Here is a 56067-nt window from a genome sequence, read left to right as displayed (position 1 = left end):
TCGAGCGCTCGTAGTCGGGGTTGGGGACGTCCTCCTGTTTGAGGAAGTACGCGATGTCGGAGTCGGTGAGGGCGCTCGGCCGATCGGCCATCACGTCGGCGAAGGAGAGCACGTCGGCGGGCTCCGTGCGAGCCGCGACGCGGGCAGGCCAGGTGGCCGGCGTCTCGCGGAGGAAGCGGTCGATCGCCGGGCGCATGTCGCGCCACCCGCCGCTCTGCAACGTCCGCTCCACGAACTCCTGCGTGAGCGGCACCTCCACGACCTCCGCGCCCTGGGCCTCGAGGTCGCGCACGGCCTGCTCCATGAGCGCGGTCGTCTCGGCGAGGCCCGGCTTCTCGGGATCCTCCGGGATGTCCCAGCGCACCCAGCCGATGCGCTTCCCGGCGAGCGCGGTGGTCGACAGGCCGGAGACGTAGGCGTCCGTGTCCTGCTGGTCGGCGATGTCGGTGAGCGGATCCGCGGGGTCGCGCCCCGCGAGCACCTCCGTGAGGAGCGCGGCGTCCGCGACCGTGGTCGTCATCGGCCCGGAGACGTCCTGCCGCGGCGACAGCGGCACGATGCCGGCCGTGCTCGTGAGGCCCATCGTCGGCCGGAAGCCCACGAGCGACTGGTGCGCGGCCGGGCCCAGGATGGATCCGCACGAGTCCGTGCCGAGGCCCGCCGGCGCGTACGCGGCCGCGACCGCCGCCGCCGTGCCGCCGCTGGATCCGCTCGCGCTCCACGACCGGTCGTACGGGTTCGCGGTGCGGCCGCGCGCGGAGCTCAGCGTGTACGTGCCGTGCCACGCGAACTCGGACATGTTCGTCTTCGCGAGGATGATCGCGCCGGCCGCCCGCAGCCGCGCGACCGCGGTCGCGTCGGCCGTCGTGCGGTAGTCGCGGAGCGCCGCGCTGCCGACGGTGGTGGGCATGTCGGCCGTGGCGTGGTTGTCCTTCACGACTACGGGCACGCCGTGCAGCGGCCCGCGGATCGTGCCGGCGGCGCGCTCCGCGTCGAGCGTCGCGGCCGTCGCGAGCGCGTCCGGGTTCGTGGTGATGACCGCCTGCAGGCCCTTCGCCTCGGCGCCGTCGTCGTCGTACGCGTCGATGCGCGCGAGGTAGGCGCGGGTCAGCTCGACGGAGGTGGTGGATCCGGCCTCGAGGAGCGCGAGCGCGTCGGCGACGCCCAGGTCGACGACGGCGGGAGCGGCGGGCGAGGCCGATGCCGCTGCGTGGGCGTCGGCGTCGGCGGATGCCCGGGCCGGCTCCGGGGCGATACCGCCTCCCGCCGTGAGGCCCGCCGCGAGCGCCGCCGTGGCGAGCGCGCGACCGCCGGCGCGGATCCGGGCACGGGCGCGACGACGAGCGGGCATGCGGATCCATCCAGACGGGGGAGAGGGGTCTCCCCAGTCTGGGAACCGGGTGTTGCGGCGGCGTTTCCGGCGCGGGACGATCCCGGGTCGGCGACGCGCGGCGGCCCGGGCAGGGTCATCGCTGCTTGGGGAAGACGATCCAGAGGATCAGGTACAGCAGCACCTGCGGGCCCGGCAGCACGATCGAGATGACGAACAGCAGGCGGACGAGGAAGCGGCTGATGCCGAAGCGGTCGGCGAGGGCGGCGCAGACGCCGGCGATGATCTTCCCGCGACGGGGACGAGTGAGGGTGGCCATGCATCGAGCATGGCAGGAGCGGATCCGAGCCGCCGGACGGGCGCTCCGCGGACCGCTCCCTGGACAGCCCGTGGGAATGCGCGCATTCCCTCGCGTGCCGGAATTAGCGTCGGAGGATGAGGATCCGCACCCTGCCCCTGGTCCTGATCGCCTCGAGCGCGGTCGTCCTGACGTCGTGCTCCGGCCCCGACGAGGTCGCGCCCGTCCCGCTGCCGGTCCCCGAGTCCGTCGAGACGTCGCCTGCGGACGCGGGTGACGATGCCGGGACGCCCACGGCGGAGACCGCGCTCGTCGCCGCGTACCTCGACGCGGTCGCGGCCGGCGACTCCGACGCCGCATGGGGCATGCTCACGCCCGAGGCGCAGGAGTCGGCCGGATCCCGGGAGTCCTACGTCGCCTCCTCCGGCCGCGCGGGCACCGTCTCCCCGGAGGATGCCGAGCGCCTCCGCGCGGTGGAGCCGATCTCGGCCGAGGGCCCCGAGGGCGCCTTCACGCTCGTGTCCGCCGCGGACGGCGACGTCGCCGACGCCTGGATCGTGCGCGACACCGACCGGGGCCTCCTGCTCGACGACCACGTCGTGCCTGCGACCGGCGCGACGCCCTACGAGTGGCGGAATCCGGCAGCGGGCCCCGAGGGATCCGCGGATCCGGTGCCCGCCGTCGACACCTCGCGCCCGCTCTCCGTGGCGTTCGCCGCGCCGGAGGACGGATCCCAGGACGGCGGGCTCGTGGGCTACCCCGAGACGGCGTGGGCGTGGATCGACGGGACGGAGGTGCCCGTCGGGCTCGTCGCCGCGGGATCCGGCCGCCTGCTCGAGCTCGACACCTTCGCCTGGACGGACGACGACGAGGCGCCCGACGCGGTCACGCTCGTGTGGCAGGTCGGCGGCGACTCGCCCGCCTGGCGCAGCACGACCGTCGCGGCCTGACGCGGTCGGCCCGCGGCCGCCCGTGCCGCCCGCGAACGGCTCCCCGTGAGTCCTCGTCGCCGACGGTTTGGGTGCAAACCCATGGTGCGATACTCGAATGGTCGAGCCGGGGCTCGGCGTCTCCCCGCACCGCGGCGGGCCAGGGCACCCCGTGCCCGACGAGCCGCCGACGTCCTCGAACACGCGGGAGGGACCGGATGGAGCAGCACCGCTCGGCCCTGCCCGTCCGCGTCGTCGCCGCCTTCCACGCCGCCCCGAGCCGCGCCGCCGGCGTCGAGCTGCTGCTCGCCGCGCTCCTCGACGCGTCCTCCGCCACGGGTGCCGCCGTGGTCCTGCCGCGCGCGTCCGAGGTCGCGGTCGCGGGGGAGTCCGGGGTCGCGCTCGGCGGGCTCCTCGCGGCGGATCCCGTGCCCGTCGGATCCGGGCTGCTGCTCGTCGCGATGGCCGACGGCGCCGACGCGCGCACCGGGGACGGCGGCGCCGTCGCGCTGCATCGCGCGACCGGTCCCCTCGACGCGGCCGACCGCGCCGTCGCCGAGGAGGTCGCGGTGCACGCGCGCATCGCGCTCGCCGCCTGGGACACGGCGGATGACCTCGCCCTCGGCCTCGCGTCCCGCTCCGTCATCGGGCAGGCGCAGGGGATCCTGATGGAGCGCTTCTCGCTCGACGCCGACCGCGCGTTCCAGGTGCTCCGCCGCTACTCGCAGGACGGCAACGTCAAGCTCGTCGAGGTCGCGCGCCGCGTCGTGCAGACGGGCGCGCTGCCCGGCGCCTGAGCGGATCCCACCGGTGCCGATGCGTCCGCGGAGCGCCGACGCCGACGCGTGCCTCAGGCCGTGCGGCGGTCGGCCTCGCGCACGCGGATCGGCGACACGGCGGCGAGCGGCGCCACCTCCGGCAGGGCCTCCGCCTCGCCGCGCGTGAGCTCGGCGCGCAACGCCCCGAGGATCCGCGCGAGCAGCCGCGACACCTGCATCTGCGTCACGCCGAGCTCCACCGCGATCTCGCTCTGGCTGCACTCGTCGACGAAGCGCAGGTGCAGGATCCGCCGGTCGCGATCGCTGAGCACCCCGCGCGCCGCGTCCAGCAGCACGGTGCGCTCGGCGCGCGCGTAGCCGGGATCGTCGCTGCCGATGGTGTCGGCGAGGGAGGTGCCCTCGTCCTCGTGCACCGTGAAGTCGAGCGACGCGGGCCGGAGGCTGGAGTGCGCCGCGAGCGCCTCCGCGATCTCCTCCCCGGGGTGCCCGGTGTGCGCGGCGAGCTCCGCGTCGCTGGGCGTGCGGCCGAGGCGCTGCGTGAGCGCGGGCACCACCGCGAGCAGCGCGTGCCGCAGCTCCTGGACCTGCCGCGGCGGGCGGATCACCCAGCCGTTGTCGCGCAGGTGGCGCTTGATCTCGCCGGAGATGGTGGGGATCGCGAACGACACGAAGGGCGCACCGAAGCCCGGGTCGTAGCGGCGCGCGGCCTTCACGAGGCCGAGGTAGCCGACCTGGCGCAGGTCGCTCCAGTCGTGGGCGCGGCCCGAGTGCTGGCGGGCGAGCTGGTCGGCGAGCTCGAGGTGGTCGAGCACGATCTGGTCGTGCAGGCGGCGGCGCTCGGCGTCACCGGCGGCGTCCTCGGCCGCGGCGGCGGCGCGCACGAACCGGTCGTGGGTCAGCCGGCGCTTCTCGTCGCGCGCCGCCGTGAGGTCGGGCGCGAGCGGGGTCGGGCGGGGGAGCGGGGCCGCCAGCGGGAGCGTCGCGGCGGATCCGCGGGAGGCGTATCCGCGCGAGGCGGGCGGGGCGGCGGCGAGGGCGCGCGTGCGCAGCGTTCCGGTCACTCAGGACCTTCCGGACTCGTGTCGGATGCGGCACGCTGCTTGACCGCTCCTCCAGAGAAGCACTGCTCCTCACACCTGCCTAGGTCCTCCGATCACTTCTCCTCGGCGCTTCTCCCGCTTCTCCGCGGGCCGGGCGTGTCGACCGCCCGCGCATCCGCACCAGCACGGAGCAGCGCCCCCGGACGGGGGCGCGCCTCAGCCGCCGGTAGGCTCGATCCCCGTTCCCCGAGCCGCCACCACCGAACGGACGCCCCATGAGCCTGTTCCGCACGAAGAGCATCGAGTCGTCGCTGGCCGACGCCGCGGGAGGCGAACGCAGCCTCACCCGCTCCCTCGGCACCTGGGACCTCATGCTCATGGGCGTCGCCGTCGCGGTCGGCGCCGGCATCTTCTCCGTCGGCGCGAAGGCCGCGGGCAACTACGCGGGCCCGTCGGTGACGCTCGCCTTCGTGCTCGCCGCCGTCACGTGCGGCCTCGCGATCATGTGCTACGCCGAGTTCGCCTCCGCCGTGCCCGTCGCGGGCAGCGCGTACACGTTCACCTACGCGACCATGGGCGAGCTCCTCGCGTGGATCATCGGCTGGGACCTCATCCTCGAGATGCTCACGGCGGCCGCGGTCATCGCGAAGTACTGGGGCATCTACCTGGAGTCGGCGCTCAAGCTCGCCGGGCTCGACATCCCCTCCACCATCACGGTCTTCGGCCTCGGCATCAGCTGGGGCGCCGTGCTCATCACCGCGATCTTCACGGTGCTGCTCGTGCTGGGCACCAAGCTCTCCAGCCGCGTCTCGAGCGTCTTCACCGTGCTCAAGGTCGGGGTCGTCCTGTTCGTGATCGTCGTGGGCGCCTTCTACGTCAGGCCTGAGAACTACTCGCCGTTCATCCCGCCGCAGCGCCCGACCGAGGGCGGATCCGCCGACGTCTGGACCCAGTCCCTCTTCTCCTGGGCGAGCGGCCAGGAGCCCACGCAGTACGGCCTCTACGGCCTGCTCGCCGGCGCCTCGCTCGTGTTCTTCGCGTTCATCGGCTTCGACGTCGTCGCCACGAGCGCCGAGGAGGTCAAGGACCCGCAGCGCACCCTGCCGCGCGGGATCTTCGCGGGCCTCGCCGTCGTCACCGTGCTGTACGTGCTCGTGACCCTCGTGCTCACCGGCATGGTGCCGTACACGGTCCTGGCCGACGCGGAGGAGCCGTCGCTCACGACCGCCTTCACGGCGGTCGGCGCCGGATGGGCGGCGCAGGTCATCTCGATCGGCACGCTGCTCGGCCTCACCACCGTGCTCATGGTGCTGCTGCTCGGGCTCGCGCGCGTCGTGTTCGCGATGAGCCGCGACGGCCTGCTGCCGCGCGGCCTCAGCCGCACGTCGGCGAAGCGCCGCACGCCGGTGCGGGTGCAGATCATCGCGGGCGTGGTCGTCGCGGCCCTCGCCGGTTTCACGGACGTGGGGGTGCTCGAGGAGATGATCAACATCGGCACGCTGTCCGCGTTCGTGCTCGTGAGCATCGGCGTGATTGTGCTCCGCAAGAAGCGCCCGGACATCCGCGCGTCGTTCCGCGTGCCGCTCATGCCGTGGCTGCCGATCCTCTCGGCCGTGCTCTGCGTGTGGCTCATGCTCAACCTCACGACGCTCACCTGGGTGCGCTTCCTCGTCTGGCTCGCGCTCGGCTTCGCGGTCTACTTCCTCTACGGACGCCGCCACTCGCTGGTCGGCAAGGAGGAGGCGCGGATCGCGGCGGGCGGCGCACCCGCCCCCGAGCTGCCGTCGGCGGCGACGCCGCGGGACTGAACCGCCCGGTGCCCGCGCCTCAGGTCTGGCAGCGCGGGCACCAGTAGGTGACCCGGTCCTGCGCGCCCATGCCGGGGCGCACGGGGTCGCCGAGCTGGCCCTGCTGGATCCTGGTGCCGCACCTGAGGCACGGCTTGCCCTTGCGTCCGTAGACCCAGTCGGTGCGGCCGCGGCGCAGGTCGCCCGTGGTCGTGCGCTCGATGCGGTCGCGGTTGGCGCGCATGGTGCGGCGGGCGAGCGCGACCATCGCGGGGAGATCCGGCACCTCGCTCACCGGCCGGGTGGGCAGCACGCCGCGCAGGAAGCAGAGCTCGGCCCGGTAGACGTTGCCGATGCCGGCCGCGTTCCGCTGGTCGAGCAGCGCCAGCCCGATGGCCCGGTCCGGCTGCGCGGAGATGCGGCGCACGATCTCCTCGGCCGCCTCGTCGCCCCAATCCGGCCCGAGGATGTCCGGCCCCAGGTGCCCGACGACCGTGTGCTCCTGGTCGCGCGGGATCACCTCGAGCACCCCCAGCGAGAACCCCACCGTGACGCGCTCCGCCGTCTCGAGCACGACGCGCGCCTCGAACGCCGGCCGCCGCCACGCGGTGCCGTGCTGGTAGATGTGCCAGGAGCCCTCCATCTTGAGGTGGCTGTGGATCGTGACGTCGCCGACGCGGTGCAGGATGTGCTTCCCGACGCTCACCACCTCGTCGACCTCCTCGCCCGCGAGGTCGAGCGTGGCGTACTTCGGCACGCGGAAGTCGCTGCGCGTGAGCACCTGGCCGCCGATGGCCTCGTGCAGGTGCGCGGCGGTGCGGTAGACGGTGTCGCCCTCAGGCACGCGCGGATCCGCTCGTCGGGCTCCCGCTCACGAGCGCATCCGCAGCCCGCGCGGCGTCGCCGAGAAGCCGTGCTCCTGCAGCGCGGTGCCGAGCGGCGTGCCCAGGATGAACGCGCCGTTCACCTTCTCGATCGCGAGCTTCGCGACCCCGCCGCGCCGCACGATCCCGCCGAGCGACTCGGCCGCCGCGCGGATCACGGCCTCGTCGTCGTCGAACAGCAGCACGGTCTTGCCGCCGCGCTCCACGTAGAGCACGAGCTCGCCGTCCACCAGCACCACGAGCGCGCCCGCCTTCCGGCCCGCGCGGTGCCCGGTGGGGCGCTCGCCGCGCGCGTCGACGCTGCCGGACTCGGCGACGGCGGGCGACGCGTCGCCGGCGGGATCCCCGGAGCCGGACTCCGCCCCGTCGCTCCCCTCGGCGCCGGCGTCGGATCCGCCGCCCGACCCGTCCAACCGCGGCCAGGGAAGCGCCGCCCCGTACGCATTGGCCGGATCCGTGGCCGCGAGCGTCAGCGCGACGAGCGGCCGCTCGCCCGCGTCCGGATCCCGCGTGAACCCGCGCAGCCGGTCGACCGTGCCGCCGGTGGAGAACTGCGCCGCTCCGAGCGTCTCGATGAAGTACCCGCGGCGCGCGCGTCCCGTGTCCTCGAAGCCCGCGAGCACCTTGTAGGTGAGCGCGAAGCCGCCGGGCACGCGCTCGGTCATGACGGACCCGCGCGTGACCACCCCGTACCGCTCGAGCAGCAGCTCGGCCGTGCCCGCGGCGCGCACGGTCGCGTCGGTCTCGGCGAGCGGCACGATCGACCACCGCCCGGCCGCCGTCGACGGGCCGGTGCGCGTGGGCATGTCGGGCCGCGGCATCCGCCCGCCCCGGTACATGCGCCCGCGCGGCGCGCGCTGCGGGGTCTTGTGCGCCGTGGATCCGCCCGCGAGCAGCGCCCGCAGCGGCGAGAGCGTGTCGTTCGTGACGAGGCCCGCCCACACGAGATCCCAGAGAGCCGTGACGAGCGCCTTGTCGTCCGTGGACCCGACGGCGTCGCTCAGCTGCCGGAAGAAGTAGCCGCCGCCCGTGCCCAGCGTGGTGAGGATCTCGCGCTGCAGCTCGTCGGTGTCGTGCGCGTCGGGCTCGGGCAGCGTGAGGGCGACCTGGTCGGCGAGGTGCAGGCTGACCCAGCCGTCGGCGCCCGCGAGCGTGCCGGCACCCGACCAGATGACCTCGCCCGTCGACGTGAGCTCGTCGAGGAACGCCGGGCTGTAGTCGCGCACACGGGCCGGCAGCACGAGCGTCTCCCACGCGGACGCGGGCACGGGCGCGCCCGCGAGCTGTTCGATGACCTGCAGCACGCCGTCGACCCCGCGCAGCCCGCGCTCGCGATCCGCGCCCGCCACGTGCTGCCACGCCGGCAGGAAGCGCGCGAACGCGGCCCGCTCGACGGGCTCGACCTCGCTGCGGAGCGCCGCGAGCGAGCGGCTGCGGAGGCGCCGCAGCACCTCGACGTCGCACCACTCGCTGCCGGACGCGCCCGGCCGGAACTCGCCCTCGACGACGCGCCGCTGGGCGCCGAGCCGGGCGAGCGTGTCGGCGATGACGGCGGATCCGAGGCCGATGCCGGTGGCCGCGTCCGCGATGGTGAAGGGCCCGTGGGTGCGCGCGTACCGGCCGACGAGGTCGCCCAGCGGATCCTCCACCGGCTCGACGAACGCGAGCGGCGTGCCGATGGGCAGCGGCACCCCGAGGGCGTCGCGGAGGCGGCTGGCGTCCTCGATGGCGGCCACGCGCGGCTGCCCGCCGAACGAGACGCGGAGCGCGCGCTTGCCGGCGACGAGCGCGTCGAGGTGCTCGGCGGCGGATCCGGCCTCCTCTGGCTCGAGGCGCGCGGCGACCTCCTCGGCGTCGAGCGGGCCGAGGATCCGGAGCAGGTCCGCCACGCCCTCCAGCCCCTTCGCGCGCCGGTCGGGGGCGAGCCGCTGCAGCTCGAGCTCGGTGCGCGCGATGACCGCCGGATCCAGCAGCTCGCGCAGCTCCGCCCGCCCCAGCAGCTCGGACAGCAGGCCCGCGTCGAGCGAGAGCGCGGCGGCCCGGCGCTCGGCGAGCGGGCTGTCGCCCTCGTACATGAAGGCGCCGACGTAGCTGAAGAGGAGGCTGCGCGCGAACGGCGACGCGTCCTCCGTGGTGGTCTCGACGATCTTGATGCGCCGGGCCTCGATGTCCTTCGCGAGCGACGTGAGCGCGGGCAGGTCGTAGACGTCCTGCAGGACCTCGCGCACCGTCTCGAGCACGATCGGGAACGCGGGGAACTTCCGCGCCACGTCGAGCAGCTGCGACGCGCGCTGGCGCTGCTGCCAGAGCGGCGAGCGGCGGCCCGGGTTGTAGCGCGGCAGCAGGAGCGCGCGGGCGGCGCACTCGCGGAAGCGCGACGCGAAGAGAGCGGATCCGCCCACCTCGCGCGTGACGATGGCGTCGAGCTCGTCGGGCTCGAACACGAAGAGGTCGGCCCCCGGCGGCTCGCCGTCGGTCTCGGGGATGCGGACGACGATGCCGTCGTCGTTGGCCATGGTGGCGCCGTCGATGCCGTACAGCTCGGTGACGCGGGCGCCCACCGCGAGCGCCCACGGCGCGTGCACCTGCATCCCGTAGGGGGAGTGCAGCACCACGCGCCAGTCGCCCAGCTCGTCGCGGAAGCGCTCGACCACGAGCGTGCGGTCGTTGGGCACGTGGCCGGTGGCCTTCTTCTGGTCGTCGAGGAACGCGAGCAGGTTGTTGACGGCGCGGTCGTCGAGGCCCACGCGGCCGGCGCGCGCACGAGCGTCGTCCGCCGCGGATCCGGACAGCTCCCGCACGAACGCCCCGATGGCGCGTCCCAGCTCGAGCGGTCGTCCGAGCCCGTCGCCCTTCCAGAACGGCAGCTTCCCCGGCTCGCCGAACGCCGGCGTCACGAGCACGCGGTCGTGCGTGATCTCCTGGATCCGCCAGCTCGTGGCCCCCAGCGCGAACACGTCGCCCACGCGCGACTCGTAGACCATCTCCTCGTCGAGCTCGCCCACGCGCGACGCCTTCTCGCCGACCATGAACACGCCGAAGAGGCCGCGGTCCGGGATGGTGCCGCCCGAGGTGACCGCGAGCCGCTGCGCGCCCGGCCGACCCTCGATGGTGCCCTCGTCGCGGTCCCACACGATGCGGGGCCGCAGCTCCGCGAACTCGTCGGACGGGTAGCGGCCGCTCAAGAGGTCGAGCGTGGCCTCGTACGCGGAGCGGGGCAGGGTCGCGAACGGCGCGCTGCGGCGCACGATGTCGAACCACTCCTCGACGCCGAGCGGCTCGAGCGCGACGGCCGCGACGGTCTGCTGCGCGAGCACGTCGAGCGGGTTCGCGGGCACGCGCAGCGACTCGATCTGCCCGCTCGCCATGCGCTCGGCGGCGACGGCCGAGTGGATGAGGTCGGCCCGGTGCTTCGGGAAGATGACGCCGCGCGAGACCTCGCCCACCTGGTGCCCGGCGCGGCCGACGCGCTGCAGGCCGCTCGCGACCGACGGCGGCGCCTCGACCTGCACCACCAGATCCACGTCGCCCATGTCGATGCCGAGCTCGAGGCTCGAGGTGGCGACCACGCAGCGCAGGCGGCCCGACTTCAGGTCGTCCTCGATGAGGGCGCGCTGCTCCTTCGAGACGGATCCGTGGTGCGCCTTGGCGAGCACGGGATCCGCGCCCTCGGTGCTCCCGGCCTGCGCCATGACCTCGGCGGGCGGGCGCGCGGCGGCGCGGCGCGTGGCGGAGAAGGCCGTGGCGTCGACGGGCCGCGACGACCCGGGCCCGGCCGCGGCGCCCGTGAGCACGGGCACGGCATCGGCGTCGGCGGTCGCCGACCCGCCCGCGATCGCCCGCCCCTCGGCGTCGATCCGCCCCTCCTCGATGCGCCCCGTGTAGATCTCGTTGAGCCGGGCCGTGAGCCGCTCCGCCAGCCGCCTGCTGTTCGTGAAGACGATGGACGACGTGTGCTGGAGCACGAGGTCGACGATGCCCTCCTCCACGTGCGGCCAGATGGATCCCTGCTGCGGCGCGTCCCCCTGCGCCGCCGACCCCTCGAGCGGCGCCGTGGTGCCGAGCTCGGTCATGTCGTCCACCGGCACGATGACCCGGAGGTCGAACTCCTTGGTGTTCTTCGGCGACACGATCGACACGGGCGAGCGCCCGCCGAGGAACCGCGCCACTTCCTCGGGCGGCCGCACGGTGGCCGACAGGCCGATGCGCTGCGCCGGCTTCTCCAGCAGCGCGTCGAGCCGCTCGAGCGAGAGCGCGAGGTGGCTGCCGCGCTTGGTGGCCGCGACCGCGTGCACCTCGTCGACGATGACCGTCTCGACGCCCGCGAGCGTCTCCCGCGCGGCCGAGGTGAGCATGAGGAACAGCGACTCGGGCGTGGTGATGAGGATGTCGGGCGGCGTCTTCGCGAGCGCGCGCCGGTCGGCCGCCGGGGTGTCGCCGGAGCGCACGCCCACCGTCACCTCGGGCGGCTCGGCCCCCAGCCGCTTCGCCGTCTGCACGATGCCCACGAGCGGCGAGCGCAGGTTGCGCTCCACGTCGACCGCGAGCGCCTTCAGCGGCGAGATGTAGAGGACGCGCGTGCGCCGCATCGGGTCCTCGGGCGCGGGCCGCGAGGCCAGCCGGTCGATGGACCAGAGGAACGCCGCGAGCGTCTTGCCGGATCCGGTCGGCGCCACGACGAGCGCGTGCGACCCCTTCTGCACGGCCTCCCACGCGCCGGTCTGCGCGGCGGTGGGGCCGGGGAATGCGCCCTGGAACCACTCCCGGGTGGCCGGGGAGAAGCGCGCGAGGACGGGATCCATCTGCTCATCCTCCTCCGGACCCCCGACAACCGGCCGGGCCCGGCGCTCGCCGGACGATCCACGCGCCGGCGGGTGCCGTCTCAGCCCGCGTGCTCCTGGATGAACGCCGACACGTCGCGCAGCTCGGGCGCGGAGACCGAGTGCGGCAGGTCCTCGTAGATGCGCTCGGTGAGGGCGGTGTGCTCCCCGATCCACGCGGCCGTGCGCGCGACCGCCTCGTCCGGGATCACCTGGTCGGCCGTGCCGCGGCCCCAGAACACCGGCGTCCGGTCGGCGGCGAGCGCTTCGTCGCCCACGTGCTCGCCGCGCACCGAGAACCCGCTGAGCTGCACCGCGTACGAGAACCGGCCGGGAGCGAGCCGCAGCAGCTGGAGCGCGGTCGCGCCGCCCTGGCTGAACCCGAGGAGCCCCACCGAGCGCGGCCGCACGGGCAGCGCGTCGAGCCAGTCGAGCACGCCCTGCGCGGCGGCGTCGGCGGCGTCCGGATCCGGGTCGCCCCGGGACCCCTCCACGATCGGGAACCACGCGTTCCCGCCCTGCAGCGCGATCGGCGCCCGCAGCGATGCGACCACCGGCCCGAGCGGCAGGTACGGCGACAGCCCGAAGAGGTCGCCCTCGTGGGATCCGTAGCCGTGCAGCAGCACGAGCAGCGGCCGGTCGGCGAGCTCGGCGGACGAGGCCGACCAGAGGACGGCGTCGGGATCCAGCGGGAGAGCGGTCACGGGTGTCCTCGTCGGCAGCGGGCGGATGCGCGGACGCGGGGATCGGCCGGCCCGCCCATCCTCGCATCCGCCCCCGGCAGCCGGTCCGCGCGCCGGGTGGTCGCCGCGCTCCGGCGGTGGGTCACAATGGACCATGACCGTTCGCACCCCGGACCCGAACATCCCCGACCCGAACTCCGGCTGGCTGTCGGACGTGGAGCTCGCGCAGATCCGGCAGCGGCTGCCCCTCCTCTACGTGGAGGCCGTGCCCGTGCGGGTGGACGGCATGGGCCGGGTGAAGGACATCGGCGTGCTGCTGCGCGCGACGGTCACCGGCCAGATGACCCGGATGCTCGTCTCCGGCCGCGTGATGTACGGCGAGACCCTGCGCGACGCGCTCTTCCGCCACCTCGAGAAGGACCTCGGGCCGATGGCGTTCCCGCAGCTCCCCGCGAACCCGACGCCGTTCTCGGTCGCCGAGTACTTCCCCTTCCCCGGAGCGAGCCCCTACACGGACGACCGGCAGCACGCCGTGTCGCTCGCGTACGTGGTGCCCGTGACCGGCACGTGCGATCCGCGCCAGGACGCCCTCGAGATCACGTGGATGACGCCCGAGGAGGCGGCGTCCGATGCGGTCTCCGCCGACATGGAGGGCGGCCGCGGCGCGCTGCTCCGCGCGGCGCTGGCCTCCGTCGGCGTGCTGCCCTAGCGGCTCGGCTGCCCGACCGGGATCGCCGTCGGGTCGTAGGCGGTGCTCGCACGGGCGCGTCATGTGATCGCGCGAGCCGATGCCGACGCGACGCCCGGACGACGATCGGCCCGCGCCGAGGGCGCGGGCCGATCGTGACGGCGAGGGTCGGGCTCAGACCGCGGCCGCGCGCTCCGCGAAGGCCGGCGGCTCCAGGTAGTGGCGGCGCAGGTCCTCGAAGGCCTCGCTCGCGCCCGCGCCGACGCCGTAGCAGCGCTGCACGTGCAGCCCGTCCATGGCGGAGAGCACGACGGCGGCCGCGGCCTCCGGGTCGAGCCCGGGGTCGATGAGGCCGCGCGCCTGGTCGACGACGACGCCGGCCGTGATGCGCTCGAGCTCGCGGGCGCGGCGCTCGCGGAAGAGCAGGTGCAGCGGGTGGCCGGCGGCGGACGCCTCCGACGACACGACGGCGATGACGCGCGTGAGGCACGCGCTCTGCTCGCCGTCGGCGATGACGACGGCCGCGTGCTCTGCGACGCTGCGCGGGCGGTGCAGCTCGATGGCCGCGGCGAGGCGCTCCTCGCGGCGCTCCAGCACGGCGAGCAGCAGCTCCTCCTTGCCGGTGAAGTGGTGCAGCAGGCCCGCGGGCGTGATCTCGGCGCGGGACGCGATCTCGCGCAGCGAGCTGCCGCGGTACCCCTGCTCGGCGAAGACCTCGATGGCCGTGCGGATGAGGAGCTCCCTGCGCTCCAGGCCCTTGCGATACGGGCCACGGGTGGCGAGGGCGGCGCGAGTCATTGGCACAACGTAGCCGGATGCGCCTGGGATCCCGCGCGACCGTCCCCAGGTCGTGCCTCGGCTGTGGAGGATCGGGGCACGGACGCGTCGTCGACGCGCGACGCGGGCGCCCGCGCGGGCCCGTCGGCGCGCTCCCGGGACGGCTTGGGATCGCCGCGCGCGGGGACGACGGAGGGCCCCCGTCGTCGACGGGGGCCCTCGATGTCATGCCGACGCGCGGTGCGCGCCGCGCGGTCTAGCGTCCGCTGGAGACGCGGCGGTGGGTGCGCTCGCGGCCGCCGGCCGAGGCGCCGCCGGACGCGGCGGGGCGCTCCTGGCGGGGACGCGCGGTGCCGACGGACGAGCCGCCGCCGAAGCCCTCGGACGAGGTGCTGAAGTTGCGGGGCGCGCCACCGCGCTGTCCGCCCGAGGCGCCGTCGCGGCGACCGGACGAGGCGCCGTCACGACGACCGCCGCCGACGGGCGCGCCGTCGCGGGCCGCGCGCTTGCGCTGCGCGTTGGCGCCCTGCGAGCGTCCGCCGCCGTTCGCGCGGCCGCCCTGCGACTGGCGCTGGGTGGACTCGCGGACCGACTTCGTCTCGCGCGGCGCGGGCTTGACGTACGCCGCGACGGCGCCCGTCAGCTCGGCGACGGCGGGGGAGGACTCGGTGACCTGCTGCGGCGTGACGTGGATGTCGGCCTTGCGCATCAGGAGCTGCACGTCCTTGCGCTGCGCCGGCAGCATGATCGTGACGACGTCGCCCGCGGAGCCCGCGCGCGCCGTGCGGCCCGAGCGGTGCAGGTACGCCTTGTGCTCGGCCGGCGGGTCGACGTGGATCACGAGCTCGATGTCGTCGACGTGCACGCCGCGCGCCGCGACGTCGGTGGCCACGAGGACCTTCACGTCGCCGGCCGCGAAGGCCGCCAGGTTGCGGTCGCGGGCGACCTGCGAGAGGTTGCCGTGCAGGTCCACCGACGGGATGCCCGCGTCGGTGAGCTGCTTCGCGAGCTTCTTCGCGTGGTGCTTGGTGCGCATGAAGAGGATGCGGCGGCCGGTGCCGCCCGCGAGCTTCTGGACGAGGAGGCGCTTGGCCTCGACGTCGGTCGCCTCGAAGACGTGGTGCGTCATGGCGGCGACGGGCGAGTTCGCCTCGTCGACGGAGTGCAGCACCTGGTCGTGCAGGTAGCGGCGCACGAGCTTGTCCACGCCGTTGTCGAGCGTGGCGGAGAACAGCATGCGCTGGCCGGTGTTCGGGGTCTTGTCGAGGATCCGCGTGACGACGGGCAGGAAGCCCAGGTCGGCCATGTGGTCGGCCTCGTCGAGGACGGTGATTTCCACGGCGTCGAGGTTCACGAAGCCCTGCTTCATGAGGTCCTCGAGGCGGCCGGGGCAGGCCACGACCACGTCGACGCCGGCCTTGAGGGCCGCGACCTGGCGCTGCTGCGAGACGCCGCCGAAGATCGTCGTGGTGGTCAGGTTGTAGGCCTCGGCCAGCGGCGCCATGGCGGCGGTGATCTGCGTGGCGAGCTCGCGGGTCGGCGCGAGGATGAGGCCGAGCGGGCGGCCCGGACGGCGACGGCCGCCGGCGAGACCGCCGCCGAGGCGCGCGATCATCGGGATGGCGAAGGCCAGCGTCTTGCCGGAGCCGGTCTTGCCGCGGCCGAGCACGTCGCGGCCGTTCAGGGTGTCGGGGAGCGTGTCCACCTGGATGGGGAACGGCGTCGTGATGCCGTTCGCCGTGAGGGCGGAGACGAGGGGAGCGGGCACGCCGAGCGCGCCGAAGGTGTCAGTGGTCATGCGGGGGAGTTGCCTTCCAGGCAGGGGTCCGCCCCGGTGTGCGTTCTCGGGATGTGCGACGACGCACGGAAGCGGAGGATGGCGAAGGCGCCGATGGGCGCATCCGTTCGCCAAAAGAAAGATGTCACTCGACCCCGTCGGCCTGTGCGGCGATCTGATCGGGGCGAGGAGGGAACGCGTTCTCTCGACGCAGGGAGCACGGTGATGTGCTCGCAAGTGATGCCACCGTAGCAGGTCAGGCCGGGGAGAAGCCCATCTCGCCCACGGGCACCTCGAATCCGAGCACGTTCCCGGCCGGCGCGAGGGGGCAGGCCCACTCCGGGTCGTAGGCGCACGACGGGTTGTAGGCGAAGTTGAGGTCGACCACGATCGAGCCCGGGGCGCCCTGGCCGAGGTCGGATCCCTTCACCGTGTCGAGCAGGTAGCGGCCGCCCCCGTAGGTGCCGCCCTCGCGCCGGTGCGACGCGTCCTTCACAGGCAGGTGCAGGCCGCCGCCGTAGCTCGCGAGGCGCCAGACGTCGAGGCTGCCGGCCTCGCGGCCGTCGGCGGAGGGCAGGTGCACGGATCCGAGCAGCTCGAACGGCACGACGCCGTCGGTGCCGGTCTCGACCTCGTGGCGCTCCTCGCCGCGGTCGTCCTGGATCTCCAGCTCGAACCGCCACGCCGGGTCGTAGTCCGCCACGTCGAGCCGGTCGAAGTCCGCGCGATGCTCGGGGAGGAGCGGCGTCGCGGGGTGGCTGCGGAACATGTCGTCGCGCGTGCGGCGCCAGAGCGCATGGGCGGCGGCGGGATCCGTCTGCGCGACCCAGCGCACCTCCGCGTACATCTCGAAGGTGCGGCGGCGCCAGTCGGCGACGTGGAGGGCGGTGACGGCGGAGGGCATGCGCCCACCGTACGCGTCGGGTCGCGCGGGGCGCCGGGACGCGGAGCGCGGCGTCAGCGGGCGGACAGGCCCGCGTCGTCGGCCGGGGCGGCGTCCGCGTCGGGCTCGGCTGCGGGCTGCCGGTCGTACGCCCACGTCGGCGCGAGCTGGCGCAGGCGGAACGCGCGCCACTGCCAGAAGGCCCAGAAGGTCGGCCACATCGCGGGGCCGAGGAGCCCGGCCTCGAACTCGAGCTGGTCGCGGAAGAGCGTCTTGACGCGGCCGTCCGCGTCGGGGCCGGCGGGATCCGCCGAGACGGCCATGCTGTGCCGCATGCTCGTGGGGATCGACATGAGCCCGGAGAGCCCGTGGCCGTCGTCGCGCACGATGCGCACCCCGTCGACGCGGGGCTTCATGTCGCGGAGGCGGATGCTCTGGCGTCCCGCGGTGAACGGCCCGGTCTGCATCGCGGCGACGTGCTCGCGGCCGTCCCAGCTCGTCGGGAAGCCTCCGTCCTCCAGCGGCACGAAGTCGACGAGCGGGCCCGCGACCTCGCGCATCACGGTGGGCGAGTGGAGCGCGCGCCAGGCGGCGTCCGGATCGCAGTCGAGGATGGTCTTCAGCAGCACGCGCATGACCCCAGTGTGCTCCGCGCGGCTGGGCGCGCCCGGCGTCCGGTCGCCGTGGGACAGGATGGGACGGACATGATCAGGTACTGGGTGGGCGTCGTCTCGCGCGACCGCGTGCTCGACGGCCTGGACCTCGGCATCGCGCAGATCAACCGCGGCGCGCGCGAGCCCGTCGAACGGCTCGGCGAGGCCGACGGCTTCGTCTACTACTCGCCGCGCGAGTCCTACCCCGACGGGCAGCTGCTCCGCGCGTTCACCGCCATTGGCCGGGTCGCCGACGCCGCGCCGTACCAGGGCCGCGTGGGCGAGTGGCGGCCGTGGCGCCGGCGGATGGACTGGGACCTCGGCGCGGTCGACGCGCCCATCCGCCCGCTCGTCCCCGTGCTCGACTTCACGCGCGACTCCCTCGAGTGGGGCCGGAAGCTCGCGCCCGGGCTCCTCGAGATCACGCGCGACGACTTCGAGGTGATCCGCCAGGCCATGCGCCGCGGGGCGCCCGAGCCGTCGCGGCGCGTCATCCGCGGAGGATCCGGCCCGTGGACGCCCGTAGCATCTTCACCGTGACCTCCTCCGCTGACGCCGCGCATCCCGACCCGTCGACGCAGGCCCGCTACCAGGTCCGGCTCGACGGCGGCGTGGCCGGCGCCCGCCGCATCGTGACCGGTGCCGACGTCATCGTCTGGGTCGACGCCCTGCCCTCCGTCCCGCCGCCCACGGCCGCCCGCCGCGACGAGGTCCTCGCGACCATGCCGGCCCGGCCCGCCGTGGTGAGCGCCGGCCTCGCGGATGCCGCCGCCGTCGCCGACTGGATCCTCGCCCTCCAGACCGCGCTCGGCCGCCGCGCGTACGTGGCCGTCGTCGCGGCGGGCACAGTGGAGGCCGACGGATCCTGGCGCGCCTGCGCCGAGGACCAGCTCGCCGCGGGCGCCGTGGTCGACGCGCTCGCCGCCCTCGGGATCGACGCGACATCGCCCGAGGCCGCCGTCGCGTGCGCCGCGTACCAGCAGCTCCGACCGGCCGTCGGGCACCTCGTGACCGCGAGCGTCTCCGCGCGACGGCTCGACGCCGCGGGCCACGACGCGCTCGTCGCCGAGGCGCTCGCCGCGGGCCCCGTCGACGTGGTCGTGCACCGCCTCCACCGCGACGCCTGAGTCCGCGCGGGATCCGCTCGCCGTACGGGCGGAATGGGCGCCCAGGAGCGCGTGTTCCCCTGTCCATCAGGCGCCGCACCCGGGACGACGCCACGCAACCGGAAGGTCATCACATGAAGGCAGTCATCAACGGCGTCACCGTCGCCGAGGCCCCGAAGGACGAGCTCATCGAGATCGAGGGCAACTGGTACTTCCCGCCCGCGAGCGTCGACATGTCGCTCCTCGCCGAGACCGCCACGCCGTACCACTGCCCGTGGAAGGGCGACACGCAGTACTACTCCGTGAAGGACGGCGACACCGTGCTGCAGGACCGCGCCTGGTCGTACCCGACGCCCATCCCGTCGTCGTTCGACCGCGTCGGCAAGGACTACAGCGGCTACGTCGCGTTCTGGAAGGAGGTCCGCGTCGGCGAGTGACGCGGATCGCCGATCACGGCCCGGGGGCTCCGGCTCCCGGGCCGTCGTCGTACCCGGAAGCGGGGGCGGGACGCACGGGCGCCACGCGCGCCGGGATCCCCGTCCGCCGCTCCCGCAGCTGCCGGGCGCGGTGGGCGCGCACCTTGGCGCGGTTGCCGCAGCGCCGCATCGAGCACCAGCGCCGCGTGCCCGAGCGCGTCGTGTCGAGGTAGAGCACGGTGCAGTCATCGGCAGAGCAGCGGTGGATCCGCTCGGACCCCGCCCCGAACACCGCCACCGCGTCGCGCGCCGCCGACGCGAGCGCCTGCGCGGGCCGGGCGAGCGCGCGGCCGGCCTGGCGGGATCCGCCGCCGAGCGCGGGCGGGAGGTCGGGCGTGGCCGCGTAGAGGTTGAGCACGTCGACGTCCCGGGGCGCGGGCTCGGCGCCGTCCGCGATGGCCGCCGCGATGTCGCCGATCGCCTGCCGCAGCGTGCGGGCGTCCGCGAGGTCGCGCTCGGTCGGCTCCGAGACGGGCGCGAGGTGCTCGCTCAGCCACGCGCCGAGGGCCGCCGCGTCGGGCAGCGTCTCGTGCGGCTCCGGATCCCCGAGCGCGCCCGTGTAGGCGAGGTCGAGGCTCACGGCGCCCGTGTCGAGGAACCAGCGCAGCCCGTCGGGGTCGTCGATCCACTGGCCGGTCGGCCGCTCGGATCCCGGCGCCCGGCTCACGCGGCGCCCTCGCGACGGCCGGGCACCCGGCCGGACGCGGCGGCGCCCGACGGCACCTCGCGCTTCGTCCACGCGATGAGGTGCGCCTTGTCGAACCGCTTCGAGCACAGCCCGCAGGCGAGCGGCCGCGTCGGCTTCCGGTAGCGGAAGTGCGCGTGGCCGGCCGGGCACGCGCCCGCCCAGGGCGCGAGCTCCTCGGCGACGGCGCCCGAGTGCAGCCGCGAGCCCTCGTAGCCGAGCTCGGCGGCCGTCGCCTTCCACTTCGGCCCGTGCCCCGCGCGGGATCCGGCGAGCGCGTGCGCGACCTCGTGCAGCAGCACCTGGTGGATCTCGTCGTCCTCGAACCGCCCCGCCAGGTGCCGCGAGACGGTGATGCGCTTGTCGCCGTAGTGGCAGGCGCCGGCGCGCGTGCGGGCGTGGTCGAACGCGAAGGTCCACGAGGGGTCGAGGTGCAGGGAGATGAGGGCCTCGGCCCAGATCCGCACCCGGGCGAGGTCAGCCACGGCCGGCCGCCGTCGGCCGGGGAGGGAGCCAGCCCATCACGCGGGCTGGGCGGCGATGCGCTCCTTGGCGACGTCGATCGCGAGCGCCGAGCTCTCCAGCTGGTCGCTCGGCAGGCCCTCGCGCGTGCGCAGCGTGTACGCGTCCTCGAAGTCGGAGAGGGCGAGGCGGTAGTCGCCCCGGTCGAAGTGCACCTTGCCGCGGTGCTGCAGCGCGAACGCCTCCAGCGCGTACCACTCGTGCGCGCGGGCCTCGTCGACGCAGCCGCCGAGGTCCTGCAGCGCGATGTCGAGCTTGCCCTGGTACTGCTGCACCTGCGCGCGGCGGATGCGGCACGCGAGCAGCGTCTCCCGGTCGCCCGTGAAGCGCGCCTGGCGCACGGCCGCGTTCGCCATGTCCCACGCCTCGTCGAGCCGGCCGAGCATGCGCAGCAGCGCGACCTTCTCGGTGATGGCGGAGAGGCTCCGGAGGGCCTCCAGCTCGTCCAGGCGCTCGCCGGCCGCCCGCAGGTCCACCTTCTCCCGGAGGGTGTCCCTGTCGTAGCCGATGATGATCGCGGTGCCTGTCACGAGGTAGAGATTATCCCGCCTGGATCGGCATGAGCTCGACCCGGAGCAGCTTGTCGTCGCCCGCGCGCGGGGTCCCCCGGCCGTCGGTGTTGCCGGTGAGCATGCGCAGCGAGCCGTCGGGCGCGGCCTGCACGTCGCGGATCCGCCCGAACTCGCGCGTGTAGAACTCGGTCACGCGGTCGTCCGGGATGGGGTCGGTGACCACGGCGCCCGGCCGGATCACCCAGAGGCGCTGGCCGCCGAGGCCCGCCATGAAGATGGTGTCGCCGGAGATGGCGATGCCGCTCGGGCTCGCGTCGTCGGTGGCCCACTGGCGGACGGGGTCGATGTACGCGTCGTCCGCGGCGTCGTCCGTCGCGCCCTCGACCACCGGCCAGCCGTAGTTCCCGCCGGGTTCGATGAGGTTCAGCTCGTCCCAGGTGTCCTGCCCGAACTCCGACGCCCAGAGGTTCCCCTCGGCGTCCCACGCGATCCCCTGCGGGTTGCGGTGGCCCATGGAGTAGACGGGCGACCCCGGCGTCGGGTTGTCCGTCGGCCCCTGCCCGTCGGGCGTGAGGCGGAGGATCTTGCCCGCGAGCGAGATCGGGTCCTGCGCGGCGTCGCGGAGGTTCGCGTCGCCCGTGGTGGCGTAGAGCATGCCGTCGGGGCCGAACGCGATGCGGCCGCCGTTGTGGGTCGTGTCGCGGGGGATCCCCGTGACGATGTCCTCGGCCGTGCCGAGCCCGAGCGATCCCGGATCGCCCGTCACGTCCATGCGCACGATGCGGTTGTCGGTGGCGCTGGTGAAGTAGACGTAGAGCTGGGTGCCGCCCTCGGCCTCGCGCACCGCGATCCCCAGCAGCCCGCCCTCGCCCTGCGGCCCCACGCCCGCGATCGTGCCCGCGACCCGCGTGGTGCCGTCGCCGAGCACCTCGACGATGCGCGACGTGTCGCGCTCGCTGACGAGGAGGGATCCCGACGGCAGCTCCGCGACGGACCACGGCGAGACGAGGTCGGAGGCGAGCGCGGTCGGCGTGCCCGACGGCGCGACACCGGCAGGTGCCGCGTCCGTGCTGGTGGGGGAGGGGGCGGGCGGCTCGGTGGCGCGCACGTCCACGGGCGAGCCGTCGTCGTTCGTGCAGCCCGTCAGCGCGACGAGGGCGGCGAACCCGAGCGCGGCGACGCGCGCCGAGCGGGTGCGGTAGCGGCGGTTCATGATGACTCCGGTGGATCGGCGGGCGTCGATGCCCGGGGGAGGCCGGTCAGGGCTTCGTCTGGAAGATGCTGCGGGCGGGGGAGGGGGACGGGACGGCGGTCGCGTCGGTGACCACGGAGGCGCCCGCGATGAAGTCGGCGAGCTCGCGCCCCTCGACGACCTTGGCGGGATGCGGGCCGCCCGCGAGGAGACGCGGCACGAAGTCGAACGGCAGGGGTGTCGCGGACGCGGCGAACACGACGTTGCCGAACCGCCGGCCCTTCAGCACCTGCGTCTCGGCGAGCGCGGCCACGTGCGGCAGCACGTCCTGGATGGTCGCGGCCTGGCCGCGCGCGAACCGCAGCCCGTGGCCGTCGGCGACGTTGACCGTCATGATCCCGCCGGGCGCGAGGAACGCCGCGGCCTCCGCGTAGAAGTCGCGGCTGGTGATGTGGGCGGGCGTGCGCGCGCCGCTGAAGACGTCCACCACGACGAGGTCCACGGATCCGCGGAGCCCCTGCGGCAGGCGCCCCATGACCTCGCGGGCGTCCCCGTACCGCAGCCGGATGGAGGCCTTCCGCGACCAGGGCAGGTGCTCGCGCACGAGCTCCACGAGGTCCTGCTCGAGCTCGATGACCTGCTGGCGGGATCCGGGACGGGTCGCCTCGACGTACCGCGGGATGGTGAGCGCGCCGGCGCCCAGGTGCAGCGCGGTGACGGGCTGGCCCGGGTCGCCGAGGAGGTCGATGACGTGTCCCATGCGCTGCACGTACTCGAAGAACAGCTCGCCCGGGTCGTCCATGTTGACGTGGGACTGCGGCGTCCCGTCGACCACGAGCTGGTACGCCCCCGGCACGAACCGGTCGGGCTCGATGACGGCCCGGTGCCCGCTCAGGGACAGGACGGTCGACGGGTGCTCGGGCATCTCCTCAGCCTAGGCGTCCGGTCGGCGCCCGGACCCGGCCGCCGGGCGTCCCGTCACCAGCCGCGCGAGCGCCACTCGGCGAGGGATCCGCGCTCCGCTCCGAGCGTCGTCGCGTCGCCGTGGCCGGGGTGCACGTGCGCGTCGTCGGGGAAGCGCGCGAAGACCCGCTCCTCCACGTCGTCCATGAGCTGCCGGAAGCGGTCGGCGTCGCCCTGCGTGTTCCCGACGCCGCCGGGGAAGAGCGAGTCGCCCGTGAAGAGGTGCGTGCTGCCGTCGCCCGGCTGCAGCACGAGCGCGAGGCTGCCGGGCGTGTGCCCGCGGAGCGCGACGACCTCGAGCGTCACGCCCCCGAAGGCCACCTGGTCGCCGTGCGCGAGGCGCCGGTCGGCGTCGACGGGCAGGTCGGCGGCGTCCGCGTCGCCCACGGCGGACGTCGCGTCGGTCGCGTCGAGCACGGCGGCGAGGGCGCCGTGGTGGTCGGCGTGGCCGTGGGTGGTGACGACGACGGCGAGGCGGCCCACGGGATCTGGCTCCGCCACGAGGGCCAGCAGCCGGTCGACGTCGGCCGCCGCGTCGACGAGCAGGCGCTCGCCGGAGTCGAGGTCGGTGAGGAGGTACGCGTCGTTGTCCATGGGCCCCACGGACGCCTTCCGGATCTCCACGTCGCCCGCGACGTGCACGTGCGAGGGGCCGCCGGGGGACACGTGCCAGGGTGCGCTCATGCCCCGACGCTACGCGGCCGGAGGGGCCGTGCGGCAGGGCAGCCGGACGTTATACACCGAGACACGCCGAGGATGCAAGATTCCGCTGGACATGGCGCGTCGCGACCCGTATGGTGATCCTTTGCGCTCCCACTCCCTTTTGCCTTCATATTGCGGTCGGTCATCGTGTGCGCTCGGGTCCATCCCGAGCCCATCCCGCGAGGTGTGGCGAGCAACTCCATCAGGATCGGCACGGGTCACGTCCCGGGTCGGTCTCGGCGTATCGACGACATCGGAGCCCGACGGGGCCCACGGAGGTAATTTCCTTGGCTGCTGCGCGCAACGCAACTCCCACTCCCCAGAACGGTCGCGACGCATCGCGGCTCTCGTTCGCGAAGATCACTGACACCCTCACCGTCCCCGACCTCCTCGCCCTGCAGACCGAGAGCTTCGACTGGCTCGTCGGCTCGGACGCGTGGAAGCGGCGCGTCGAGGAGGGCACCGCGCAGGGTCGCACCGACCTGGCGCTCAACTCGGGCCTCGAGGAGATCTTCGAGGAGATCTCCCCCATCGAGGACCTGGGCGAGACCATGCAGCTCGGGTTCACCAACCCGTACCTCGAGGAGCAGAAGTACTCCATCGACGAGTGCAAGGAGCGCGGCAAGACCTACTCCGCTCCCCTCTACGTCGAGGCCGAGTTCATGAACCACCTCACGGGTGAGATCAAGACCCAGACGGTCTTCATGGGCGACTTCCCCCTCATGACGGAGAAGGGCACGTTCATCATCAACGGCACCGAGCGTGTCGTCGTGTCCCAGCTCGTCCGCTCGCCCGGCGTGTACTTCGAGCGCCAGCAGGAGAAGACCTCCGACAAGGACATCTACTCCGCCCGCGTCATCCCGTCCCGCGGCGCCTGGCTCGAGTTCGAGATCGACAAGCGCGACCAGGTCGGCGTGCGCATCGACCGCAAGCGCAAGCAGTCGGTCACCGTGTTCCTGAAGGCCCTCGGCCTCACCAGCGAGCAGATCCTCGAGGAGTTCAAGGGCGTCGCGTCCATCGAGCTCACGCTCGAGAAGGACTCCATCCTCACCAAGGAGGAGGCCCTCAAGGACATCTACCGCAAGCTGCGTCCCGGCGAGCAGGTCGCCGCCGAGGCCGCCCGCGCGCTGCTGGACAACTTCTACTTCAACCCGAAGCGCTACGACCTGGCGAAGGTGGGTCGCTACAAGATCAACCGCAAGCTCGGCATCGACAAGCAGCTCACCGACTCGGTGCTGACGGTCGAGGACATCCTCGCGACCATCAAGTACCTCGTCTCGCTGCACGCGAACGAGACGAAGATGAACGGCACGCGCGACGGCAAGCCCGTCGAGCTGCGCCTCGACGTGGACGACATCGACCACTTCGGCAACCGTCGCATCCGCGCGGTCGGCGAGCTCATCCAGAACCAGGTGCGCACCGGTCTGTCCCGCATGGAGCGCGTCGTCCGCGAGCGCATGACCACGCAGGACATCGAGGCCATCACGCCGCAGACCCTGATCAACGTGCGCCCCGTCGTCGCCGCGATCAAGGAGTTCTTCGGCACGAGCCAGCTGTCGCAGTTCATGGACCAGAACAACCCGCTCGCGGGTCTCACCCACAAGCGCCGCCTCTCGGCGCTCGGCCCGGGTGGTCTGTCCCGTGAGCGCGCCGGCGTCGAGGTCCGCGACGTCCACCCGTCGCACTACGGCCGCATGTGCCCCATCGAGACCCCGGAAGGCCCGAACATCGGCCTGATCGGCTCGCTGGCGTCGTTCGCCCGCATCAACTCGTTCGGCTTCATCGAGACCCCGTACCGTCGCGTCGTCGACGGCGTGGTCACGGACACGATCGACTACCTCACGGCCAGCGAGGAGGACGAGTTCCTCGTCGCCCAGGCCAACGCGCCCCTCACGAAGGACTTCCGCTTCGCGGAGGACCGCGTCCTCGTCCGCCCCAAGGGCGGTGAGGTGGAGCTCGTCGCGAAGGAGAACGTCCACTACATGGACGTCTCCCCGCGCCAGATGGTGTCGGTCGCGACCTCGCTCATCCCGTTCCTCGAGCACGACGACGCGAACCGGGCCCTCATGGGCGCGAACATGCAGCGTCAGGCCGTCCCGCTGCTGCGCAGCGAGAGCCCGCTCGTCGGCACCGGCATGGAGGGCTACGCGGCGATCGACGCCGGCGACGTCCTCACCGCCGACGCCTCGGGCGTCGTGCAGGAGGTGTCGGCCGAGGTCGTCACCATCCAGCTCGACGAGGGCGGCACGCAGACCTACTACCTGCGCAAGTTCGACCGCTCCAACCAGGGCACGAGCTACAACCACCGCGTCCTGGTCTCGGCCGGCGACCGCATCGAGGCCGGCGAGGTCATCGCCGACGGCCCCGCCACGGAGAACGGCGAGCTCGCGCTCGGCAAGAACCTGCTCGTCGCGTTCATGCCGTGGGAGGGCCACAACTTCGAGGACGCCATCATCCTGAGCCAGAACCTGGTCAAGGACGACACCCTCTCCTCCATCCACATCGAGGAGTACGAGGTCGACGCGCGCGACACCAAGCTCGGCAAGGAGGAGATCACCCGCGACCTCCCCAACGTCAGCCCGGAGCTGCTCGCCGACCTCGACGAGCGCGGCATCATCCGCATCGGCGCCGAGGTCCGCCCCGGCGACATCCTCGTGGGCAAGGTCACGCCGAAGGGCGAGACCGAGCTCAGCGCCGAGGAGCGCCTGCTGCGCGCGATCTTCAACGAGAAGAGCCGCGAGGTCCGCGACACGTCCCTGAAGGTGCCCCACGGCGAGCAGGGCACGATCATCGGCGTCAAGGTCTTCGACTCGCAGGACGGCGACGACGAGCTCGGCTCGGGCGTCAACCAGCGCGTCGTGGTGTTCATCGCGCAGAAGCGCAAGATCACCGAGGGCGACAAGCTCGCCGGCCGTCACGGCAACAAGGGCGTCATCTCCAAGATCCTGCCGGTCGAGGACATGCCGTTCCTCGCCGACGGGACCCCGGTCGACGTCATCCTCAACCCGCTCGGCATCCCCGGCCGCATGAACTTCGGCCAGGTCCTGGAGACCCACCTCGGGTGGATCGCCAAGCAGGGCTGGGAGGTCGAGGGCAAGCCGAAGTGGGCCGAGCGCCTGCCGGACCACGCGCGCCAGGCTCCGGCCGGCACGAAGGTCGCCACCCCGGTGTTCGACGGAGCGCTCGAGGAGGAGATCGCCGGCCTGCTCGACTCGACGACGGTCACCCGCGACGGCGACCGCCTCATCGGGTCCACGGGCAAGACGCGCCTGTTCGACGGCCGCTCCGGCGAGCCGTTCCCCGAGCCCGTCTCGGTCGGCTACATGTACATCCTGAAGCTGCACCACCTGGTGGACGACAAGATCCACGCGCGCTCGACGGGTCCCTACTCGATGATCACGCAGCAGCCCCTGGGCGGTAAGGCCCAGTTCGGCGGCCAGCGGTTCGGCGAGATGGAGGTCTGGGCGCTCGAGGCCTATGGCGCCGCGTACGCGCTGCAGGAGCTCCTCACCATCAAGTCGGACGACATCCTCGGCCGCGTGAAGGTGTACGAGGCCATCGTCAAGGGCGAGAACATCCAGGAACCGGGTATCCCCGAGTCCTTCAAGGTCCTGATCAAGGAGATGCAGTCCCTCTGCCTGAACGTCGAGGTCCTCTCGGCCGACGGCCAGGCGGTCAGCCTGCGCGACACGGATGACGAGGTCTTCCGCGCGGCGGAGGAGCTCGGCATCAACATCTCCACCCGCTTCGAGTCGTCCAGCATCGACGACATCTAAGCCCGTTCACGACTTTCGACTCGAAGCTTTCCAAGGAGAGAAGGAAAATTGCTCGACGTAACAACTTTCGATGAGCTGCGGATCGGCCTGGCCACGGCCGACGACATCCGCCGCTGGTCGCACGGTGAGGTCAAGAAGCCCGAGACCATCAACTACCGCACGCTGAAGCCCGAGAAGGACGGCCTCTTCGGAGAGCAGATCTTCGGACCCAGCCGCGACTGGGAGTGCTCCTGCGGCAAGTACAAGCGGGTGCGCTTCAAGGGCATCGTCTGCGAGCGCTGCGGCGTGGAGGTCACCAAGTCCGCGGTCCGCCGCGAGCGCATGGGCCACATCGAGCTCGCCGCGCCCGTCACGCACATCTGGTACTTCAAGGGCGTCCCGTCGCGCCTCGGCTACCTGCTCGACATGGCGCCGAAGGACCTCGAGAAGGTCATCTACTTCGCCGCCTACATGGTGATCAGCGTGGACGAGGATGCTCGCCACGAGGACATGCCGGGCCTCGAGAACGAGCTCCGGCTCGAGATCAAGACCCTGCAGGACCAGCGCGACAGCCAGATCGCCGAGCGCCTCGGGCGTCTCGAGACGGACCTGGCCGCGCTGGAGGCCGAGGGCGCCAAGAGCGACCAGAAGCGCCGCGCGAAGGACGGCGCCGAGAAGGAGATGGGTCAGACGCGCAAGGCGTTCGACGAGGACATCTCCCGTCTCGAGCGCGTCTGGGAGGAGTTCCGCAGCCTCAAGGTCGGCGAGCTCAAGCCCGAGGACGCCGTCTTCCACGAGCTGCAGGACCGCTTCGGCATCTACTTCGAGGCCCACATGGGTGCCGAGGCGATCCAGAAGCGCCTGGAGGCCTTCGACCTCGAGGCCGAGGGGGAGCTGCTCCGCGAGCAGATCGCCACCGGCAAGGGCCAGAAGAAGATCCGCGCCATCAAGCGCCTGCGCGTCGTCAGCTCCTTCCTCGCCACCGGCAACTCGCCGGCCGCGATGGTGCTGCAGGTCGTCCCGGTCATCCCGCCGGAGCTGCGCCCGATGGTGCAGCTCGACGGCGGCCGCTTCGCGACCAGCGACCTGAACGACCTGTACCGCCGCGTGATCAACCGCAACAACCGCCTCCGTCGTCTGCTGGATCTCGGCGCCCCCGAGATCATCGTGAACAACGAGAAGCGCATGCTGCAGGAGGCCGTCGACGCGCTGTTCGACAACGGCCGCCGCGGGCGTCCCGTCACGGGCACCGGCAACCGCGCGCTCAAGTCCCTCAGCGACATGCTGAAGGGCAAGCAGGGCCGGTTCCGCCAGAACCTGCTCGGCAAGCGCGTGGACTACTCGGGCCGCTCGGTCATCATCGTCGGGCCGCAGCTCAAGCTGCACCAGTGCGGTCTGCCCAAGCAGATGGCGCTCGAGCTGTTCAAGCCGTTCGTCATCAAGCGCCTGATCGACCTGAGCCACGCCCAGAACATCAAGGCCGCCAAGCGCATGGTCGAGCGCAGCCGCGGACAGGTCTGGGACGTGCTCGAGGAGATCATCCGCGAGCGCCCCGTGCTGCTCAACCGCGCGCCCACGCTCCACCGTCTGGGCATCCAGGCGTTCGAGCCCCAGCTCGTGGAGGGCAAGGCCATCCAGCTGCACCCGCTCGTCTGCGCCGCGTTCAACGCGGACTTCGACGGCGACCAGATGGCCGTCCACCTGCCCCTGTCGGTCGAGGCCCAGGCCGAGGCGCGCATCCTGATGCTCGCCTCGAACAACATCCTCAAGCCGTCGGACGGACGCCCGGTCACCCTGCCCACGCAGGACATGATCATCGGCCTGCACCACCTGACCACCCTCAAGGAGGGCGTCGCCGGTGAGGGTCGCGCGTTCAGCTCGGTGGCCGAGGCCATCCTGGCGAAGGACCAGCTCTCGCTGGACCTCAACGCCAAGGTGCGCATCCGCCTGCACGACATCTACTTCGGCGAGGGCGAGGCGCCCGAGGGCGTCGAGCTCGACGAGAAGGGCAAGACGGTCGGCCCCGTGCTGCTCGAGACCACCCTCGGTCGCGCGCTGTTCAACGAGACCCTGCCGGTCGACTACCCCTACATCGAGGCCGTCGCCGACAAGGGCAAGCTCTCCGAGATCGTCAACGACCTCGCCGAGCGCTACCCCAAGGTGGAGGTCGCGGCAGCGCTCGACCGGATCAAGGACGCGGGCTTCTACTGGGCCACGCGCTCCGGCGTCACGGTCGCCCTCTCCGACGTGCTGACCCCGCCCACCAAGGCGGCCATCCTGTCGGGCTACGAGAAGCAGGCCGCCAAGGTCCAGGGCCAGTTCGAGAAGGGCCTCACGACGAACGCCGAGCGTCGTCAGGAGCTCATCGAGATCTGGAACAAGGCCACTGCCGAGGTCGCGAAGGCGATGGAGGACAACCTCCCCGCCGACAACAACATCAACCGCATGGTGTCCTCCGGGGCACGAGGCAACTGGATGCAGGTCCGCCAGATCGCCGGCATGCGCGGCCTCGTGTCGAACCCGAAGGGCGAGATCATCCCCCGCCCGATCGTCCACTCGTACCGCGAGGGCCTGACGGTGGCGGAGTACTTCATCTCCACCCACGGTGCTCGCAAGGGACTGGCCGACACCGCGCTGCGCACCGCCGACTCCGGGTACCTCACCCGTCGTCTGGTGGACGTGTCGCAGGACGTCATCATCCGCGAGGACGACTGCGGCACCGGTCGCGGTCTCGACCTGCCGATCGCCACGAAGGCCGCTGACGGCTCGTCCGTCCGCGACTCCAACGTGGAGAACTCGGTGTACGCCCGCTCGCTGGCCGCCGACGCGGTCAACGAGGCCGGCGAGGTCGTCGCCCCCGCGGGCAGCGACGTCGGCGACGTCATGATCGACCACCTGATCGCGGCCGGCGTGCACGAGATCAAGGTGCGCTCGGTCCTGACGTGCGAGTCCGCCGTCGGCGTGTGCGCGGCCTGCTACGGCCGCTCGCTCGCCACGGGCAAGCTCGTCGACATCGGCGAGGCCGTCGGCATCATCGCGGCCCAGTCGATCGGCGAGCCCGGCACGCAGCTCACGATGCGCACCTTCCACACCGGTGGTGTGGCATCGGCGGACGACATCACGCAGGGTCTGCCCCGCGTGCAGGAGCTCTTCGAGGCCCGCACCCCCAAGGGTGCGTCGCCCATCGCGGAGGCCGCCGGTCGCATCACGATCGAGGACACGGATCGCAGCCGCAAGGTGATCCTGACCCCGGACAACGGCGACGAGCCGCACATCTACCCGGTGCTCAAGCGCGCGACCCTCCTCGTCGAGGACGGCCAGCACGTCGAGCTCGGGCAGCAGCTGCACGTCGGCGCCATCGACCCGAAGGAGGTCCTCCGGGTCAAGGGCGTGCGTGAGGTGCAGAAGCACCTCGTGGGCGGTGTCCAGGGCGTCTACCGCTCGCAGGGCGTCCCGATCCACGACAAGCACATCGAGGTCATCGTGCGGCAGATGCTGCGCAAGGTCACGGTCGTCGAGCACGGCGACACGGACCTCCTCCCCGGTGAGCTGGTCGACCGGGCCCGCTACAACGAGGTCAACCGCGCCACGCTGACGGAGGGCAAGAAGACCGCCTCCGCCCGCCAGGAGGTCATGGGCATCACCAAGGCCTCGCTCGCGACCGAGTCGTGGCTGTCGGCCGCGTCCTTCCAGGAGACGACCCGCGTGCTCACGCAGGCCGCCATGGAGGGCAAGTCCGACCCGCTGATGGGCCTCAAGGAGAACGTCATCATCGGCAAGCTGATCCCGGCCGGCACGGGGCTCGCGAAGTACCGCGACGTCACCGTCACCGCGACGGAGGAGGCCAAGGCCGAGCGCTACCCGAACCGCATCTTCACGGATGAGTCGGTGTTCAACGAGTCCGACCTGAGCTTCGTCGACTTCGACAGCTTCAGCTCGGACGACTACACGCCCGGCACCTACAACTAGGAACGCCGGCGCGTGAGCGCACGATGAGAAGGGCCCCGCTCCGGCGGGGCCCTTCCTCGTCCTGGGGGTGCGTGTCGCGCGCCCCCGTCCCGCCGCGCGCGTGCCCCCGGGTCGGGCGCCGCCGCGGCGATACAGTGGGCGGACCCGGCGGCACCCGACGCCGGGGACCCGAGGAGGCGTCGTGCGGATGCTGGAGGACGTGGTCCTGGCGTGGCGGGCGCACGCGCTCCGCTACGCGACCGAGACGCCGACCGCGTCCGGCACGGGATCCGGATCCTGTCCCGCCTGCGACGCCTCGCCCTTCACGGACCAGGAGGCGATCCCCCGGGACGCGCCCCACACGGCGATCCACCCGCTGATCGCCGCCCTCGAGGTCGCGCGCGCCGAGGCGGCCCGCGACGCGCGTGAGCGCCACTACCGCGAGACACGCGGACCGGTCTACCGCGAGCACCCCTTCGGCATGCCCGCGTTCGTCGACTACGGGGAGCGCGAGGAGGAGATCCAGCAGGCGGTGGACCAGGCGATGGCGCGCGAGCTCGCCCCGCTCGCGCCCGTGATCCGCCAGGCGCTCGACCGGTTCGTGGCCCTGCGCCTCCAGGAGCTCGAGGGCGAGATCGGCCCGCTGCCCGACGGCCGTGACGGGACCGACCCCGAGCCGCTCTTCTAGCCGCTGCGGGTGCGGGCGCTCGGGCCGGCTCCGTCATCCGGCGACATGGGAATACCGACACGACGAGGGCGTTGAGACCATGGCGGTCGGCGCGCCCGGACGGGTTCCGAGCACCAGGCGCCGCAGCACCGCGCACAGCACCCGCACGAGGCGATCCCGCTCCCGAGATCCGCCGTGACCGCAAGGACCCCCATGACGCTCCGCTCCCGCCTCCGTCCCTCCCTCGCCCTCACCGGCCTCCTGGCCGTGGCCGCCCTCGGCCTCGCGGGCTGCGCCTCGGGCGACGCGGGCAGCGGATCCGCGCCCGACGCGTCCGGCACCCCGGCCGCCGCGACGAGCCTGTCCGACGTCAAGGCCAAGGGCGAGCTCGTCATCGGCACCGAGGGCACGTACTCGCCGTTCTCCTTCCACGAGGGTTCCGGCTCGGGCGCGCTCACGGGCTACGACGTCGAGGTCGCGACCGCGGTCGCCGACAAGCTCGGCGTGAAGCCGGTCTTCGAGGAGACCCAGTTCGACGGGATCTTCGCGGGCCTCGAGGCGGGCCGCTGGGACGTCATCGCCAACCAGATCTCCATCACGGACGAGCGCAAGACGGTCTACGACTTCTCCGAGCCGTACACGGTCTCGCCCGGCGTGATCATCGTCAAGGGCTCCGACTCGGGCATCTCCTCGTTCGCCGATCTCAAGGGCAAGACCACGGCCCAGTCGCTCACGAGCAACTGGAACAAGCTCGCCACCCAGAGCGGCGCCAAGGTCGAGGCCGTCGAGGGCTTCGCGCAGGCGGTGACGCTCCTCCAGCAGGGCCGTGTCGACGCGACCATCAACGACCGCCTCACGCTCCTCGACTACCAGAAGCAGCAGGGCGACTCCGACCTGCAGGTGGCCGCCGAGACCGACGACCCGTCGCTCAGCGCGCTCGTCTTCCGCAAGGGCAGCGACGACCTCGTGACCGCCGTCGACCAGGCCCTCGCCGACCTCCGCGCCGACGGCACGCTCGCGTCGATCTCCGAGAAGTACTTCGGCGCGGACGTCTCGCAGTAGCCGCCCGCGTACGCTGACGCACGAGGACGAGACGAGGGGATCGCATGTCGAGGGAGTGGGACCTGTTCTGGTCGTCCTTCGGGCCGCTCGCGCTCGAGACGATCCGCGGCACCATCCCGCTCGCCCTCGTCACGTTCGCGCTGGGCCTCGCGATCGCGCTGGGCCTCGCGCTCATGCGCCTCTACGGCAACCGGCTCGTGTCGGGCATCGCGCGCTTCTACATCTCCGTGGTGCGCGGCACCCCGCTCCTGGTGCAGCTGTTCGTGATCTTCTACGGCCTGCCGTCCATCGGCGTCGTGCTGCCGCCGTGGCCGAGCGCGGTCATCGCCCTGTCGCTGAACGTCGGCGGCTACGCGGCGGAGATCATCCGGGCGTCGATCCTCTCGGTCCCGCGCGGGCAGTGGGAGGCGGGCCACACCATCGGCATGTCCCGCGCCCTGACGCTCCGGCGCATCATCGTGCCGCAGGCCGCGCGCGTGTCCGTGCCGCCGCTGTCGAACACGTTCATCAGCCTGGTCAAGGACACGTCCCTCGCCTCCGTGATCCTCGTGACCGAGCTCTTCAAGCAGGCGCAGCTCATCGCGTCGTCCACCTTCGAGTACATGCTGCTGTACCTCGAGGCGGCCCTGATCTACTGGCTCGTCTGCCTCGTGCTCTCGTTCGCGCAGACCCGCCTCGAGAGGAGGCTCGACCGGTATGTCGCCCACTGACCCCGTCGATCCCGCAGCGGCGCCCGCCCCGCACCGCGTGCCCGGCGAGCCCGTCCTCACCGTCCGCGGCCTCCGCAAGTCGTTCGGCGACAACGAGGTGCTCCGCTCCATCGACCTCGAGGTCCGGCGCGGCGGCGTGACCGCGCTCATCGGCCCGAGCGGATCCGGCAAGACCACCGTCCTCCGCTCCCTCAACGGGCTCGAGGTGCCCGAGGAGGGCGTCGTCGAGGTCGCCGCGGCCGACGCCGACTCCCGATCGCGGACGACCGGCCCGCTCCGCGTCGACTTCGCCGCGAAGCCGCGCACCCGCGAGCTGCTCGCGCTCCGCGACCGCTCGGCGATGGTCTTCCAGCAGTACAACCTGTTCCCGCACAAGACCGTCCTGGAGAACGTCATCGAGGGCCCCGTGCAGGTCCAGCGACGACCCGTAGCCGAGGCGACCCGGGAGGCCGAGGAGCTCCTCGCGCGCGTCGGCCTCGCCGACAAGAGGGACCAGCACCCGTTCCAGCTGTCCGGCGGGCAGCAGCAGCGCGTGGGGATCGTGCGCGCGCTGGCGCTCCGGCCGCAGATCCTCCTGTTCGACGAGCCGACGTCCGCCCTCGACCCCGAGCTCGTGGGCGAGGTGCTCAGCGTCATCAAGGAGCTCGCCGATGAGGCGTGGACCATGGTGATCGTCACGCACGAGCTCGCCTTCGCCCGCCAGGTGGCCGACGAGGTGGTGTTCATGGACGGCGGCGTCGTGGTCGAGCGCGGGCACCCGTCGCAGGTCCTGCAGCACCCGGCGGAGGAGCGCACGCGCCGGTTCCTGCAGCGGCTCCTCGAGCCCTTCTAGCCGCTCGCGCCCATCTCGGCGCTCCCCGGCACGCCGCCCGGGCAGCGCGGCGCCGTCGAGGTAGGTTCGTGCCATGACCGACGACAGGCCCGCCCCGCACCGACAGCCCGACGAGGCCGACCAGCCGCTGGATCCCCGCACCTCGGACGAGCGCGCCGCCGCCTTCGACGACGGCCCCGCCGACCGCGGTGCCGACTCCGCGCACTCCGACACCTCGACCTTCGACCAGACCGCGTTCGCCGCCCCCGTCGACGACGACCACGACGCCCGCGAGCGCGAGCGCCGCGAGTCCGAGGCCCGCGTCGCCGAGGCCCGCGAGCGTGACGACCGCGAGCGCGAAGCCCGTGAGGCGGAGGCGCGCGAGGCCGAGGCGCGCGAGGCGGAGGCCCGCCAGCGCGACGTCGAGGACCGGGAGCGCCGCGAGCGCGAGGCCCGCGAGGCCGACGCCCGCGAGCGCGACGAGCGCGACCGCCGTGCCCGCGACGAGGAGTCCGCGCGCCAGTCGCAGTCCCAGCCCATCTACGTCCAGGCGCCCGTCCCACCGGAGAAGCGCGGCAACCGCGGCTTCGGCGTGCTCATCGCGGTCGTCGCCGCCATCCTCTTCGCGCTGCTCTACTCGCTGGGCACGGCCCTGCTCGCCTCGGTGCGGAACACCGACGCGTTCGGCGAGGTCTTCGGCCGCTACATCGCGTCGCCCGTCTTCTACGTGCCGACCATCGCGTTCCTCGTGTTCTTCGTGCTGCTCGCGCTCCTCGTCAACCGGGGCCGCTGGTGGGCGTTCGTCCTCGGCGGTCTGCCGGTCGCGATCCTCGTCTACGCCGCGTACGTCGGCACGCGCCTCCTCCAGGGCGGCGTCATGGACCTGGCCCCGTCGGAGCAGGCGCTCCTGCTCCAGCGCACCGTGACCTTCCCCGACGGGATCCTCGCGGGCTTCCTCGCGCGTGAGCTCGTCACCTGGCTCGGCGCCGGCATCAGCGCCCGCGGCCGCCGGGTCAAGGCCAAGAACGTCGAGGCCCGTGCCGAGTACGACCGGAAGCTGGCGGAGCAGCCGGACCACCGCTGACGCGTGTCAGGCTGGGGGAGTGATCCCCCTCCTGGCCGCCGTCATGCACGTCGCGCTCGTCGTGTGCGTCTTCGGCTTCGTCGCGCTGCTGGGCGGTGACGACGTGATCCCCGAGCGCGACGCGGGCGTCCTCCTCGGACCCGTCATGGTCGTGAGCGCCACTCTGGTCTTCGCCGTCGGCCTCATCCGCACCACCCGCGAGGCCGATCGCATGCGGCGGATCCCGGTCCTGCCGGTCCTCGGGTGGGGAGCAGCCGCCTGGCTCGCGTACGGGATCCTCGGCGCCGCCCTCTACCTCCTGGGCGGCGCGGACGTGTTCGCGAGCCTCGCGTTCGCCCTCCGGCACCTCGTCGATCCGTTCGGCGTCGCCGTGCTCGGCATCTCCGCGCTGCTGGGTCTCGGCGCCGTCGCCCTGGCGGCCCGCGGCCCCTCGTCCACCGTTTGACCGGCGAGTCGCGGAACTGTATCGTTGCCGAGGTGTGCGCTCAGGCGTGCGCTCGTGTCGTGCCGTGAAGTCGGTGCGCGCGGGCCGACCAGGAGCGCACCGATCAGGGTTCGTCCATTCGGCCGGCCCCCACGGCATACCCGCCGGCGCCTCCCACTCCCGTGGTCGGCGGACGCGCGGGTCCAGTTGAACTCGATCCCCGCTCGCGGGCGTCGAATGCTGACCATCAACCCGCTGTCACCGTGCAGCATCGAGGAGTCCCGTAGTGCCCACCATCCAGCAGCTGGTCCGCAAGGGCCGCACGCCGAAGGTCGTCAAGACCAAGGCGCCCGCCCTGAAGGCGAACCCCCAGCAGCGCGGCGTCTGCACCCGCGTCTACACGACCACGCCCAAGAAGCCGAACTCGGCCCTGCGCAAGGTCGCCCGCGTCAAGCTCAGCAACGGCCAGGAGGTGACGGCCTACATCCCCGGTGAGGGCCACAACCTGCAGGAGCACTCCATGGTGCTCGTCCGCGGCGGTCGCGTGAAGGACCTCCCCGGCGTGCGCTACAAGATCGTCCGCGGCGCGCTCGACACCCAGGCCGTGAAGAACCGCAAGCAGGCTCGCAGCCGGTACGGCGCGAAGATGGAGAAGAAGTAATGCCTCGCAAGGGTCCCGCCCCCAAGCGCCCTGTCGTCGCAGATCCCGTCTACGGTGCGCCGATCGTCAGCCAGCTCGTCAACAAGATCCTGCTCGACGGCAAGAAGGGCCTCGCCGAGAAGATCGTCTACGACGCCCTCGCCGGCGTCGCCGCGAAGAACGGCCAGGACGCCGTCGTCACGCTGAAGAAGGCGCTCGACAACGTCCGCCCGGCCCTCGAGGTCCGCTCGCGCCGCGTGGGTGGCTCCACCTACCAGGTGCCGATCGAGGTCAAGCCGCACCGCGCGAACACCCTCGCGCTCCGCTGGCTCACGACGTACGCCAAGTCGCGTCGCGAGAAGACCATGACCGAGCGTCTCACCAACGAGATCCTCGACGCATCCAACGGCCTCGGTGCCGCGGTCAAGCGCCGCGAGGACACCCACAAGATGGCCGAGTCGAACAAGGCCTTCGCGCACTACCGCTGGTAGTCGACCACCTCGTTCGACAGCACCACCAACCCCTTTCGGAGGAACCTGTGGCACAGGACGTGCTCACCGACCTGAACAAGGTCCGCAACATCGGCATCATGGCTCACATCGATGCCGGCAAGACCACCACCACCGAGCGCATCCTGTACTACACGGGCATCACTCACAAGATCGGCGAGGTCCACGACGGCGCCGCCACGATGGACTGGATGGCCCAGGAGCAGGAGCGCGGCATCACCATCACGTCCGCCGCGACGACGTGCTTCTGGAACAAGAACCAGATCAACATCATCGACACCCCCGGGCACGTCGACTTCACCGTCGAGGTGGAGCGTTCGCTCCGCGTCCTCGACGGCGCGGTCGCCGTGTTCGACGGCAAGGAGGGCGTCGAGCCCCAGTCCGAGACGGTGTGGCGCCAGGCCGACAAGTACGACGTGCCGCGCATCTGCTTCGTCAACAAGATGGACAAGCTCGGCGCCGACTTCTACTTCACGGTCGACACGATCATCAACCGCCTCGGCGCGAAGCCGCTGGTCATCCAGCTGCCCATCGGCTCCGAGAGCGGCTTCGAGGGCGTCATCGACCTCGTCGAGATGCGCGCGCTGACCTGGCGCGGCGACTCCAAGGGAGACGTCGAGCTCGGTGCGAAGTACGACATCGAGGAGATCCCCGCGGATCTCAAGGACAAGGCGGACGAGTACCGGGCCAAGCTGCTCGAGACCGTCGCCGAGACCGACGACGCGCTGCTCGAGAAGTACTTCGGCGGCGAGGAGCTGACGGTGGCGGAGATCAAGGCCGCCATCCGCAAGCTCACCGTCAACAGCGAGATCTACCCCGTGCTCTGCGGCTCCGCGTTCAAGAACCGCGGCGTCCAGCCGATGCTCGACGCGGTGATCGACTACCTCCCCAGCCCGCTCGACGTGCCCCCCATGGAGGGCCACGACGTGCGCGACGAGGAGAAGATCATCATCCGCAAGCCCGACTCGACCGAGCCCTTCTCGGCGCTCGCGTTCAAGGTCGCGGTGCACCCGTTCTTCGGTCGTCTCACGTACGTCCGGGTCTACTCGGGCACCATCGCGAGCGGCTCGCAGGTCATCAACTCGACCAAGGGCAAGAAAGAGCGCATCGGCAAGATCTTCCAGATGCACTCCAACAAGGAGAACCCGGTCGACTCGGTCACCGCCGGTCACATCTACGCGGTCATCGGCCTCAAGGACACGACCACGGGCGACACGCTCTGCGACCCGCAGGACCAGATCGTCCTCGAGTCGATGACGTTCCCCGAGCCCGTCATCGAGGTCGCGATCGAGCCGAAGACCAAGGCCGACCAGGAGAAGCTGGGTGTCGCCATCCAGAAGCTCGCCGAGGAGGACCCGACCTTCCGCACCGAGCAGAACCAGGAGACCGGTCAGACGGTCATCAAGGGCATGGGCGAGCTCCACCTCGACATCCTGGTCGATCGCATGAAGCGCGAGTTCAACGTCGAGGCCAACGTCGGCAAGCCGCAGGTCGCGTACCGCGAGACCATCCGCGGCACGGTCGACAAGCACGACTTCACGCACAAGAAGCAGACGGGTGGATCCGGGCAGTTCGCCAAGATCCAGATCAAGATCGAGCCCATGGAGGTGACCGCGGAGAAGACCTACGAGTTCGACAACAAGGTCACCGGCGGTCGCGTCCCCCGGGAGTACATCCCGTCGGTGGACGCGGGCATCCAGGACGCGCTCCAGGTCGGCATCCTCGCCGGCTACCCGATGGTCGGCGTGAAGGCGACGCTGCTCGACGGTGCCGCGCACGACGTCGACTCCTCGGAGATGGCGTTCAAGATCGCCGGCTCGATGGCCTTCAAGGAGGCCGCGCGCAAGGCGAAGCCCGTGCTGCTCGAGCCGCTCATGGCCGTCGAGGTCCGCACGCCCGAGGAGTACATGGGCGACGTCATCGGCGACCTGAACTCCCGTCGCGGCCAGATCCAGGCCATGGAGGACGCGAGCGGCGTGAAGGTCATCACCGCGAACGTCCCCCTGTCGGAGATGTTCGGCTACGTCGGCGACCTGAGGAGCAAGACCTCGGGCCGTGCGGTGTACTCGATGAGCTTCGGCAGCTACGCCGAGGTCCCGAAGGCTGTCGCCGACGAGATCGTCCAGAAGAACAAGGGCGAGTAGCCCTCCAGTTCGAGCGGCATCCGCCGTTTCAGTACCATAAGCAAGATCTCCAACACGCAGGGCGTCCGGGAACCACCGGACGCCCCGCAACCGAGTCCTGAGGAGGACCCACAGTGGGTAAGGCCAAGTTCGAGCGGACCAAGCCGCACGTCAACATCGGAACGATCGGTCACGTCGACCACGGCAAGACGACGCTGACGGCAGCGATCTCCAAGGTCCTGGCGGACAAGTACCCGTCGGCGACCAACGTGCAGCGCGACTTCGCGTCCATCGACTCCGCTCCCGAGGAGCGCCAGCGCGGCATCACGATCAACATCTCGCACGTCGAGTACGAGACGCCCAAGCGTCACTACGCTCACGTCGACGCCCCGGGTCACGCTGACTACATCAAGAACATGATCACCGGCGCGGCGCAGATGGACGGCGCGATCCTCGTGGTCGCCGCCACCGACGGCCCCATGGCCCAGACGCGCGAGCACGTGCTGCTCGCGAAGCAGGTCGGCGTGCCGTACCTGCTCGTCGCGCTCAACAAGTCGGACATGGTCGACGACGAGGAGATCCTCGAGCTCGTCGAGCTCGAGGTCCGCGAGCTGCTCTCCAGCCAGGACTTCGACGGCGACAACGCCCCCGTCGTCCAGGTCTCCGGCCTCAAGGCGCTCGAGGGCGACGAGAAGTGGGTCGAGCAGATCGTCAAGCTCATGGACGCGGTCGACGAGTCCATCCCGGAGCCCGTCCGCGACAAGGACAAGCCGTTCCTCATGCCCGTCGAGGACGTCTTCACGATCACCGGTCGTGGCACCGTCGTCACGGGTCGCGCCGAGCGCGGCACCCTCGCCATCAACTCGGACGTCGAGATCGTGGGCATCCGTCCCACCGTCAAGACCACCGTCACGGGCATCGAGATGTTCCACAAGCAGCTCGACGAGGCCTGGGCCGGCGAGAACTGCGGTCTCCTGCTCCGCGGCACCAAGCGCGAGGACGTCGAGCGCGGCCAGGTCATCGTCAAGCCGGGTTCGGTCACGCCGCACACGGACTTCGAGGGCACCGCGTACATCCTCTCCAAGGAGGAGGGCGGGCGTCACAACCCGTTCTACGCGAACTACCGTCCGCAGTTCTACTTCCGCACCACCGACGTCACCGGCGTCATCACCCTGCCCGAGGGCACCGAGATGGTCATGCCCGGCGACACCACCGACATGAACGTCGCGCTGATCCAGCCGATCGCCATGGAGGAGGGCCTCGGCTTCGCCATCCGCGAGGGTGGCCGCACCGTCGGCGCCGGCACGGTCACGAAGATCGTCAAGTAGCACCCAGCTCCACCAGCACCACCTCCGACAGGGTCGGGCCGTCATGGCCCGGCCCTGTCGGCCGTTAACGCGCGGTGAGGTGTCACGGCTGGCCGGGAGCCTTCGCATCGTGCCCTAACCGATGGCGGCACAGCGCGTAGGTTCGATCAATGGTCAGACTCCGGCGCAGCGACGCCACCGGCAAGGGCTACACGCGCAAGAGGGCCGGGAAGGGCTGGACCTACCTCGACGCCGACGGGAACCGGGTCACCGACAAGTCGCTGCGCGCGCGGATGGAGCACCTGGGGATCCCGCCCGCGTGGACCGACGTCTGGATCGCGCCCTACGAGAACGGCCACGTGCAGGCCACGGGCATGGACAGCGCCGGGCGGCGGCAGTACATCTACCACCCGACCTGGCGCGAGCAGAAGGACCGGATCAAGTTCGACCGCTCGCTGCAGCTGGCCGAGTCGCTCCCGTCCGCGCGTCGTCAGGTGACGATGCACCTCCGCCAGGACGGCTTCACGCGCGAGCGCGCGCTGGCCGCCGGCTTCCGCATGCTCGACACGGGCAGCCTCCGCGTCGGCAGCGAGCGCTACACCGAGTCGAACGGCAGCCACGGGCTGTCGACGCTGCTGTGCTCCCACGTCACCGTGCACGAGGACACCGTGCACCTCGAGTTCCCCGCGAAGAGCGGGCAGGAGTGGTCGAGCGACATCCGCGACCACGACCTCGTCCAGGTCGTCGGGGGTCTGCAGGAACGCGGTCCGAACGCGCGGCTGCTGGCCTACGAGGACGACGGCGAGTGGCATCCGCTCGGCGCTGCCGACATCAACGACTACGTGCGGGAGCGGACGGGCGGCGAGTTCACCGCGAAGGACTTCCGCACCCTGCACGGCACGGTCGCCGCGGCGATCAGCCTGGCGAAGCACGGGCCCGAGGCGACCAAGGGCAAGCGGCAGCGGGCGCTCGCGCAGGCGTACCGCGACGCCGCCGAGGTGCTCAGCAACACCCCGACCATCGCGAAGAACAGCTACGTGGATCCGCGGCTCGTCGACGAGTACGTGCACGGCCGCACGATCGACCCGCAGCGCCTCGCGTCGGGGGAGACGGAGCTGCGGAACCTGCTGTTCCGGTGACGGGGACGGGGCCTCGACGCCGCCGGCGGGAGGCGCCGCGAGCCCCGGAATCACGGGGGAGTGGACGCGACACGCCCGGGTTGCACGCATGGCCGGACTATGACAAACTCGTCTAGTTCAACATTCCGACGCACGCCGCCCTGCGCGCGAGACGTCGGATCACTGCCAGGCAGTGCATAGCCGCCCGGAGCGCTCGTCGCTCCCTGGGCAGGTTAGGCCGCGGGCAGCAGAGCAGAAGCACACGACACCCACCGGATGAGCACCGCTCGTCCGCGCCCGCATGCGGGCGGGTGCACGAGCTGCCCGAGGCCGCGTCCCACGATGCGCGCCCGGGTGCACCACGGATGGGGCGCGCCACGAGGCCGGGCCATCCGAGCGAGGGACACACGCGTCCAATACGGTCCGAGGCCGCATGACGCACGAAAGAGAGAGAGTCACACATGGCGGGACAGAAGATCCGCATCCGACTTAAGTCGTACGACCACTCGGTCATCGACTCCTCGGCCCGGAAGATCGTCGACACGGTGACCCGCGCGGGCGCCACGGTCGTCGGCCCGGTGCCGCTGCCCACGGAGAAGAACGTGATCTGCGTGATCCGTTCCCCCCACAAGTACAAGGACAGCCGCGAGCACTTCGAGATGCGCACGCACAAGCGTCTGATCGACATCGTCGACCCGACGCCGAAGGCGGTCGACTCGCTCATGCGACTCGACCTCCCGGCCGACGTCAACATCGAGATCAAGCTCTAAGGGAACCCATGTCTACCGCTAACAGGACTTTCACCGGTCTGCTCGGCACGAAGCTGGGCATGACGCAGGTGTGGGACGAGAACAACAAGCTCATCCCCGTGACCGTCGTGCAGATCACCCCGAACGTCGTCACCCAGGTGCGCACGCCCGAGGTCGACGGCTACGGCGCCATCCAGATCGCCTACGGCCAGATCGACCCCCGCAAGGCCGACAAGCCGAGCACCGGCCACTTCGAGAAGGCCGGCGTCACGCCGCGCCGCCACCTCACCGAGGTCCGCACGGCCGACTTCGCCGAGTACGCGCTCGGCCAGGAGATCACGGTCGGCGCCTTCGAGCCCGGCTCCAAGGTCGACGTCGTCGGCACCAGCAAGGGCAAGGGCTTCGCCGGCGTCATGAAGCGCCACAACTTCAAGGGCGTCTCGGCCTCGCACGGTTCGCACCGCAACCACCGCAAGCCCGGCTCCATCGGCGCCTCCTCGACCCCCAGCCGTGTCTTCAAGGGCATGCGCATGGCCGGTCGCATGGGCGGCGAGCGCGTCACCGTGCTGAACCTCGTCGTCCACAGCGTGGACGCCGAGAAGGGCCTCCTGCTCGTCAAGGGCGCAGTGCCCGGCGCGCGTGGCCGCATCGTCTTCGTCCGCAACGCAGTGAAGGGGAAGTAGTCATGGCTACCGACACCCAGCTCGACGTCCTCGACGCGACCGGTGCAGTCACCGGCTCCGTCGACCTGCCCGCGTCGCTGTTCGACGTGCAGACCAACGTCCCGCTCATCCACCAGGTCGTCGTCGCCCAGCTCGCCGCGGCGCGCCAGGGAACGCACAAGACCAAGGGACGCGGCGAGGTCTCCGGCGCCGGCCGCAAGCCGTTCAAGCAGAAGGGAACCGGTCGCGCTCGTCAGGGCTCGATCCGCGCCCCCCAGATGACCGGCGGTGGCATCGTCCACGGACCCACGCCCCGCAACTACTCGCAGCGCACCCCCAAGAAGATGATCGCCGCGGCTCTGCTCGGCGCCCTCTCCGACCGCGCGCGCGGCGCCCGCCTCCACGTCATCGAGAGCCTCTCCGCCGGAGACGTCCCCTCGACGAAGACCGTGGTCGCGCTGCTCGAGGGCATCGCCACGAGCAAGCACGTCCTCATCGTCCTGGAGCGCACCGACGAGGTCAGCCTCCGCAGCGTGCGCAACATCCCGACGGTCCACGTGCTGTCCTACGACCAGCTCAACGCGTACGACGTGCTCGTGAGCGACGACATCGTCTTCACGAAGGGCGCGTTCGACGCGTTCGTCGAGTCGAAGACGGCCAAGGAAGAGGTTGCCGCATGAGCGCCACCCAGAAGGACCCCCGCGACATCATCATCGCGCCGGTCGTCTCCGAGAAGAGCTACGGCCTGATCGACCAGGGCAAGTACACGTTCATCGTGGACCCCCGCTCGAACAAGACCGAGATCAAGCTCGCGATCGAGAAGATCTTCGGCGTGCAGGTCGCGTCGGTCAACACGCTCAACAAGCAGGGCAAGACCCGCCGGACCAAGTTCGGGATGGGCAAGCGCAAGGACACCAAGCGCGCCATCGTCTCCCTCAAGTCGGGCTCCATCGACATCTTCACGACTGTCGGCTGAGACCGGGACTAGGAAAACACCAATGGCTATTCGCAAGTACAAGCCCACGACCCCGGGTCGTCGCGGTTCGTCCGTCGCCGACTTCGTGGAGATCACGCGCTCGACGCCCGAGAAGTCGCTGCTCCGCCCGCTCTCCAAGACCGGTGGCCGCAACAACCAGGGTCGGATCACGACCCGTCACATCGGTGGTGGCCACAAGCGCCAGTACCGCGTGATCGACTTCAAGCGCAACGACAAGGACGGCGTCATCGCGACCGTCGCCCACATCGAGTACGACCCCAACCGCACGGCGCGCATCGCGCTCCTGCACTTCATCGACGGCACGAAGCGCTACATCCTCGCGCCGAACAAGCTGAAGCAGGGCGACAAGATCGAGTCGGGCGCCACGGCCGACATCAAGCCCGGCAACAACCTGCCGCTGCGCAACATCCCGACGGGTACCGTCATCCACGCCATCGAGCTCCGCCCCGGCGGCGGCGCGAAGATGGCCCGCTCCGCCGGCGCCTCCGTGCGCCTCGTGGCGAAGGACGGCCCCTACGCCCAGCTGCGCCTGCCCTCCGGCGAGATCCGCAACGTCGATGCGCGCTGCCGCGCGACCATCGGCGAGGTCGGCAACGCCGAGCAGTCGAACATCAACTGGGGCAAGGCCGGCCGCATGCGCTGGAAGGGCGTCCGCCCGACCGTCCGCGGTGTCGCGATGAACCCGGTCGACCACCCGCACGGTGGTGGTGAGGGCAAGACCTCCGGTGGTCGCCACCCGGTCAGCCCGTGGGGCCAGAAGGAAGGCCGCACGCGCCACATCAACAAGCCCAGCGACAAGCTCATCGTTCGCCGCCGCAACGCCGGCAAGAAGCGCAAGTAGGAGTTGTAGAAGATGCCACGCAGTCTGAAGAAGGGCCCCTTCGTCGACGACCACCTGCTCCGCAAGGTGATCTCGGCGAACGAGGCCAGCAGCAAGAACGTGATCAAGACCTGGTCGCGCCGCTCGATGATCATCCCGGCGATGCTGGGTCACACCATCGCGGTGCACGACGGTCGCAAGCACGTCCCCGTGTTCGTCACGGAGTCCATGGTCGGCCACAAGCTCGGCGAGTTCGCTCTCACGCGCACCTTCCGCGGCCACGTGAAGGACGACAAGAAGGGTCGTCGCCGCTAACGCGGCGACGAGAAGGAGGAGAGAAATGGTGGAGTCGATCGCACGCGTGCGTCACATCCGCGTCACCCCCCAGAAGGCCCGTCGCGTCGTGGACATGATCCGTGGCAAGCAGGCCGAGGAGGCCCTGGCCATCCTGAAGTTCGCGCCGCAGGGCGCGAGCGAGCCGATCTACAAGCTGGTGGCCTCGGCCATGGCGAACGCGCGGGTCAAGGCCGACGCGTCCAACAGCTTCCTCGCGGAGCAGGACCTCTACATCGCCAAGGCGTTCGTGGACGAGGGCACCACCCTCAAGCGGTTCCAGCCCCGCGCACAGGGTCGCGCATTCCGTATCAACAAGCGCACCAGCCACATCACGGTCGTCCTCGCGACGCCGGATGAGGCGGACGTGGCGACGACCACGAAGAAGGCGAGCAAGTAATGGGACAGAAGGTCAACCCGTACGGGTTCCGTCTCGGGATCACGACCGACCACGTGTCGCGTTGGTTCTCGGACAGCACGAAGAAGGGGCAGCGTTACAGCGACTACGTCGCCGAGGACGTGCGCATCCGCACCATGCTCAAGACGAGCCTCGACCGCGCCGGTGTGGCGCGCATCGAGATCGAGCGCACCCGTGACCGTGTCCGCGTGGACATCTACACGGCGCGTCCCGGCATCGTCATCGGCCGCCGCGGCGTCGAGGCCGAGCGCATCCGCGCCGACCTCGAGAAGCTCACGGGCAAGCAGATCCAGCTGAACATCCTCGAGGTGAAGAACCCCGAGGCCGAGGCGCAGCTGGTCGCCCAGGGCATCGCCGAGCAGCTCGCGGGTCGTGTGGCGTTCCGCCGCGCGATGCGCAAGGGCCTGCAGGGCGCGCAGCGCGCCGGCGCCAAGGGCGTCCGCATCCAGGTCTCGGGCCGCCTCGGCGGCGCCGAGATGAGCCGGTCGGAGTTCTACCGCGAGGGCCGCGTGCCGCTGCACACCCTCCGCGCGAACATCGACTACGGCTTCTACGAGGCCCGCACCTCCTTCGGCCGCATCGGCGTGAAGGTCTGGGTCTACAAGGGCGACATCACGAACAAGGATCTCGCTCGGGAGCAGGCGAACCAGAAGTCGTCGCGCCCGGAGCGTCGTAACGACCGTTCCGACGGTCGAACCGGAGATCGCCGCACCAACGCGCCGCGCACCGCGCCGGCCGCCGAGGCAGCGCCGGTCGCCGCAGCAGGAGTTGAGGCGTAACCATGTTGATCCCCCGCAAGGTCAAGCACCGCAAGCAGCACCACCCGGGTCGTACCGGCCACGCGACCGGCGGCACCGTCGTCTCGTTCGGCGAGTACGGCATCCAGGCCCTCACGCCCGCCTACGTGACCAACCGCCAGATCGAGTCCGCTCGAATCGCCATGACGCGTCACGTCAAGCGCGGCGGGAACGTGTACATCAACATCTTCCCGGACCGCCCGCTCACCAAGAAGCCCGCCGAGACCCGCATGGGTTCCGGAAAGGGCTCGGTCGAGTGGTGGGTCGCCAACGTCAAGCCGGGTCGCGTGCTCTTCGAGCTCTCCGGCGTCGACGAGGCCACGGCGCGCGAGGCGCTCACCCGGGCCATCCACAAGCTGCCCCTCAAGGCACGCATCATCAAGCGCGAGGAAGGCGACGCATAATGGCGATCGGTTCCAAGGAGCTCGCCCCCGTCGAGCTGGACACTTTCGAGGACGAGCGACTCGTCGAAGAGCTGAAGAAGGCCAAGGAGGAGCTGTTCAACCTGCGCTTCCAGTCGGCCACCGGTCAGCTCGACAGCCACGGCCGCCTCCGCGCGGTCAAGCGCGACATCGCTCGGATCTACACGGTCATCCGCGAGCGCGAGCTGGGCATCCGTGCCACGCCCGCCCCCGTCGAGCTCCCCGAGAAGCCCGAGAAGAAGAAGGCGACGAAGAAGGCCGCGAAGGCCGACGACGCCGCCGTCACCGAGAAGGCTGAGGAGGCTTGATCATGGCGAACGCCGAAGAGAAGAACACGGCTGACACCGCGACGGCCGACCGCGGCTACCGCAAGTCCCGTCGTGGCTACGTCACCAGCGACAAGATGGACAAGACCATCGTCGTCGAGGTCGAGGACCGCGTGAAGCACCCGCTGTACGGCAAGGTCATCCGCCGCACCTCCAAGGTCAAGGCGCACGACGAGGCGAACACCGCCGGCATCGGCGACCTGGTCCTGATCAACGAGACCCGTCCCCTCAGCGCCTCCAAGCGCTGGCGCCTGGTCGAGATCCTCGAGAAGGCCAAGTAGCCCCGGCTGCTTGGATAAGGAGCAACAGTGATTCAGCAGGAATCCCGCCTCAAGATCGCGGACAACACGGGTGCCAAGGAGATCTTGACCATCCGCGTGCTCGGTGGCTCGGGTCGCCGCTACGCCGGTCTCGGTGACGTCATCGTCGCGACCGTCAAGGACGCGATCCCCGGCGGAAACGTCAAGAAGGGCGAGGTCGTCAAGGCCGTCATCGTCCGCACCAAGAAGGAGACGCGCCGTCCCGACGGCTCGTACATCAAGTTCGACGAGAACGCCGCCGTCATCCTGAACAGCAACGGGGAGCCCCGCGGCACCCGCATCTTCGGACCGGTGGGCCGCGAGCTCCGGGACAAGAAGTTCATGAAGATCATCTCGCTGGCACCGGAGGTCATTTAGTCATGGCGAACATCAAGAAGGGTGACCTCGTTCAGGTCATCACGGGTCGCACGCAGGCCAAGGGCGGCGACCGGGGCAAGCAGGGCCGCGTCCTGTCCGTCCTGGTCGAGCGCAACCGCGTCGTCGTCGAGGGCGTGAACTTCGTCACGAAGCACGTCCGCGTCGGCCAGACGCAGCGCGGCTCCAAGACGGGCGGCATCGAGACCGTCGAGGCGCCCATCCACATCTCCAACGTCGCGCTCGTCGACCCCGAGTCCAAGAAGCCCACGCGAGTCGGCTTCCGGACCGAGCAGGTCGAGAAGGACGGGGTCTCCAAGACCGTCCGCGTCCGCTACGCCAAGAAGTCAGGTAAGGACCTCTAGCAATGACCGACACCGCAACCGCTGGCACGGCCGAGAGCACGCCGCTCCCGCGCCTGAAGCAGAAGTACCGCACCGAGATCGTCAGCCAGCTGACCGCTGATCTCGGCTTCACGAACGTGCACCAGGTGCCCGGGCTCACGAAGATCGTCGTGAACATGGGCGTCGGCGACGCGGCTCGCGACGGCAAGATCATCGACGGCGCGGTCGCCGACCTCACCAAGATCACGGGCCAGAAGCCGCAGGTCACGAAGGCCCGCAAGTCGATCGCCCAGTTCAAGCTGCGTGAGGGCCAGGCCATCGGCACCCACGTGACGCTGCGCGGCGACCGCATGTGGGAGTTCCTCGACCGCCTGCTGTCCCTCGCCCTGCCCCGCATCCGCGACTTCCGCGGGCTCAGCCCGAAGCAGTTCGACGGCAACGGCAACTACACGTTCGGTCTCAACGAGCAGTCCATGTTCCACGAGATCGACCAGGACCGCATCGACCGGGTCCGCGGCATGGACATCACGGTCGTCACGACCGCTCGGACGGACGACGAGGGACGCGCGCTGCTCAAGGCGCTCGGCTTCCCGTTCCAGACGCCCGAGAACACGCCGTAGCACGCACCACCGCATCACCCGCACGACCAGCACCACCGCACGATCGGCGCCGGGCACCTCCGCCCGGCGCCGCCACCACCACAGGTCGTCATCCGTGTCCGGATGAACGAAACCAGGCGAGAGAGGCACCACCAGTTATGACAATGACCGACCCGGTCGCCGACATGCTGACCCGACTCCGGAACGCGAACTCCGCGCACCACGACACGGTCTCCATGCCGCACTCCAAGCTCAAGTCGCACATCGCCGACATCCTCAAGTCCGAGGGCTTCATCGCCGGCTGGGACGTCGCGGACGCCCGCGTCGGCCAGACGCTGACGCTCAGCCTCAAGTTCGGTCCCGACCGCGAGCGCTCCATCCGGGGCATCAAGCGCGTGTCGAAGCCCGGACTGCGCGTGTACGCGAAGTCCGCGGAGATCCCCCAGGTCCTCGGTGGCCTCGGGGTCGCCATCCTGTCCACCTCCTCGGGGCTCCTCACGGACCGCCAGGCTGCGAAGAAGGGCGTGGGTGGGGAAGTCCTCGCCTACGTGTGGTAACGCCATGTCACGTATCGGAAGACTCCCCATCGACGTCCCCGCAGGGGTCGACGTCGCCGTCGACGGCCAGCTCGTCACGGTGAAGGGCCCGAAGGGCGAGCTCAGCCTCACCGTCGCGCAGCCCATCCGCGCCGAGGTCCAGGACGGGCAGGTGCTCGTCACCCGTCCGGACGACGAGCGCGAGTCGCGCTCGCTCCACGGCCTCACGCGCAGCCTCATCGCGAACAACATCGTCGGCGTCACCACCGGCTACACCAAGGGCCTCGAGATCGTCGGCACGGGTTACCGCGTCGCGCTCAAGGACAAGGGCGTCGAGTTCGCGCTCGGCTTCTCCCACCCGGTGTACGTCGAGGCGCCCGCGGGCATCAGCTTCACCGTCGAGGGCGTCAACAAGATGACCGTCGTCGGCATCGACAAGCAGCTCGTCGGCGAGACGGCCGCCAACATCCGCAAGATTCGCAAGCCCGAGCCCTACAAGGGCAAGGGCGTCCGCTACGCCGGCGAGAACGTTCGCCGCAAGGCCGGAAAGAGTGGTAAGTGATCATGGCTCTCGGAGTTAGAGGAAAAAGCAAGTCCGCCGCCCGCGGCCGCAGGCACGCACGCCTGCGCAAGAAGGTCGAGGGCACCGAGCTGCGTCCGCGCCTGGTCGTCACCCGTTCGGCCCGTCACGTCTTCGTGCAGGTCGTCGACGACAGCCGTGGTCACACCGTCGCGTCCGCGTCGACCCTCGAGGCCGACATGCGCACGTTCGACGGCGACAAGACCGCCAAGTCGCGCAAGGTCGGCGAGCTCGTCGCCGAGCGCGCCAAGGCGGCCGGCGTGGAGAGCGTCGTATTCGATCGTGGTGGCAACCGCTACGCAGGACGCGTCGCGGCCATCGCCGAAGGAGCTCGAGAGGGTGGTCTGAGCCTGTGAGCGCAGCCGAGAACAACAACAAGGAGCCCGAGGTCGTGGCAGTGGCGGAGACGCCCGTCGAGACCGCGGCGTCCACCGCACCCGCGCAGAACGAGGGCCGTGAGGGCCGTCGTGGCGGACGCGACCGGAACCAGGGCGGCCGCGACAGCCGCGGTGGCCGTGATGCCGACAAGAGCCAGTTCCTGGAGCGCGTCGTCACCATCAACCGCGTGTCCAAGGTCGTCAAGGGCGGTCGTCGCTTCAGCTTCACCGCGCTCGTGATCGTCGGAGACGGCAACGGACTGGTGGGCGTCGGCTACGGCAAGGCCCGCGAGGTCCCGACCGCCATCTCCAAGGGCGTCGAGGAGGCGAAGAAGAACTTCTTCCGCGTCCCCCGCATCGGCCTGACGATCCCGCACGCCGTGCAGGGTGAGGCATCCGCCGGAGTCGTCCTCCTGCGCCCCGCGTCCGCGGGTACCGGCGTCATCGCCGGTGGCCCCGTCCGCGCGGTGCTCGAGTGCGCCGGCATCCACGACGTGCTGAGCAAGTCGCTCGGCTCGTCGAACACGATCAACATCGTGCACGCCACGGTCGAGGCGCTCAAGCAGCTCGAGGAGCCGCGCGCCGTCGCAGCCCGTCGTGGGCTCGAGCTGGAGCAGGTCGTCCCGGCCCGCATCCTCCGCGCCCAGCGTGCCGAGGCCGACGCGAAGGCAGGTGTCTGATGGCTCAGCTCCGAGTGACGCAGATCAAGTCCAAGATCAGCGAGAAGCAGAACCAGCGCGACACCCTGCGGAGCCTCGGGCTCCGTCGCATCGGTGCCGTGGTGGTCCGTGAGGACAACGCCCAGAACCGCGGGTACGTGAACACCGTGGCGCACCTGGTCAAGGTGGAGGAGATCGACTGATGGCTGAGAAGAACGAGTCGGCCGAGACGCCCGTGAAGGCGCCCAAGGCCGCACCGAAGAAGACCGCGAAGGCCCCTGCGGCCGCCGCCGCTTCCGCTGAGACGACCACGGTCGGCCAGACGGAGACGGTCAAGCGCGAGCAGGTCCTCAAGGTCCACCACCTCCGTCCCGCCGCCGGGGCCAAGAAGGCACGCCAGCGTGTCGGCCGCGGTGAGGGCTCGAAGGGCAAGACCGCGGGTCGTGGCACCAAGGGCACGAAGGCCCGCTACACGGTCCGCGTCGGCTTCGAGGGTGGGCAGATGCCGCTGCACATGCGCACCCCGAAGCTCCGCGGGTTCAAGAATCCGTTCCGCGTCGAGTACCAGGTCGTGAACCTGGAGAAGCTCGCCGTGCTCTACCCCGACGGCGGCGACGTCACCACGAGCGACCTGGTCGCCAAGGGTGCCGTGCGCAAGAACGAGAAGGTCAAGGTCCTCGGGGACGGCGACATCTCGGTTAAGCTGACGGTTGCTGTCGACAAGGTCTCCGGCTCCGCTGCGGAGAAGATCGTCGCAGCAGGCGGCTCCGTCAAGTAGCACTTCAGGACGCAACGGCAGGGGCGGTCGGGAAACCGACCGCCCCTGCCGGCACCTGGGGCCGCATCGGGTCGGCCCGACCCCCGCCTCCCGGCGGACCTCCCACAGAAAGCAGGACACCCTCCGTGTTGAGCGCCGTCGTCAGGATCTTCCGCACCCCCGATCTGCGTCGCAAGATCGGGTTCACGCTGGGCATCATCGCCCTCTTCCGCCTCGGATCCTTCATCCCGGCGCCGTTCGTCGACTTCGCCAACGTGCAGTCGTGCCTCGCGGCCAACCAGGGCACCTCGGGCCTCTACGAGCTCGTCAACCTCTTCAGCGGCGGGGCGCTGCTGAAGCTCTCCATCTTCGCGCTGGGCATCATGCCGTACATCACGGCGTCGATCATCGTCCAGCTGCTCCGCGTGGTCATCCCGCACTTCGACACCCTCTACAAGGAGGGCCAGTCCGGCCAGGCCAAGCTCACGCAGTACACGCGCTACCTCACGATCGCCCTCGCGGTGCTCCAGTCCACGACGCTCATCACGGTCGCGCGCAGCGGTGCGCTCTTCGGCCAGACCAACGTCAGCGCCTGCACGCAGCTCGTCACGAACGACGCCTGGTACGCGATCATGCTCATGGTCATCACGATGACCGCCGGCACCGGCCTCATCATGTGGATGGGCGAGCTCATCACCGAGCGCGGCATCGGCAACGGCATGTCGCTCCTCATCTTCACGTCGGTCGCGGCCGCGTTCCCGACCTCGCTCATCGCGATCCAGCAGAGCCGCGGCTGGGAGGTCTTCCTCCTGGTGATCGCCGTCGGGCTCCTCGTCGTCGCCGCCGTCGTCTACGTCGAGCAGTCGCAGCGCCGCATCCCCGTTCAGTACGCCAAGCGCATGGTCGGGCGCCGCACCTACGGCGGCAACAACACCTACATCCCCATCAAGGTGAACATGGCCGGCGTCGTGCCCGTCATCTTCGCGTCGTCGCTGCTGTACCTGCCCGCGCTCGTCGCGCAGTTCAACCAGCCGCCCGTCGGCCAGCCGCCGGCGCCGTGGGTGCAGTGGATCACCGACAACCTCACGACGGGCGACCACCCGCTCTACATGGCGATGTACTTCCTCCTCATCGTCGGCTTCACGTACTTCTACGTCGCCATCACCTTCAACCCGGAGGAGGTCGCCGACAACATGAAGAAGTACGGCGGCTTCATCCCCGGCATCCGCGCGGGACGCCCGACGGCCGAGTACCTCGACTACGTGCTCACGCGCATCACGCTGCCGGGCTCGCTGTACCTCGGCCTCATCGCGCTCCTGCCGCTCATCGCCCTGTCGCTCGTCGGCGCGAACCAGAACTTCCCGTTCGGCGGCGCGAGCATCCTGATCGTGGTCGGCGTCGGCCTCGAGACGGTGAAGCAGATCGACTCGCAGCTGCAGCAGCGGCACTACGAGGGGCTGCTCAAGTGACCCGGCTCCTGATCGTCGGCCCTCCCGGCGCGGGCAAGGGCACGCAGGCGAAGCGCATCGCGGCGGAGCACGGCATCCCCGACATCTCCACCGGCGACATCTTCCGCCAGAACATCAAGGACGGCACGGAGCTCGGCCAGCAGGTGCAGGCGCTCGTGGACGCGGGCAACTACGTCCCCGACGAGCTCACCAACAGCCTCGTCACCGCGCGCCTCCAGGAGGAGGACGCGCAGGGGGGCTTCCTGCTCGACGGCTACCCGCGCACGCTCGACCAGGTCGCGTACCTGGAGGAGCTGCTGCAGGGCTGGGGCCAGGAGCTCGACGCCGTGATCCAGCTCGTCGCCGACGAGGAGGAGGTCGTCTCGCGCCTCACCCGCCGCGCGGCCGAGCAGGGGCGCGCCGACGACGGCGAGGACGAGATCCGGCACCGCCAGGAGGTCTACGTCCGCGAGACGAGCCCCCTCATCGACGTGTACCGCGGTCGCGGGCTGCTCGTCGAGGTCGACGGGCTGGGCGAGGTCGACGAGGTCGCCGAGCGCATCCGCACCGCCCTCGCGGGTCGCGGCGTCCGTCCCTCCTCCGACGCCGGCCGCGCGTAGCGCCATGGGCGCGCTCCGTCGCACGCCGGGGATCTACAAGACCCCGGACGAGATCCGCCGCATGGTCGCGCCCGGCCTCGCGACCGCCGCGTCGCTCGACGCCGTGCGCGAGCTCATCGCCCCGGGCGTCACGACGGGCGAGCTCGACGCGGCAGCCGACGCCGCGATCCGCGCGCTCGGCGGCCACTCCAACTTCCAGCTCGTGCCGGGGTACCGCCACACGGTGTGCGTCTCCGTCAACGACGAGGTCGTCCACGGCATCCCCGGCGACCGCGTGCTGCAGCCGGGCGACATCGTCTCGGTGGACAGCGGCGCGGAGATCGACGGCTGGAACGGCGACTCGGCCATGACGGTCGTCGTGCCGGATCCCGCGCGCCCCGACGTCGTCGAGGCCCGCGAGCGGCTGTCCCGCGTCACCGAGGACTCGCTCTGGGCGGGCATCGCCCGGCTCGCGACCGCGTCGCACCTCAACGAGGTGGGCGAGGCCGTCGAGGAGAGCGTCGAGGCGGCAGGCGCCTTCGGCATCGTCATGGACTACACCGGCCATGGCATCGGCCGGAGCATGCACGAGGATCCGCCGGTGTTCAACTACCGCGTGCGCGGCAAGGGCCCCGCGGTGAAGCCCGGGCTCGTCGTCGCGATCGAGCCGATGATCACCGACGGCGAGGCGGAGACGCGCGTCCTCGACGACGACTGGACCGTGGCCACGGTCGACGGCAGCATGGCCTCGCACTGGGAGCACTCGGTCGCGGTGCACGCCCGCGGGATCTGGGTGCTCACGCTCGCCGACGGCGGGGCGTCGCGCCTCGTGCCGCTCGGCGTCACGCCCGTCGCGCCCTGATCTCCGCGCCCGCCTGATCCGGCCGGACGCCCGCGCGGTTCGCCCGGTCAGGTGTCCATGACGTGCACGAGCTCCTCGATGAAGGAGCCGTGCGATCCCGACGCCCGCATGATCGCCTGCACGTCGCGGTGGTCGGAGAACACCTCGACGAACTGGTCGAAGACGTGCTGGAAGCTCGTGCGTCCGCTCGCGCTGAATGCCACGAGCGCGACGACGTGCACGCGGTTGCCGCCCCACTGCATCGCCTCGTCGTTGACCACGATGGCGATGGCGGTCCGGTGCGCGGTCATGGCGAGCGAGTGCGGCACCGCGAGCGTGTCGGTGAACGCCGTCGACGACAGGCGCTCGCGCTCGATGGCGCCGTCGATGTACTCGGGCTCGATGATGCCCTGCTCCACCATCCGCTGGCCGAGGAGCCGGATCACCGCCTCCTCGTCGGGCGCGTGCAGGTCGCGGAAGAACAGCGACTCGTCGAGGAAGCGGAGCAGGTCGTGCTTCATGGAGCTGCGGCGCGCGTGCCGGCGGACGCGGGCGACGGCCCGGCGGATCGCCTCGATGTCGTCGGGCGTCGGCAGGGGCTGGACCACCACGACGTCATCGCCGGGCGGACGCGTGCCGGTGGCGTCGATCACGAGCTGCACGCCGAGGGCGCCCGCGTCGACGTCGGTGCGCGTGACCACCGCGTCCACGCTGATGTCGGCCCCGAGCGCCTGCTCGATGCGCTGCCGCATGATCTGGTGCAGGTCGTAGTAGTTCGGGCACACGAGCGCGCACGCGACCCGGTCGTCGCGCCGGGCGACGCGCTCCCGGTGGGATCCGACGTGCAGGGCGATGTACGCGATCTCGTCGTCGTTGATCGCGATCCCGCGTCGCCGCTGCACCTCGCTCGCGATGAACACCGCTATCTCGTACGTCATCGGGTAGGAGGTCTTGATGGAGCGGGCCAGCGGGTTGCGGGAGAAGGAGCGGTCGGCGGCGCGGGCGACGAGGTTGCCGAGGTGCAGCGAGAAGCGCACCGTGAAGTCCTCGTCCTCGAGGTCGACCAGGTACTCCTGCTTCACGCGGCGCACGATGGCGCGCACGACGTCGAGGTCGCTCTCGACGACGTGCTCGCGCATCACGGTGGCCAGCGACTGCTCGTTGCCGGGGGTGACGACGCGCGTGCGGACGAGGAGCGCGAGGTAGGCGACGTCGCCGGCGGGCACCGGCACGTCGAAGTGGGCGTCGAGGAGACGGGCCAGCACGGCGCGGATCGCGAGGGCGGTGGGGTCGGGGGAGGGCGCGGCCGTCGCCGCGTCGACGGAGGCCGCATGCTCGTGCGTGTCGTCGAGCGCGTCGTCCATGACGGGATCCGCGCCCGAGTCCGTCCGCCGCGGCGCCCGCGTCAGCCGGTCGACCGCGATCGCCACGTGCAGCAGCACGTTGTCGACGCCGTACTCGTTGACGAAGAAGCCGCCCGCGGTC

Annotated in this window: 60 protein-coding genes (2 of these 60 running past the window's edge); 43 read left to right on the top strand and 17 right to left on the bottom strand. The window is 71.3% G+C overall.

The annotated features are described in order from the left end of the window. A protein-coding gene (locus tag JOE38_RS08640; protein WP_204575744.1) for an amidase family protein crosses the window boundary here: on the bottom strand, window positions 1–1351 show its 5' portion. 542 nt of this gene lie to the left of the window's left edge; only the first 1351 of its 1893 coding nucleotides appear in the window; its start codon is at window positions 1349–1351; its stop codon lies off the left edge, out of view. A 115-nt stretch (window positions 1352–1466) separates the two neighbouring features. Next, the gene (locus tag JOE38_RS08635) at window positions 1467–1649 is read right to left on the bottom strand and encodes a PspC domain-containing protein (protein ID WP_119403388.1); all 183 of its coding nucleotides are present in this window, start codon (window positions 1647–1649) and stop codon (window positions 1467–1469) included. A 116-nt stretch (window positions 1650–1765) separates the two neighbouring features. On the opposite strand from JOE38_RS08635, the gene JOE38_RS08630 reads away from it, so the two are divergent. Both JOE38_RS08630 and JOE38_RS08625 read left to right on the top strand, forming a co-directional pair. Further along, window positions 1766–2578 carry a hypothetical protein gene (locus JOE38_RS08630; protein ID WP_204575742.1) on the top strand — a complete coding sequence of 271 codons (813 nt, stop codon included), beginning with the start codon at window positions 1766–1768 and terminating at the stop codon, window positions 2576–2578. Window positions 2579–2775: 197 nt separating this feature from the next. Then, window positions 2776–3354, top strand: a complete 579-nt coding sequence (locus JOE38_RS08625; RefSeq protein ID WP_204575740.1) for an ANTAR domain-containing protein — start codon at window positions 2776–2778, stop codon at window positions 3352–3354. A gap of 53 nt (window positions 3355–3407) precedes the next feature. Here JOE38_RS08625 and JOE38_RS08620 read toward each other — a convergent pair whose 3' ends face one another. Beyond that, complete coding sequence (locus tag JOE38_RS08620; RefSeq protein WP_204575739.1) at window positions 3408–4397, bottom strand: sigma-70 family RNA polymerase sigma factor; 990 nt, start codon at window positions 4395–4397, stop codon at window positions 3408–3410. A gap of 254 nt (window positions 4398–4651) precedes the next feature. Between JOE38_RS08620 and JOE38_RS08615 the strand changes: the two genes are divergently transcribed. Beyond that, the gene (locus JOE38_RS08615) at window positions 4652–6184 is read left to right on the top strand and encodes an amino acid permease (protein ID WP_204575737.1); all 1533 of its coding nucleotides are present in this window, start codon (window positions 4652–4654) and stop codon (window positions 6182–6184) included. Between the two features lie 19 nt (window positions 6185–6203). Here the strand turns inward: JOE38_RS08615 and JOE38_RS08610 are convergent, their stop codons facing one another. From JOE38_RS08610 to JOE38_RS08600, 3 genes are all read right to left on the bottom strand, one after another. Then, window positions 6204–7007, bottom strand: a complete 804-nt coding sequence (locus JOE38_RS08610; protein ID WP_204575735.1) for an Fpg/Nei family DNA glycosylase — start codon at window positions 7005–7007, stop codon at window positions 6204–6206. Between the two features lie 27 nt (window positions 7008–7034). Further along, window positions 7035–11849, bottom strand: coding sequence for a DNA glycosylase AlkZ-like family protein (locus tag JOE38_RS08605; protein ID WP_204575734.1), 4815 nt, complete (start codon window positions 11847–11849; stop codon window positions 7035–7037). Window positions 11850–11929: 80 nt separating this feature from the next. Continuing rightward, window positions 11930–12571 (bottom strand): alpha/beta hydrolase, encoded by a 642-nt coding sequence (locus tag JOE38_RS08600; protein WP_204575732.1) that lies wholly within the window; start codon window positions 12569–12571, stop codon window positions 11930–11932. 133 nt (window positions 12572–12704) lie between these two features. Between JOE38_RS08600 and JOE38_RS08595 the strand changes: the two genes are divergently transcribed. After that, the gene (locus JOE38_RS08595) at window positions 12705–13259 is read left to right on the top strand and encodes an NUDIX hydrolase family protein (RefSeq protein WP_043668722.1); all 555 of its coding nucleotides are present in this window, start codon (window positions 12705–12707) and stop codon (window positions 13257–13259) included. A 153-nt stretch (window positions 13260–13412) separates the two neighbouring features. Here JOE38_RS08595 and JOE38_RS08590 read toward each other — a convergent pair whose 3' ends face one another. The 4 genes from JOE38_RS08590 to JOE38_RS08575 all read right to left on the bottom strand — a co-directional run bounded on the left by JOE38_RS08590 (window position 13413) and on the right by JOE38_RS08575 (window position 17310). Next, the gene (locus tag JOE38_RS08590) at window positions 13413–14036 is read right to left on the bottom strand and encodes a TetR/AcrR family transcriptional regulator (RefSeq protein WP_086517224.1); all 624 of its coding nucleotides are present in this window, start codon (window positions 14034–14036) and stop codon (window positions 13413–13415) included. Window positions 14037–14271: 235 nt separating this feature from the next. Then, on the bottom strand, window positions 14272–15813 hold the full coding sequence (locus tag JOE38_RS08585) for a DEAD/DEAH box helicase (protein ID WP_204575730.1): 1542 nt from the start codon (window positions 15811–15813) through the stop codon (window positions 14272–14274). Between the two features lie 235 nt (window positions 15814–16048). Continuing rightward, on the bottom strand, window positions 16049–16696 hold the full coding sequence (locus tag JOE38_RS08580; RefSeq protein ID WP_204575728.1) for a DUF1684 domain-containing protein: 648 nt from the start codon (window positions 16694–16696) through the stop codon (window positions 16049–16051). Between the two features lie 53 nt (window positions 16697–16749). Next, on the bottom strand, window positions 16750–17310 hold the full coding sequence (locus JOE38_RS08575) for a hypothetical protein (RefSeq protein WP_204575726.1): 561 nt from the start codon (window positions 17308–17310) through the stop codon (window positions 16750–16752). Window positions 17311–17379: 69 nt separating this feature from the next. Between JOE38_RS08575 and JOE38_RS08570 the strand changes: the two genes are divergently transcribed. The 3 genes from JOE38_RS08570 (at window position 17380) to JOE38_RS08560 (ending at window position 18871) form a co-directional block, all read left to right on the top strand. Further along, window positions 17380–17868, top strand: coding sequence for an EVE domain-containing protein (locus JOE38_RS08570; protein WP_239544784.1), 489 nt, complete (start codon window positions 17380–17382; stop codon window positions 17866–17868). Continuing rightward, window positions 17865–18455, top strand: coding sequence for a 2-phosphosulfolactate phosphatase (locus JOE38_RS08565; protein ID WP_204575724.1), 591 nt, complete (start codon window positions 17865–17867; stop codon window positions 18453–18455). Before JOE38_RS08570 ends, JOE38_RS08565 begins: the two co-directional genes overlap by 4 nt. A 113-nt stretch (window positions 18456–18568) precedes the next feature. Continuing rightward, window positions 18569–18871 (top strand): DUF427 domain-containing protein, encoded by a 303-nt coding sequence (locus JOE38_RS08560; protein ID WP_204575722.1) that lies wholly within the window; start codon window positions 18569–18571, stop codon window positions 18869–18871. Window positions 18872–18884: 13 nt separating this feature from the next. On the opposite strand, the gene JOE38_RS08555 is transcribed toward JOE38_RS08560, so the two are convergent. The 6 genes from JOE38_RS08555 to JOE38_RS08530 are packed head-to-tail and all read right to left on the bottom strand — an operon-like array spanning window position 18885 to window position 23468. Beyond that, window positions 18885–19577: a CGNR zinc finger domain-containing protein gene (locus JOE38_RS08555; RefSeq protein ID WP_204575720.1), complete on the bottom strand. Its 693-nt coding sequence runs from the start codon at window positions 19575–19577 to the stop codon at window positions 18885–18887. After that, window positions 19574–20080, bottom strand: coding sequence for a SprT-like domain-containing protein (locus tag JOE38_RS08550; protein ID WP_204575719.1), 507 nt, complete (start codon window positions 20078–20080; stop codon window positions 19574–19576). Before JOE38_RS08550 ends, JOE38_RS08555 begins: the two co-directional genes overlap by 4 nt. A 36-nt stretch (window positions 20081–20116) precedes the next feature. After that, entirely contained in the window at window positions 20117–20647 is a 531-nt protein-coding gene (locus JOE38_RS08545; RefSeq protein ID WP_043561078.1) for a hypothetical protein, read from the bottom strand. A 10-nt stretch (window positions 20648–20657) separates the two neighbouring features. Beyond that, window positions 20658–21842: a PQQ-dependent sugar dehydrogenase gene (locus JOE38_RS08540; protein ID WP_204575718.1), complete on the bottom strand. Its 1185-nt coding sequence runs from the start codon at window positions 21840–21842 to the stop codon at window positions 20658–20660. A 46-nt stretch (window positions 21843–21888) separates the two neighbouring features. Next, window positions 21889–22746 (bottom strand): spermidine synthase, encoded by an 858-nt coding sequence (locus JOE38_RS08535; RefSeq protein ID WP_204575717.1) that lies wholly within the window; start codon window positions 22744–22746, stop codon window positions 21889–21891. Window positions 22747–22799: 53 nt separating this feature from the next. Further along, complete coding sequence (locus JOE38_RS08530; RefSeq protein ID WP_204575716.1) at window positions 22800–23468, bottom strand: MBL fold metallo-hydrolase; 669 nt, start codon at window positions 23466–23468, stop codon at window positions 22800–22802. 305 nt (window positions 23469–23773) lie between these two features. On the opposite strand from JOE38_RS08530, the gene rpoB reads away from it, so the two are divergent. The 36 genes from rpoB to map all read left to right on the top strand — a co-directional run bounded on the left by rpoB (window position 23774) and on the right by map (window position 54603). Then, window positions 23774–27262: a DNA-directed RNA polymerase subunit beta gene (gene rpoB / locus JOE38_RS08525; RefSeq protein ID WP_204575715.1), complete on the top strand. Its 3489-nt coding sequence runs from the start codon at window positions 23774–23776 to the stop codon at window positions 27260–27262. 48 nt (window positions 27263–27310) lie between these two features. Next, window positions 27311–31210 (top strand): DNA-directed RNA polymerase subunit beta', encoded by a 3900-nt coding sequence (locus JOE38_RS08520; protein ID WP_045929308.1) that lies wholly within the window; start codon window positions 27311–27313, stop codon window positions 31208–31210. Between the two features lie 187 nt (window positions 31211–31397). Beyond that, window positions 31398–31877, top strand: coding sequence for a hypothetical protein (locus JOE38_RS08515; RefSeq protein WP_239545336.1), 480 nt, complete (start codon window positions 31398–31400; stop codon window positions 31875–31877). Window positions 31878–32069: 192 nt separating this feature from the next. After that, window positions 32070–32918 carry an amino acid ABC transporter substrate-binding protein gene (locus JOE38_RS08510; RefSeq protein WP_204575713.1) on the top strand — a complete coding sequence of 283 codons (849 nt, stop codon included), beginning with the start codon at window positions 32070–32072 and terminating at the stop codon, window positions 32916–32918. A 44-nt stretch (window positions 32919–32962) separates the two neighbouring features. Further along, window positions 32963–33628, top strand: a complete 666-nt coding sequence (locus JOE38_RS08505) for an amino acid ABC transporter permease (RefSeq protein WP_012297746.1) — start codon at window positions 32963–32965, stop codon at window positions 33626–33628. Further along, complete coding sequence (locus JOE38_RS08500) at window positions 33615–34460, top strand: amino acid ABC transporter ATP-binding protein (RefSeq protein ID WP_239544783.1); 846 nt, start codon at window positions 33615–33617, stop codon at window positions 34458–34460. Before JOE38_RS08505 ends, JOE38_RS08500 begins: the two co-directional genes overlap by 14 nt. Window positions 34461–34533: 73 nt before the next feature. Then, window positions 34534–35523, top strand: coding sequence for a hypothetical protein (locus JOE38_RS08495; protein ID WP_204575711.1), 990 nt, complete (start codon window positions 34534–34536; stop codon window positions 35521–35523). 19 nt (window positions 35524–35542) lie between these two features. Continuing rightward, window positions 35543–35968: a DUF6121 family protein gene (locus JOE38_RS08490; RefSeq protein WP_307838848.1), complete on the top strand. Its 426-nt coding sequence runs from the start codon at window positions 35543–35545 to the stop codon at window positions 35966–35968. Window positions 35969–36233: 265 nt separating this feature from the next. Beyond that, complete coding sequence (gene rpsL / locus JOE38_RS08485; protein WP_012039312.1) at window positions 36234–36608, top strand: 30S ribosomal protein S12; 375 nt, start codon at window positions 36234–36236, stop codon at window positions 36606–36608. Then, window positions 36608–37078: a 30S ribosomal protein S7 gene (gene rpsG, locus JOE38_RS08480; protein WP_012039311.1), complete on the top strand. Its 471-nt coding sequence runs from the start codon at window positions 36608–36610 to the stop codon at window positions 37076–37078. The genes rpsL and rpsG overlap by 1 nt, the downstream gene beginning before the upstream one ends. 47 nt (window positions 37079–37125) lie before the next feature. Beyond that, window positions 37126–39240, top strand: a complete 2115-nt coding sequence (fusA, locus tag JOE38_RS08475) for an elongation factor G (protein WP_194634904.1) — start codon at window positions 37126–37128, stop codon at window positions 39238–39240. Window positions 39241–39353: 113 nt separating this feature from the next. Then, window positions 39354–40547 (top strand): elongation factor Tu, encoded by a 1194-nt coding sequence (gene tuf / locus JOE38_RS08470; protein ID WP_012039309.1) that lies wholly within the window; start codon window positions 39354–39356, stop codon window positions 40545–40547. A 149-nt stretch (window positions 40548–40696) separates the two neighbouring features. Then, window positions 40697–41665, top strand: a complete 969-nt coding sequence (locus JOE38_RS08465) for a DNA topoisomerase IB (RefSeq protein ID WP_204575709.1) — start codon at window positions 40697–40699, stop codon at window positions 41663–41665. A 440-nt stretch (window positions 41666–42105) separates the two neighbouring features. Next, complete coding sequence (gene rpsJ / locus JOE38_RS08460; protein ID WP_012039307.1) at window positions 42106–42414, top strand: 30S ribosomal protein S10; 309 nt, start codon at window positions 42106–42108, stop codon at window positions 42412–42414. Between the two features lie 8 nt (window positions 42415–42422). Then, window positions 42423–43076 carry a 50S ribosomal protein L3 gene (gene rplC / locus JOE38_RS08455; protein WP_045529624.1) on the top strand — a complete coding sequence of 218 codons (654 nt, stop codon included), beginning with the start codon at window positions 42423–42425 and terminating at the stop codon, window positions 43074–43076. A 2-nt stretch (window positions 43077–43078) separates the two neighbouring features. Then, window positions 43079–43735 (top strand): 50S ribosomal protein L4, encoded by a 657-nt coding sequence (rplD, locus tag JOE38_RS08450; RefSeq protein ID WP_043584322.1) that lies wholly within the window; start codon window positions 43079–43081, stop codon window positions 43733–43735. Then, on the top strand, window positions 43732–44031 hold the full coding sequence (rplW, locus tag JOE38_RS08445) for a 50S ribosomal protein L23 (protein ID WP_012039304.1): 300 nt from the start codon (window positions 43732–43734) through the stop codon (window positions 44029–44031). The genes rplD and rplW overlap by 4 nt, the downstream gene beginning before the upstream one ends. A gap of 22 nt (window positions 44032–44053) precedes the next feature. Then, window positions 44054–44893: a 50S ribosomal protein L2 gene (rplB, locus tag JOE38_RS08440; protein ID WP_043668798.1), complete on the top strand. Its 840-nt coding sequence runs from the start codon at window positions 44054–44056 to the stop codon at window positions 44891–44893. A 12-nt stretch (window positions 44894–44905) separates the two neighbouring features. Next, window positions 44906–45187, top strand: a complete 282-nt coding sequence (gene rpsS / locus JOE38_RS08435) for a 30S ribosomal protein S19 (protein ID WP_012039302.1) — start codon at window positions 44906–44908, stop codon at window positions 45185–45187. A gap of 25 nt (window positions 45188–45212) precedes the next feature. After that, complete coding sequence (rplV, locus tag JOE38_RS08430) at window positions 45213–45605, top strand: 50S ribosomal protein L22 (protein WP_012039301.1); 393 nt, start codon at window positions 45213–45215, stop codon at window positions 45603–45605. Then, window positions 45605–46402 carry a 30S ribosomal protein S3 gene (gene rpsC, locus JOE38_RS08425; RefSeq protein WP_012039300.1) on the top strand — a complete coding sequence of 266 codons (798 nt, stop codon included), beginning with the start codon at window positions 45605–45607 and terminating at the stop codon, window positions 46400–46402. Before rplV ends, rpsC begins: the two co-directional genes overlap by 1 nt. A 2-nt stretch (window positions 46403–46404) precedes the next feature. Further along, a complete protein-coding gene (rplP, locus tag JOE38_RS08420; RefSeq protein WP_012039299.1) occupies window positions 46405–46824 on the top strand; it encodes a 50S ribosomal protein L16 in 420 nt (139 codons plus the stop codon). Next, window positions 46824–47150 (top strand): 50S ribosomal protein L29, encoded by a 327-nt coding sequence (rpmC, locus tag JOE38_RS08415; RefSeq protein WP_204575707.1) that lies wholly within the window; start codon window positions 46824–46826, stop codon window positions 47148–47150. The genes rplP and rpmC overlap by 1 nt, the downstream gene beginning before the upstream one ends. Window positions 47151–47152: 2 nt before the next feature. Next, complete coding sequence (gene rpsQ / locus JOE38_RS08410) at window positions 47153–47449, top strand: 30S ribosomal protein S17 (RefSeq protein WP_012039297.1); 297 nt, start codon at window positions 47153–47155, stop codon at window positions 47447–47449. A gap of 27 nt (window positions 47450–47476) precedes the next feature. Further along, window positions 47477–47845, top strand: coding sequence for a 50S ribosomal protein L14 (gene rplN / locus JOE38_RS08405; protein ID WP_012039296.1), 369 nt, complete (start codon window positions 47477–47479; stop codon window positions 47843–47845). Window positions 47846–47847: 2 nt separating this feature from the next. Continuing rightward, window positions 47848–48207: a 50S ribosomal protein L24 gene (rplX, locus tag JOE38_RS08400; RefSeq protein ID WP_015491186.1), complete on the top strand. Its 360-nt coding sequence runs from the start codon at window positions 47848–47850 to the stop codon at window positions 48205–48207. Window positions 48208–48209: 2 nt separating this feature from the next. Continuing rightward, window positions 48210–48806 (top strand): 50S ribosomal protein L5, encoded by a 597-nt coding sequence (gene rplE, locus JOE38_RS08395; RefSeq protein WP_204575705.1) that lies wholly within the window; start codon window positions 48210–48212, stop codon window positions 48804–48806. A gap of 137 nt (window positions 48807–48943) precedes the next feature. After that, window positions 48944–49342, top strand: coding sequence for a 30S ribosomal protein S8 (rpsH, locus tag JOE38_RS08390; protein ID WP_012039293.1), 399 nt, complete (start codon window positions 48944–48946; stop codon window positions 49340–49342). A gap of 4 nt (window positions 49343–49346) precedes the next feature. Then, window positions 49347–49883 (top strand): 50S ribosomal protein L6, encoded by a 537-nt coding sequence (gene rplF / locus JOE38_RS08385; protein ID WP_015491184.1) that lies wholly within the window; start codon window positions 49347–49349, stop codon window positions 49881–49883. A 2-nt stretch (window positions 49884–49885) separates the two neighbouring features. Continuing rightward, window positions 49886–50257, top strand: a complete 372-nt coding sequence (gene rplR, locus JOE38_RS08380; RefSeq protein WP_012039291.1) for a 50S ribosomal protein L18 — start codon at window positions 49886–49888, stop codon at window positions 50255–50257. Between the two features lie 35 nt (window positions 50258–50292). Beyond that, a complete protein-coding gene (gene rpsE / locus JOE38_RS08375; protein WP_012039290.1) occupies window positions 50293–50958 on the top strand; it encodes a 30S ribosomal protein S5 in 666 nt (221 codons plus the stop codon). Next, a complete protein-coding gene (rpmD, locus tag JOE38_RS08370) occupies window positions 50958–51140 on the top strand; it encodes a 50S ribosomal protein L30 (protein ID WP_012039289.1) in 183 nt (60 codons plus the stop codon). Before rpsE ends, rpmD begins: the two co-directional genes overlap by 1 nt. Continuing rightward, entirely contained in the window at window positions 51140–51715 is a 576-nt protein-coding gene (gene rplO, locus JOE38_RS08365) for a 50S ribosomal protein L15 (RefSeq protein ID WP_015491182.1), read from the top strand. The genes rpmD and rplO overlap by 1 nt, the downstream gene beginning before the upstream one ends. 125 nt (window positions 51716–51840) lie before the next feature. Next, a complete protein-coding gene (gene secY / locus JOE38_RS08360) occupies window positions 51841–53163 on the top strand; it encodes a preprotein translocase subunit SecY (RefSeq protein ID WP_012039287.1) in 1323 nt (440 codons plus the stop codon). Beyond that, a complete protein-coding gene (locus tag JOE38_RS08355) occupies window positions 53160–53762 on the top strand; it encodes an adenylate kinase (protein ID WP_204575703.1) in 603 nt (200 codons plus the stop codon). Before secY ends, JOE38_RS08355 begins: the two co-directional genes overlap by 4 nt. A 4-nt stretch (window positions 53763–53766) precedes the next feature. Next, the gene (gene map / locus JOE38_RS08350; RefSeq protein WP_204575701.1) at window positions 53767–54603 is read left to right on the top strand and encodes a type I methionyl aminopeptidase; all 837 of its coding nucleotides are present in this window, start codon (window positions 53767–53769) and stop codon (window positions 54601–54603) included. Between the two features lie 47 nt (window positions 54604–54650). Here map and JOE38_RS08345 read toward each other — a convergent pair whose 3' ends face one another. Next, window positions 54651–56067, bottom strand: the 3' portion of a protein-coding gene (locus JOE38_RS08345; protein WP_204575700.1) for a BglG family transcription antiterminator. The gene runs 572 nt beyond the window's last position; 1417 of the gene's 1989 nt are visible here — the last part of the coding sequence; the start codon falls outside the window, past its right edge — the gene reads right to left on this strand; the stop codon is at window positions 54651–54653.

This window comes from Clavibacter michiganensis (assembly GCF_016907085.1).
Classification (GTDB): Bacteria; Actinomycetota; Actinomycetes; order Actinomycetales; family Microbacteriaceae; genus Clavibacter; species Clavibacter michiganensis_O.
Note: the sequence above shows the minus strand (reverse complement) of the source record. Positions and strands in the feature narration are given on the sequence as shown.

Coding starts and splice junctions, on each gene's coding strand:
- JOE38_RS08530 (WP_204575716.1), bottom strand. CDS start 23,468: ATGAGCGCACCCTGGCACGTGTCCCCCGGCGGCCCCTCGCACGTGCAC.
- rplX (WP_015491186.1), top strand. CDS start 47,848: ATGGCGAACATCAAGAAGGGTGACCTCGTTCAGGTCATCACGGGTCGC.
- JOE38_RS08540 (WP_204575718.1), bottom strand. CDS start 21,842: ATGAACCGCCGCTACCGCACCCGCTCGGCGCGCGTCGCCGCGCTCGGG.
- JOE38_RS08615 (WP_204575737.1), top strand. CDS start 4,652: ATGAGCCTGTTCCGCACGAAGAGCATCGAGTCGTCGCTGGCCGACGCC.
- JOE38_RS08630 (WP_204575742.1), top strand. CDS start 1,766: ATGAGGATCCGCACCCTGCCCCTGGTCCTGATCGCCTCGAGCGCGGTC.
- JOE38_RS08570 (WP_239544784.1), top strand. CDS start 17,380: ATGATCAGGTACTGGGTGGGCGTCGTCTCGCGCGACCGCGTGCTCGAC.
- rpsH (WP_012039293.1), top strand. CDS start 48,944: ATGACAATGACCGACCCGGTCGCCGACATGCTGACCCGACTCCGGAAC.
- rplB (WP_043668798.1), top strand. CDS start 44,054: ATGGCTATTCGCAAGTACAAGCCCACGACCCCGGGTCGTCGCGGTTCG.
- map (WP_204575701.1), top strand. CDS start 53,767: ATGGGCGCGCTCCGTCGCACGCCGGGGATCTACAAGACCCCGGACGAG.
- JOE38_RS08510 (WP_204575713.1), top strand. CDS start 32,070: ATGACGCTCCGCTCCCGCCTCCGTCCCTCCCTCGCCCTCACCGGCCTC.
- rplW (WP_012039304.1), top strand. CDS start 43,732: ATGAGCGCCACCCAGAAGGACCCCCGCGACATCATCATCGCGCCGGTC.
- rpsC (WP_012039300.1), top strand. CDS start 45,605: ATGGGACAGAAGGTCAACCCGTACGGGTTCCGTCTCGGGATCACGACC.
- rpsG (WP_012039311.1), top strand. CDS start 36,608: ATGCCTCGCAAGGGTCCCGCCCCCAAGCGCCCTGTCGTCGCAGATCCC.
- JOE38_RS08590 (WP_086517224.1), bottom strand. CDS start 14,036: ATGACTCGCGCCGCCCTCGCCACCCGTGGCCCGTATCGCAAGGGCCTG.
- rplF (WP_015491184.1), top strand. CDS start 49,347: ATGTCACGTATCGGAAGACTCCCCATCGACGTCCCCGCAGGGGTCGAC.
- JOE38_RS08625 (WP_204575740.1), top strand. CDS start 2,776: ATGGAGCAGCACCGCTCGGCCCTGCCCGTCCGCGTCGTCGCCGCCTTC.
- JOE38_RS08500 (WP_239544783.1), top strand. CDS start 33,615: ATGTCGCCCACTGACCCCGTCGATCCCGCAGCGGCGCCCGCCCCGCAC.
- JOE38_RS08605 (WP_204575734.1), bottom strand. CDS start 11,849: ATGGATCCCGTCCTCGCGCGCTTCTCCCCGGCCACCCGGGAGTGGTTC.
- rplV (WP_012039301.1), top strand. CDS start 45,213: ATGGTGGAGTCGATCGCACGCGTGCGTCACATCCGCGTCACCCCCCAG.
- JOE38_RS08505 (WP_012297746.1), top strand. CDS start 32,963: ATGTCGAGGGAGTGGGACCTGTTCTGGTCGTCCTTCGGGCCGCTCGCG.
- rpsJ (WP_012039307.1), top strand. CDS start 42,106: ATGGCGGGACAGAAGATCCGCATCCGACTTAAGTCGTACGACCACTCG.
- JOE38_RS08515 (WP_239545336.1), top strand. CDS start 31,398: ATGCTGGAGGACGTGGTCCTGGCGTGGCGGGCGCACGCGCTCCGCTAC.
- rplR (WP_012039291.1), top strand. CDS start 49,886: ATGGCTCTCGGAGTTAGAGGAAAAAGCAAGTCCGCCGCCCGCGGCCGC.
- rpsQ (WP_012039297.1), top strand. CDS start 47,153: ATGGCGAACGCCGAAGAGAAGAACACGGCTGACACCGCGACGGCCGAC.
- rpsS (WP_012039302.1), top strand. CDS start 44,906: ATGCCACGCAGTCTGAAGAAGGGCCCCTTCGTCGACGACCACCTGCTC.
- JOE38_RS08580 (WP_204575728.1), bottom strand. CDS start 16,696: ATGCCCTCCGCCGTCACCGCCCTCCACGTCGCCGACTGGCGCCGCCGC.
- rpmD (WP_012039289.1), top strand. CDS start 50,958: ATGGCTCAGCTCCGAGTGACGCAGATCAAGTCCAAGATCAGCGAGAAG.
- rpmC (WP_204575707.1), top strand. CDS start 46,824: ATGGCGATCGGTTCCAAGGAGCTCGCCCCCGTCGAGCTGGACACTTTC.
- JOE38_RS08585 (WP_204575730.1), bottom strand. CDS start 15,813: ATGACCACTGACACCTTCGGCGCGCTCGGCGTGCCCGCTCCCCTCGTC.
- rplP (WP_012039299.1), top strand. CDS start 46,405: ATGTTGATCCCCCGCAAGGTCAAGCACCGCAAGCAGCACCACCCGGGT.
- JOE38_RS08635 (WP_119403388.1), bottom strand. CDS start 1,649: ATGGCCACCCTCACTCGTCCCCGTCGCGGGAAGATCATCGCCGGCGTC.
- rplE (WP_204575705.1), top strand. CDS start 48,210: ATGACCGACACCGCAACCGCTGGCACGGCCGAGAGCACGCCGCTCCCG.
- rplD (WP_043584322.1), top strand. CDS start 43,079: ATGGCTACCGACACCCAGCTCGACGTCCTCGACGCGACCGGTGCAGTC.
- JOE38_RS08595 (WP_043668722.1), top strand. CDS start 12,705: ATGACCGTTCGCACCCCGGACCCGAACATCCCCGACCCGAACTCCGGC.
- JOE38_RS08465 (WP_204575709.1), top strand. CDS start 40,697: ATGGTCAGACTCCGGCGCAGCGACGCCACCGGCAAGGGCTACACGCGC.
- rplO (WP_015491182.1), top strand. CDS start 51,140: ATGGCTGAGAAGAACGAGTCGGCCGAGACGCCCGTGAAGGCGCCCAAG.
- rplC (WP_045529624.1), top strand. CDS start 42,423: ATGTCTACCGCTAACAGGACTTTCACCGGTCTGCTCGGCACGAAGCTG.
- JOE38_RS08575 (WP_204575726.1), bottom strand. CDS start 17,310: ATGCGCGTGCTGCTGAAGACCATCCTCGACTGCGATCCGGACGCCGCC.
- JOE38_RS08535 (WP_204575717.1), bottom strand. CDS start 22,746: ATGCCCGAGCACCCGTCGACCGTCCTGTCCCTGAGCGGGCACCGGGCC.
- JOE38_RS08495 (WP_204575711.1), top strand. CDS start 34,534: ATGACCGACGACAGGCCCGCCCCGCACCGACAGCCCGACGAGGCCGAC.
- JOE38_RS08560 (WP_204575722.1), top strand. CDS start 18,569: ATGAAGGCAGTCATCAACGGCGTCACCGTCGCCGAGGCCCCGAAGGAC.